Annotated in this window: 39 protein-coding genes, 1 other RNA gene and 1 pseudogene; 27 read left to right on the top strand and 14 right to left on the bottom strand. The window is 57.9% G+C overall.

Annotated elements, in window-relative coordinates:
• From INF68_RS12090 to INF68_RS12075, 4 genes and pseudogenes are all read left to right on the top strand, one after another.
• A partial coding sequence (locus INF68_RS12090; RefSeq protein ID WP_227412844.1) for an RHS repeat-associated core domain-containing protein occupies positions 1 to 519 on the top strand: 519 nt, incomplete at its 5' end.
• An 8-nt stretch (positions 520 to 527) separates the two neighbouring features.
• Entirely contained in the window at positions 528 to 725 is a 198-nt protein-coding gene (locus tag INF68_RS12085; protein WP_126787531.1) for a hypothetical protein, read from the top strand.
• A 123-nt stretch (positions 726 to 848) separates the two neighbouring features.
• Positions 849 to 1828, top strand: a pseudogene (locus INF68_RS12080) (RHS repeat domain-containing protein); the annotation flags it as partial.
• A 416-nt stretch (positions 1829 to 2244) separates the two neighbouring features.
• Entirely contained in the window at positions 2245 to 2718 is a 474-nt protein-coding gene (locus INF68_RS12075; protein WP_126786808.1) for a hypothetical protein, read from the top strand.
• 57 nt (positions 2719 to 2775) lie between these two features.
• On the opposite strand, the gene ychF is transcribed toward INF68_RS12075, so the two are convergent.
• Both ychF and pth read right to left on the bottom strand, forming a co-directional pair.
• Positions 2776 to 3870 carry a redox-regulated ATPase YchF gene (gene ychF / locus INF68_RS12070; protein ID WP_010432886.1) on the bottom strand — a complete coding sequence of 365 codons (1095 nt, stop codon included), beginning with the start codon at positions 3868 to 3870 and terminating at the stop codon, positions 2776 to 2778.
• Between the two features lie 126 nt (positions 3871 to 3996).
• Complete coding sequence (pth, locus tag INF68_RS12065) at positions 3997 to 4581, bottom strand: aminoacyl-tRNA hydrolase (RefSeq protein ID WP_023336005.1); 585 nt, start codon at positions 4579 to 4581, stop codon at positions 3997 to 3999.
• Positions 4582 to 4855: 274 nt separating this feature from the next.
• On the opposite strand from pth, the gene ychH reads away from it, so the two are divergent.
• Positions 4856 to 5131 (top strand): stress-induced protein YchH, encoded by a 276-nt coding sequence (gene ychH, locus INF68_RS12060; RefSeq protein WP_023312132.1) that lies wholly within the window; start codon positions 4856 to 4858, stop codon positions 5129 to 5131.
• A 120-nt stretch (positions 5132 to 5251) separates the two neighbouring features.
• On the top strand, positions 5252 to 6310 hold the full coding sequence (locus INF68_RS12055; RefSeq protein ID WP_126786809.1) for a MerR family transcriptional regulator: 1059 nt from the start codon (positions 5252 to 5254) through the stop codon (positions 6308 to 6310).
• Here the strand turns inward: INF68_RS12055 and dauA are convergent.
• The 4 genes from dauA to lolB all read right to left on the bottom strand — a co-directional run bounded on the left by dauA (position 6296) and on the right by lolB (position 10650).
• Positions 6296 to 7975: a C4-dicarboxylic acid transporter DauA gene (dauA, locus tag INF68_RS12050; RefSeq protein ID WP_126786810.1), complete on the bottom strand. Its 1680-nt coding sequence runs from the start codon at positions 7973 to 7975 to the stop codon at positions 6296 to 6298. The genes INF68_RS12055 and dauA overlap by 15 nt on opposite strands.
• A 124-nt stretch (positions 7976 to 8099) precedes the next feature.
• Positions 8100 to 9047, bottom strand: a complete 948-nt coding sequence (gene prs / locus INF68_RS12045) for a ribose-phosphate diphosphokinase (protein WP_003856663.1) — start codon at positions 9045 to 9047, stop codon at positions 8100 to 8102.
• Between the two features lie 125 nt (positions 9048 to 9172).
• Entirely contained in the window at positions 9173 to 10042 is an 870-nt protein-coding gene (ispE, locus tag INF68_RS12040) for a 4-(cytidine 5'-diphospho)-2-C-methyl-D-erythritol kinase (protein ID WP_126786811.1), read from the bottom strand.
• Positions 10039 to 10650 carry a lipoprotein insertase outer membrane protein LolB gene (gene lolB, locus INF68_RS12035; RefSeq protein ID WP_109845046.1) on the bottom strand — a complete coding sequence of 204 codons (612 nt, stop codon included), beginning with the start codon at positions 10648 to 10650 and terminating at the stop codon, positions 10039 to 10041. The genes ispE and lolB overlap by 4 nt, the downstream gene beginning before the upstream one ends.
• 201 nt (positions 10651 to 10851) lie before the next feature.
• Between lolB and hemA the strand changes: the two genes are divergently transcribed.
• Genes hemA through kdsA form a run of 6 tightly spaced genes read left to right on the top strand, consistent with a single transcriptional unit; the run spans position 10852 to position 16155 of the window.
• Positions 10852 to 12108: a glutamyl-tRNA reductase gene (gene hemA / locus INF68_RS12030; protein WP_126786812.1), complete on the top strand. Its 1257-nt coding sequence runs from the start codon at positions 10852 to 10854 to the stop codon at positions 12106 to 12108.
• Positions 12109 to 12149: 41 nt separating this feature from the next.
• Positions 12150 to 13232: a peptide chain release factor 1 gene (gene prfA / locus INF68_RS12025; RefSeq protein WP_021240360.1), complete on the top strand. Its 1083-nt coding sequence runs from the start codon at positions 12150 to 12152 to the stop codon at positions 13230 to 13232.
• Entirely contained in the window at positions 13232 to 14062 is an 831-nt protein-coding gene (gene prmC / locus INF68_RS12020) for a peptide chain release factor N(5)-glutamine methyltransferase (RefSeq protein WP_126786813.1), read from the top strand. The genes prfA and prmC overlap by 1 nt, the downstream gene beginning before the upstream one ends.
• A complete protein-coding gene (gene sirB2 / locus INF68_RS12015; RefSeq protein WP_126786814.1) occupies positions 14059 to 14451 on the top strand; it encodes an invasion regulator SirB2 in 393 nt (130 codons plus the stop codon). Before prmC ends, sirB2 begins: the two co-directional genes overlap by 4 nt.
• 3 nt (positions 14452 to 14454) lie before the next feature.
• On the top strand, positions 14455 to 15264 hold the full coding sequence (gene sirB1 / locus INF68_RS12010) for an invasion regulator SirB1 (RefSeq protein ID WP_024907069.1): 810 nt from the start codon (positions 14455 to 14457) through the stop codon (positions 15262 to 15264).
• Positions 15265 to 15300: 36 nt separating this feature from the next.
• Entirely contained in the window at positions 15301 to 16155 is an 855-nt protein-coding gene (kdsA, locus tag INF68_RS12005; protein ID WP_024907070.1) for a 3-deoxy-8-phosphooctulonate synthase, read from the top strand.
• 93 nt (positions 16156 to 16248) lie between these two features.
• Here the strand turns inward: kdsA and chaA are convergent, their stop codons facing one another.
• Entirely contained in the window at positions 16249 to 17349 is a 1101-nt protein-coding gene (gene chaA, locus INF68_RS12000) for a sodium-potassium/proton antiporter ChaA (protein ID WP_109845043.1), read from the bottom strand.
• 270 nt (positions 17350 to 17619) lie between these two features.
• Between chaA and chaB the strand changes: the two genes are divergently transcribed.
• Together chaB and INF68_RS11990 are read left to right on the top strand one after the other, a co-directional pair.
• Positions 17620 to 17850, top strand: coding sequence for a putative cation transport regulator ChaB (chaB, locus tag INF68_RS11995; RefSeq protein WP_045888013.1), 231 nt, complete (start codon positions 17620 to 17622; stop codon positions 17848 to 17850).
• A gap of 177 nt (positions 17851 to 18027) precedes the next feature.
• Complete coding sequence (locus INF68_RS11990) at positions 18028 to 18723, top strand: gamma-glutamylcyclotransferase (protein ID WP_023312120.1); 696 nt, start codon at positions 18028 to 18030, stop codon at positions 18721 to 18723.
• A gap of 30 nt (positions 18724 to 18753) precedes the next feature.
• On the opposite strand, the gene INF68_RS11985 is transcribed toward INF68_RS11990, so the two are convergent.
• The 3 genes from INF68_RS11985 to INF68_RS11975 form a co-directional block, all read right to left on the bottom strand.
• The gene (locus INF68_RS11985) at positions 18754 to 18993 is read right to left on the bottom strand and encodes a DUF1883 domain-containing protein (protein WP_010432930.1); all 240 of its coding nucleotides are present in this window, start codon (positions 18991 to 18993) and stop codon (positions 18754 to 18756) included.
• A 212-nt stretch (positions 18994 to 19205) separates the two neighbouring features.
• Entirely contained in the window at positions 19206 to 20990 is a 1785-nt protein-coding gene (locus INF68_RS11980; RefSeq protein ID WP_126786815.1) for a methyl-accepting chemotaxis protein, read from the bottom strand.
• Positions 20991 to 21096: 106 nt separating this feature from the next.
• Entirely contained in the window at positions 21097 to 21450 is a 354-nt protein-coding gene (locus tag INF68_RS11975; RefSeq protein ID WP_008499522.1) for a DsrE/DsrF/TusD sulfur relay family protein, read from the bottom strand.
• A gap of 72 nt (positions 21451 to 21522) precedes the next feature.
• On the opposite strand from INF68_RS11975, the gene nasR reads away from it, so the two are divergent.
• From nasR to INF68_RS11940, 7 genes are all read left to right on the top strand, one after another.
• Positions 21523 to 22707, top strand: coding sequence for a nitrate regulatory protein NasR (nasR, locus tag INF68_RS11970; RefSeq protein WP_126786816.1), 1185 nt, complete (start codon positions 21523 to 21525; stop codon positions 22705 to 22707).
• A 227-nt stretch (positions 22708 to 22934) separates the two neighbouring features.
• A complete protein-coding gene (locus INF68_RS11965) occupies positions 22935 to 24182 on the top strand; it encodes a CmpA/NrtA family ABC transporter substrate-binding protein (protein ID WP_109845040.1) in 1248 nt (415 codons plus the stop codon).
• A gap of 2 nt (positions 24183 to 24184) precedes the next feature.
• Entirely contained in the window at positions 24185 to 25063 is an 879-nt protein-coding gene (ntrB, locus tag INF68_RS11960; protein WP_193525321.1) for a nitrate ABC transporter permease, read from the top strand.
• Positions 25064 to 25072: 9 nt separating this feature from the next.
• A complete protein-coding gene (locus tag INF68_RS11955) occupies positions 25073 to 25861 on the top strand; it encodes an ABC transporter ATP-binding protein (protein WP_021240347.1) in 789 nt (262 codons plus the stop codon).
• 13 nt (positions 25862 to 25874) lie between these two features.
• Positions 25875 to 29861 carry a nitrite reductase large subunit NirB gene (gene nirB, locus INF68_RS11950; RefSeq protein ID WP_126786818.1) on the top strand — a complete coding sequence of 1329 codons (3987 nt, stop codon included), beginning with the start codon at positions 25875 to 25877 and terminating at the stop codon, positions 29859 to 29861.
• Positions 29858 to 32383: a nitrate reductase gene (locus INF68_RS11945; protein WP_126786819.1), complete on the top strand. Its 2526-nt coding sequence runs from the start codon at positions 29858 to 29860 to the stop codon at positions 32381 to 32383. The genes nirB and INF68_RS11945 overlap by 4 nt, the downstream gene beginning before the upstream one ends.
• 47 nt (positions 32384 to 32430) lie before the next feature.
• On the top strand, positions 32431 to 33837 hold the full coding sequence (locus INF68_RS11940) for a YchO/YchP family invasin (protein WP_126786820.1): 1407 nt from the start codon (positions 32431 to 32433) through the stop codon (positions 33835 to 33837).
• A gap of 3 nt (positions 33838 to 33840) precedes the next feature.
• Here the strand turns inward: INF68_RS11940 and narL are convergent, their stop codons facing one another.
• Together narL and narX are read right to left on the bottom strand one after the other, a co-directional pair.
• Entirely contained in the window at positions 33841 to 34491 is a 651-nt protein-coding gene (gene narL, locus INF68_RS11935; protein ID WP_008499531.1) for a two-component system response regulator NarL, read from the bottom strand.
• The gene (gene narX / locus INF68_RS11930; RefSeq protein ID WP_126786821.1) at positions 34484 to 36280 is read right to left on the bottom strand and encodes a nitrate/nitrite two-component system sensor histidine kinase NarX; all 1797 of its coding nucleotides are present in this window, start codon (positions 36278 to 36280) and stop codon (positions 34484 to 34486) included. Before narX ends, narL begins: the two co-directional genes overlap by 8 nt.
• Before the next feature lie 309 nt (positions 36281 to 36589).
• On the opposite strand from narX, the gene INF68_RS11925 reads away from it, so the two are divergent.
• From INF68_RS11925 to narI, 5 genes are all read left to right on the top strand, one after another.
• Complete coding sequence (locus INF68_RS11925) at positions 36590 to 37987, top strand: NarK family nitrate/nitrite MFS transporter (protein WP_126786822.1); 1398 nt, start codon at positions 36590 to 36592, stop codon at positions 37985 to 37987.
• Positions 37988 to 38365: 378 nt separating this feature from the next.
• Positions 38366 to 42109, top strand: coding sequence for a nitrate reductase subunit alpha (locus tag INF68_RS11920; protein WP_045355813.1), 3744 nt, complete (start codon positions 38366 to 38368; stop codon positions 42107 to 42109).
• Positions 42106 to 43641, top strand: coding sequence for a nitrate reductase subunit beta (gene narH / locus INF68_RS11915; protein ID WP_126786823.1), 1536 nt, complete (start codon positions 42106 to 42108; stop codon positions 43639 to 43641). The genes INF68_RS11920 and narH overlap by 4 nt, the downstream gene beginning before the upstream one ends.
• Entirely contained in the window at positions 43638 to 44348 is a 711-nt protein-coding gene (gene narJ, locus INF68_RS11910; RefSeq protein ID WP_045404951.1) for a nitrate reductase molybdenum cofactor assembly chaperone, read from the top strand. The genes narH and narJ overlap by 4 nt, the downstream gene beginning before the upstream one ends.
• A complete protein-coding gene (gene narI, locus INF68_RS11905) occupies positions 44348 to 45025 on the top strand; it encodes a respiratory nitrate reductase subunit gamma (RefSeq protein ID WP_023312107.1) in 678 nt (225 codons plus the stop codon). The genes narJ and narI overlap by 1 nt, the downstream gene beginning before the upstream one ends.
• Here narI and INF68_RS11900 read toward each other — a convergent pair.
• The gene (locus INF68_RS11900; protein WP_126786877.1) at positions 45022 to 45918 is read right to left on the bottom strand and encodes a DMT family transporter; all 897 of its coding nucleotides are present in this window, start codon (positions 45916 to 45918) and stop codon (positions 45022 to 45024) included. The genes narI and INF68_RS11900 overlap by 4 nt on opposite strands.
• Positions 45919 to 46026: 108 nt before the next feature.
• Between INF68_RS11900 and INF68_RS11895 the strand changes: the two genes are divergently transcribed.
• Entirely contained in the window at positions 46027 to 46470 is a 444-nt protein-coding gene (locus INF68_RS11895) for an Lrp/AsnC family transcriptional regulator (RefSeq protein ID WP_126786825.1), read from the top strand.
• A 57-nt stretch (positions 46471 to 46527) separates the two neighbouring features.
• Here INF68_RS11895 and INF68_RS11890 read toward each other — a convergent pair.
• Positions 46528 to 46658: non-coding RNA, RtT sRNA (locus INF68_RS11890), on the bottom strand.
• Positions 46659 to 46721: the final 63 nt, after the last annotated feature.

Raw genomic sequence — 46721 nt, 5'->3', positions numbered from 1 at the left:
TATTACGACCCGGACTGCGGGCGGTTTACGCAGCAGGACCCGATAGGGCTGGCGGGGGGGATAAACCTTTACCAGTATGCGCCGAATGCGCTGGGGTGGGTGGATCCGTGGGGTCTTAATAGATGCGAGGCAGGAGTTGCATCAGGAAAAGGTAGTAAAATAAAAGGCAAGTGGTTGAAGGGATCGCATGGTAATGCAGGTTTATTCCCATCATCTGTTGCTGATAAATTACGAGGTCGGGAATTTAAATCCTTTGATGATTTTAGAGAGAATTTCTGGAAAGAGGTGTCTCTCGACCCGCATCTATCGAAGCAATTTAGTACATCAAACGTTACCAGAATGCGGGGCGGAAAAGCTCCAATAGCACATGATACACAGTGGAACGGGAAAAATAGATCTTATGTCCTACACCATAGAACCCCTATCCAACATGGAAGCGGTGTCTATGATGTTGATAATCTAGTAATCGTTACACCAAGATATCACCTTGACATTCTAGATCGTGCTTATCATTTTTGAGGGGTAATATGCAAAGACAAGAGCTTATCGAGCTAATAAGGAAAATCCAACGCAGCGAAGGGATGGAAGAAGAAGCTGATAATGACATCGACCTCCTTTGTAGAAGTGTCGCAGATCCTCAGGCAGCTAATTATATTTATTATGAAGAACTTAGCGCAGAAGAAATTGCGGATAAAATTATAAATTACAAACCAATTCAACTATAAGTAGTATTCGGGGGGCGCAATGAGTCCCCCATATTGAAAAAAATCCATGCCAAAGCGTGGATTTTTTTTCATTCAAAACAAATCAAACGTTAAATAAGACGTTCATCACGTCGCCATCTTTAACTATGTAATCTCTATCGACGGGACGTCTTTACCGGCAATACCCAGCGCCCGTCGCCGCGCCGCTGGTCCCGCCGCTGGGATTACAATTACCGCAATAACCTCGTGCGGGAAGAGCGAGACGATAACCCGTTCAGCTGGTACCGCTGGCAGTACGACAGCGCCGGGCGTCGCTCGTTCAGGACGGGACGCAGCCCGGCCAGGAGCAGTGGCGCTGGGATGCGGCCGGTAACCCGCTCGAAGGCGCTGCTGAGAAGGTCACGCACAACCGCCTGACGCAGCTGAACGGCATTCGCTGGCGGTATGACATTCACGGCCGCACCGTGGAGAAGGATAACGGCCAGACCCGCTGGCACTACCGCTACGACGGCGAGCATCGCCTGACGGAAGTCATCAGCCAGCCGCGGGACCGCAACAGGCCGCAGACGCAGGTCAGCTTCCGCTACGATCCGCTTGGTCGCCGCATCAGCAAAACGCGACGCCAGATACTGGGCGGACAGCCAACCGGCAAGCCGGTCACAACCCGGTTTGTCTGGGAAGGGTTCCGTCTGCTGCAGGAGGTGCACGGGGATGTGCCGCTGACCTACGTCTACAGCGATCAGGACAGCTACGATCCGCTGGCGCGTATTGATGGCGTGGATGCTCCGGAGATCTTCTGGTTCCACTGCCAGCCCAACGGCACGCCGGAGCGGATGACGGATAGTGAAGGGCGGGTGCGCTGGGAAGGGGTAAACAGCGCCTGGGGCAAGCTGCTGCGGGAAAGCGAGACGCAGTTATCAGGATATTCTCAGAACCTGCGCATGCAGGGGCAATACCTGGACCGTGAGACAGGGCTGCACTACAATCTGTTCCGGTATTACGACCCGGACTGCGGGCGGTTTACGCAGCAGGACCCGATAGGGCTGGCGGGGGGGATAAACCTTTACCAGTATGCGCCGAATGCGCTGGGGTGGGTGGATCCGTGGGGGTTGAAATGCAAGTCTACTGAAGATGGTCCGATTTTAGGACCTCATGGTAGTCTAAAAAATGACTTACGCCCTGGCCAATCACATCACTTAAATCAGGATGCTGCATTCCGAGACATTATTCCTACTAATAGTGGAGCAGCGATCAAATTAGAAGGTAATGCGTTTACTCAACCAGGTACTCCGCACTATGAAGCTCATAAATCTTTAGAACAGTTTTGGAATCAATTTAGAAAAGGTGGAGCTTCATACCGAGAAATGCCTTCCAATCTCCAATATACTCAGGCGTTGAAGCATTCACTGGAGGCTGCAGGATTACCAGCAAATCAGGTTAAAGAAGCTGTCAGGTATAGTATTCAAAATAGAATACAGCATGGCGCGCTTGGTGGCATGAACGTACCTAGGATCCCAGGAAGAATAAATCAGGTTAAAACATGAAAATATCCCAGTTAGCAATAGACAGGTTAAATAAAATTAATTGGTTTGTTAATCTTGGTGTGGCGACAACACTCCCCGGGGTTATCCAGGCTCAGTCCTTTAGCTTATGTATAAAAGGCTTGAATAGCGATGAATGGGAAAATACCACCTTGGAGGCTGGTAATGAAATAACGGGTTATCTCGCAAAAAAACACACTAACAAATATCAATACTGGAACTCCTTGGTCAAAGAAGCTAAGAATGTTGTGGAGAATGATATTATCCCAAAAATAACCTTCCCGGAGTCTGAGGAAGGCTCAATGACTGAGAACTTAAAATGGGATCTTGTGAATTACTTGCTTGAAGATGCGTATAGTAATTTTCTTCAAGAGCCATTCTTTTTTGACGGATTAATTAATGTTTATGAAGCTGGGCATATGCCCTGTGGATGGTCAGGTACTTGGCCAGCGGGTAAACTAGTTATCTATTGATAGATCACGCGCAAAAAAATCCACGCCAAAGCGTGGATTTTTTTCATTCAAAACAAATCAAACGTTAAACAGGAAGTTCATCACATCGCCATCTTTAACGATATAATCTTTCCCTTCCGCACGCATCTTGCCTGCTTCTTTCGCGCCTTGCTCACCCTTGTAGGTGATGAAGTCTTCAAACGCGATAGTCTGCGCACGAATAAAGCCTTTCTCGAAGTCGGTATGGATCTTACCAGCCGCCTGAGGTGCAGTCGCACCTACAGGAATCGTCCACGCACGCACTTCTTTCACGCCAGCGGTGAAGTAGGTCTGCAGGTTCAGCAGCTCATAGCCTGCGCGAATTACGCGGTTCAGGCCCGGCTCTTCCAGACCCAGCTCGGCCATGAACTCTTCACGGTCAGCGTCGTCCAGCTCGGCGATGTCGGATTCAACGGCAGCGCAAACCGCCACAACCACAGAACCTTCAGCCGCTGCGATTTCACGCACTTTGTCCAGGTACGGGTTGTTCTCGAAACCGTCTTCGTTAACGTTGGCGATGTACATGGTTGGCTTCAGGGTCAGGAAGCTCAGGTATTTAATCGCCGCCTTGTCTTCTTCAGTCAGGTTTTTCAGCGCGCGCAGCATGCCCGCGTTTTCCAGCTGCGGCAGACATTTTTCCAGCGCAGCCAGTTCCGCTTTCGCGTCCTTGTCGCCGCCTTTGGCTTTCTTCTGCACGCGGTGAATCGCGCGTTCGCAGGTGTCGAGGTCAGAGAGCGCCAGCTCGGTGTTGATAACGTCGATGTCGTCAGCCGGATCCACTTTGTTGTTAACGTGGATGATGTTGTCGTTCTCGAAGCAGCGCACAACGTGGCCGATCGCTTCTGTTTCACGAATGTTGGTCAGGAACTGGTTACCCAGGCCTTCACCTTTGGATGCGCCTTTTACCAGGCCCGCGATGTCCACGAATTCCATGGTGGTTGGCAGAATGCGCTGCGGCTTCACGATTTCCGCGAGCTGGTCCAGACGCGGGTCCGGCATTGGCACAACGCCGGTGTTAGGTTCGATGGTACAGAACGGGAAGTTCGCCGCTTCGATACCCGCTTTGGTAAGCGCGTTAAACAGGGTGGATTTGCCCACGTTTGGCAGACCGACGATACCGCATTTGAATCCCATTTCTAAATCACCTTAATATCTTGATAATCAATCCGTTAACGATAACCGACTGATGAAAAGTAAATAACTACGCCTATTATACACGTAACCCGCATGACGCGCGGTAAAAAAGCCGTATCAGGCGGATTATTGCGCTTTGAAAGCGTGTAAGCGGTTTGTCGCTTTGGTTAACCCATCTTTCAGCCAGATTTCAGTGCAGCGTGCCGCCTCGTCTACCGCCTCGTCAATCAGTTTCTGCTCAGAAACCGGTGGCTTACCGAGCACGAAACCGACAACTTTGTTTTTATCGCCCGGATGGCCGATTCCCACGCGCAAACGGTGGAAATTCGGGTTATTGCCCAGCTTGCTGATGATGTCTTTAAGGCCGTTGTGGCCGCCGTGCCCGCCGCCCAGCTTGAATTTTGCCACACCAGGGGGAAGATCCAGCTCATCGTGGGCGACCAGAATTTCATCCGGATTGATGCGATAAAACGTTGCCATCGCCGCCACGGCTTTACCGCTCAGATTCATAAAGGTGGTAGGCACCAGTAAGCGAACGTCCGCGCCAGCAAGGTTGATACGTGAGGTATACCCGAAGAATTTAGGTTCTTCACGCAGGGGAGCACGTAACCGTTCGGCCAGCAGATCGACGTACCATGCCCCGGCGTTGTGGCGGGTGGCCGCATATTCTGCGCCCGGGTTGGCGAGGCCGACAATCAGTTTAATCGTCACGATTCAATTCCTAATGGGTTCCAGATCTGGCGCGTAGTTTACTGTCTGGCGCGCCGCTTGACAAAATTCTGCGATCTTCTCGACGAAATACGAATAATTTCTGATTTGAACAATTAGAATTTCAAGCTGTTCAAAGCCTTATTTGTAAACTTTTGTTTGGGACTTATCTGTAATTGTGATCATTCACGCAACTCATAAAAGGGGCGTTGTCTATACTTTACACACAAGGATTAGGGGCTTTTCCCCTGACAACCCAAAGTTCCGGAGGTGACACATGAAACGCAAAAACGCTTCGTTACTCGGTAACGTACTGATGGGATTGGGGCTGTTCGTGATGGTAGCCGGCGTGGGTTATTCCATTTTAAATCAGTTACCTCAGATTGACCTCCCGCAGTACTTCGCGCACGGCGCGATATTGAGCATCTTCGTTGGTGCGGTATTGTGGCTGGCCGGGGCGCGCGTGAGCGGGCATGAGGAAGTCTGCGATAAATACTGGTGGGTGCGCCACTACGACAAACGCTGTCGTCGCGATCAGCATAAGCACAGCTAGTGCCTGATAAAGAACGCCGAAACGGCTCCCGCGGGAGTCGTTTTTTTTTGCATCAAGGGTTGACCCTCACGTAACGTAAGGCTCCAGAGTTGCGCCACTGGCAAAGAAAAAGGAGCAGTTATGTTGATTCAGGTGGGTGAGCTGGCGAAACGCGCCGGGATCACCGTGCGGACATTGCACCACTATGAGCAAACAGGGTTGTTGCTGCCTTCTGCCAGAAGCGCGGCAGGTTACCGGCTATACAACCTGGCGGATGTCCAGCGTCTGCACATGATCCAGGCGCTGGCAAAAGCGGGGCTGGAACTTGCTGAAATCAGGGATTTCCTGGAACAGGAGTCGCTGTCGTTAACCGAGCTACTCGATGCGCAAATCACGCTGCTGGATAAACAGCTGCGCAGCATACATACGCTGCGCGACCGGCTGGTGGAGCTGCGGACCGGGCTTCTCGACGATGCGACGCCGGATCTGGAATCCTGGCTACAGACTCTGGAGTTAATGAATATGTACGATCGCTGGTTTAGCAAAGAAGAGTTACAGCAGCTGCCGTTTGCGGTGCAGAAGGATGCGCTGGCGGCTATCTGGTCAGGGCTGGTTGCAGAGGCTAAGACGCTTCTGCAGCAACATATACCCGCGACTGACGCGCGGGCGATGGATCTGGCGACGCGCTGGATGGAACGCCTGGAGCAGGACACGGCGGGCAAGCCGGAGTTTCTCACCCGGCTGAACGAGATGCACAGCGTTGAACCGCAGATGCAGGCGCAGACCGGCATCACGCCGGAGATGACGGATTACATCACGCGCGCGTTTGCGGAATCAAAGCTCAACATATGGGAGAAGTATCTCACTGCCGAAGAGATAGCCTTTACCCGGGCACATTACTTTGACCGCATGATGGAGTGGCCGCCGCTGGTGGCAAAACTGCATCAGGCGCAGCGGGAAAATACCGACCCCGCCTCTGACGATGCGCAAAAGCTGGCTGAAAACTGGCTGACATTGTTCCAGTCTTACGCGGGCACCAGCCCGGAGACTCAGCAAAAGTTTCGCACGGCCATGCAGCAGGAGCCGCATCTGATGAAGGGAACCTGGATGACGCCTGCCGTGCTTGCATGGCTCCAGCAGGCGATCGGGGTGATGATGCAGAGACGTTTCTCTGCATCAGGTCACTCACAGATCCGCTAACGCGGCTTCACGGTTAGGGTAGAAGGAGAGTCGGCCAGGGATAGGCTGCACGCCCGCGCGCGCCATGGTGCGCAGCGGCTGAAACTCCAGGTTACTCACCCGCAGCTCACAGCCTTCCGGCAGACGTGCCACAAAGCGCTGGAAGGCATCCAGGCCGCCTGCATCCAGCACCGGTACGGCATCCCATTTCAGCACCACAACCCGTTTGCCCGCGATGCGGGACTCCAGATCGCTGAACAATCCTTCCGCCGCAGCGAAAAACAGCGGGCCAATCACGCGCAGCACCAGCACATCGTCAGGCACCTCGACGTTAACCAGGGAAAGGCGCGTCATCTGCGCAATGCGGCGCATAAACAGCAGAGAAGCCAGCACGATCCCGACGCTGATGGCGATAACCATATCGAACAGCACGGTCAGCGACATGCAGATCAGCATCACGATGATGTCGTCTTTCGGCGCGCGACGCAGCAGGTTCACCACCTTGTGCGCCTCACTCATGTTCCAGGCCACCATCAGCAGCAGGGCGGCCATGGCGGAAAGCGGTAGCCAGGAGAGCAGCGGGGCGAGGATCAGCAGGGCGAGGATCACCAGCACGGAGTGGATAACCGCCGAAAGCGGTGAGGTTGCCCCCGCGCGCACGTTGGCCGCAGAGCGGGCGATGGCTGCCGTTGCGGTAATACCGCCGAAGAACGGCGCGACGAGGTTGCCTAATCCCTGACCGACCAGCTCGCTGTTGGCTTTGTGTTTGGTGCCGGTCATGCCGTCCAGAACGACGGCGCAGAGCAGGGATTCAATCGCCCCCAGCATTGCCATAGAGAACGCGGCGGGAAGCAGGGCTCGCAGGGAATCCCAGCTTAGGGTAAAGCTGGAGCCGGGCATGTCCCACGGCAGCACCAGCTGCGGTAGCAGTTGCGGAATGCCGCTACCCTGTGAACCGTCCGCCAGAACATAGTGGAACTGCGAGCCGATAGTCGCGACGTGACCACCGAGCATATTGACGATCGCCATCACCGCGCAGCCCAGCAGCAGCGCGGGCAGATGGCCCGGCAGACGAATACCGAGGCGAGGCCAGACAATCAGCGTGCCCAGCGTCACAATCCCGATGGCGGCGTCGCCCAGGTTGGCCGTCGGCAGCGCCATAAACAGCGCCCCCACTTTTTGCAGGTAGTGCTCCGGTACGTGGGGCATCTGCAGGCCGAGGAAATCCTTGATCTGCATGGTTCCGATGGTAATACCAATCCCCGAGGTGAACCCCAGCGTCACGGAAAGGGGAATATATTCAATCAGGCGACCAAAGCGGGCCAGACCAAACAAAATCAAAAATACGCCGGACATCAGGGTGGCGACCAGCAGGCCTGCCAGACCAAACTGCTGCGAAACCGGGTAGAGGATCACCACGAAGGCGGCGGTCGGGCCGGAGACGCTAAAGCGCGAACCGCCCGTCAGGGCAATGACGATCCCGGCAACGGCCGAGGTGTACAGACCGTACTGCGGCGCAACGCCGCTGCCAATCGCCAGCGCCATCGCCAGCGGGATGGCGATAATGCCGACGGTGATCCCGGCAATCAGGTCACGGACAAAGCGTGACGAGGTGTACTTCTCTTTCCAGCAGGCGTCGATGAGGGCGCGAAAGGGCAGAACATGTGAGGAGGCTACGTTTTTCACAATTATCTATCATCCGTATGCGCATCATCTGTCATATGAATGGCAGGTGAAGGAGGCATTAATCATACAAATAAAACCCGGAGACAAAAAAACCCGCCGCAGCGGGTTTTTCGGCCGTGTTCGATTAGTGTTCGAACATTGCTGAGATGGATTCTTCGTTGCTGATACGACGAATCGCTTCGGCCAGCATCCCGGACAGGGTCAACGTACGCACGTTTGGCAGTGCTTTGATCTCGTCGCTCAGTGGGATGGTATCGCATACCACCACTTCGTCAATGACGGAGTTGCGCAGGTTGTTTACCGCATTACCGGAGAAGATCGGGTGAGTCGCGTAAGCGAACACGCGCTTGGCACCACGCTCTTTCAGCGCTTCAGCTGCTTTACACAGCGTACCGCCGGTATCGATCATGTCGTCAACCAGCACGCAGTCACGGCCAGCAACGTCACCGATGATGTGCATCACCTGAGAAACGTTTGCGCGCGGACGGCGTTTGTCGATGATAGCCATGTCGGTATCGTTCAGCAGCTTAGCGATAGCACGGGCACGTACCACGCCGCCGATGTCCGGAGAAACCACGATTGGGTTATCCAGGTTCAGCTGCAGCATGTCTTCCAGCAGAATTGGGCTGCCGAATACGTTATCAACCGGAACGTCGAAGAAGCCCTGGATCTGCTCTGCGTGCAGGTCAACGGTCAGTACGCGGTCAACGCCGACGCTGGACAGGAAATCAGCGACAACTTTAGCGGTAATTGGCACACGCGCGGAACGGACGCGACGGTCCTGACGGGCATAGCCGAAGTAAGGGATTACAGCAGTGATACGGCCTGCGGAAGCGCGACGCAGGGCGTCGACCATAACAACCAGTTCCATCAGGTTGTCGTTCGTTGGAGCACAGGTGGACTGGATGATGAAAATATCACCACCGCGTACATTTTCGTTAATTTGTACGCTGACTTCGCCGTCGCTAAAGCGACCTACGGCGGCGTCGCCGAGGGAAGTGTACAGGCGGTTGGCAATACGTTGTGCTAGTTCCGGGGTGGCGTTACCAGCAAAAAGCTTCATATCAGGCACGAGAAGAACCTCAGGCATGCGTCCAGTGGTGGATAGCGTTCGCCGCAAACTGTGCGGGCCAGGCGAAGGCTATCCAGGCGGTGTATTAAAGAGCGCGATGCAACGTCTGGAACAGGGTGACGTTGTCACCGAAACTCAGTCTGCGCCAGAATGGTCTGCTGTAGGGGGGAGGTGTTCATCCCACGTGCTACAAAACCATGCAGCCAAACCGGCGCTTGCTCAAGCACCTGACGAGCGGCGGATTCGGTGTCAAATTCAGCAAAGACACAGGCCCCTGTACCAGTCAGGCGCGACGGCGCGTATTCTAACAGCCAGGAAAGCACCGCATCAACCTCGCGAAAACGTTTTCTTGCGATATCCTCGCAATCGTTGCTGAATTCACAATTTAATAACGTTTCTATTGACCGAACCGGGGTATTCCTTTTCAGGTCAGGATCTTTAAAGATGACCGGGGTCGGAATACTCACGCCAGGGTGGGCAACCAGATACCACTTCTCCGGCGGTTCAGCCGGGGAGAGAATCTCACCCACGCCTTCAGCAAAGGCCGCATGACCGCGCACAAACACCGGGACATCCGCCCCCAGCGTCAGGCCCAGGGCTGCCAGTTCGTCCTTCGACAGCCTGCAGCCCCAGAGGTGGTTCAGCGCAACCAGCACGGTGGCGGCGTTGGATGATCCACCGCCCAGACCGCCGCCCATCGGCAGGCGTTTCTCGATACGAATATCCGCACCGCTTCCCGCGGGCAGACGGCCCGATTCCGCCGCGGCTTTCATCAGCAGACGCGCGGCGCGAACGATCAGGTTGTCCTCATGCGCCACGCCTTCGACCGGCGTTAGCAGGCAAATCTGCCCGTCCTGGCGCAGTTCAATAGAGATCGTGTCGCCATAGTCAATAAACTGAAACAGCGTCTGCAGGGTGTGGTACCCGTCAGCACGCTGGCCGGTAATGTATAAAAACAGGTTCAGCTTTGCCGGAGAGGGCCAGTGGGTCATCATTTAACGATCCAGTTGTCCATTTTCAGCTTGATACGCTGGCTGCCCTGGGTCAGCTCCATGTTTGATGGCAGCGACGGTTTACTCTTGCTGTCATAGGCGCTGTACACCACTTTCCAGGTTTTGCCGTTCTGGGTGTAGTTCACCTGGCTCAGGCGGTACTGGTCGTCAAGGGTGTAGTCAGTTGCCTCACCCGGCAGGCCAAGGATCCACTGGCGCAGGCTGTTGAGCGGGATTGGCATCCCGGTCAGCTTGCCAATCATCTCTTCGGCATCGGTCGCGGTATAGTGCTGGCCTTTGTTATCGGTGATCTGCGCTTCGCCCGGTTTGGCGATAAGCTCCAGTTCGGTGCTGCCCAGCGGGTTCAGCAGCAGCAGGCGGTAGTTGTCCTGCCCCGTCTGCTGCCAGAAGAAGCGGGCATAAACCTTTTGTTCGTCAGAGAGATAAGCGAAAGCGCCGCGGGTCTGGTACTGGTTCAAATTACGGACGTCCTGCTGGTGCTGACGCCACTGCGGTGAATCAGGGCTTTTGCCCGGGCCTTTTGGTTGGGTGACGGAACACGCGGTCAGAACCAGTGCTGCCAGCGGCAGCAGGCGAATCAGTCGGGTCATAATGAGGACAAATCCTTGAGATACGTTGCAGTTATAACTGTTAATGCTAGCGTCGAAGGGGGCTACCGTCTACGTTCAAATTATCTCAAAGGGTTGTGTAACCTATTACTCCGAAAGGGGGCAGTCCCTTTTATTGATCTCGCGCATCCTGTATGATGCGTTCTGCTAACCTTATTAACGCTGGTACTACTCCCGCTCAACATGACCCTATTAGCACTCGGCATCAACCACAAAACGGCTCCGGTTTCGCTGCGAGAACGCGTGACGTTTTCGCCGGACACGCTTGACCTGGCGCTGGACAGCCTGCTTGCACAGCCTATGGTGCAGGGTGGCGTGGTGCTCTCGACGTGCAACCGTACCGAGCTGTATTTAAGCGTGGAAGAGCAGGACAACCTGCACGAAGTGCTGATCCGCTGGCTATGCGACTACCACAATCTCAATGAAGACGAGCTGCGCAACAGCCTGTACTGGCATCAGGACAACGATGCCGTCAGCCATCTGATGCGCGTCGCCAGCGGGCTGGATTCACTGGTGCTGGGCGAGCCGCAAATTCTGGGGCAGGTGAAAAAAGCGTTTGCGGATTCGCAAAAAGGGCATCTTAAGGCCAGCGAGCTGGAGCGCATGTTCCAGAAGTCGTTCTCCGTGGCGAAGCGTGTGCGAACCGAAACCGACATTGGTGCCAGTGCGGTTTCTGTTGCTTTCGCGGCCTGCACCCTTGCACGCCAAATCTTTGAATCCCTTTCTACCGTTACCGTGATGCTGGTGGGCGCGGGCGAAACCATCGAACTTGTGGCGCGCCATCTGCGCGAGCATAAAGTGAAAAAGATGATTATCGCAAACCGCACCCGCGAACGCGCGCAGGTGCTGGCGGATGAAGTGGGTGCAGAGGTGGTTGCCCTGAGCGACATCGATGAACGCCTGAAAGAGGCGGACATTATCATCAGCTCAACCGCCAGCCCGCTGCCGATTATCGGAAAAGGGATGGTGGAGCGTGCGCTGAAGTCCCGCCGTAATCAGCCGATGCTGCTGGTGGATATCGCCGTCCCGCGCGATGTTGAGCCGGAAGTGGGCAAGCTGCCTAACGCCTATCTCTACAGCGTGGATGACCTGCAAAGCATCATTTCGCACAACCTTGCCCAGCGTAAAGCGGCGGCGGTTCAGGCGGAAACCATCGTTGAGCAGGAAACCAGTGAGTTTATGGCCTGGCTGCGCGCGCAAAGCGCCAGCGAGACCATCCGCGAGTACCGCGGGCAGGCGGAGCAGGTGCGTGATGACCTGACTGCCAAAGCGTTAGCGGCCCTTGAACAGGGCGGCGACGCAAATGCAATTATGCAGGATCTGGCGTGGAAACTGACCAACCGCCTGATCCATGCACCAACCAAATCTCTTCAGCAGGCTGCCCGTGACGGGGATGATGAACGCCTGACTATTCTGCGCAACAGCCTCGGGCTGGAATAGCGCCCTATACCCATTTTCTAAGACAAGGTGCACTTACGCCTATGAAGCCTTCTATCGTCGCTAAACTGGAAGCTCTGCACGAGCGCCATGAAGAAGTACAGGCGCTGCTCGGGGATGCCGGTACCATTGCGGACCAGGAACGTTTTCGCGCGCTCTCGCGTGAATACGCGCAGTTAAGTGATGTTTCTAAATGCTTTACCGACTGGCGACAGGTTCAGGAAGATATCGAAACCGCGCAGATGATGCTCGACGATCCTGAAATGCGTGAGATGGCGCAGGAAGAGTTGCAGGATGCGAAAGCGCGTTCTGAAGAGATGGAGCAGCAGCTTCAGGTGCTTCTGCTGCCGAAAGATCCGGACGATGAGCGTAACGCGTTTGTGGAAGTGCGCGCCGGTACCGGCGGTGACGAAGCGGCGCTGTTTGCCGGGGATCTGTTCCGCATGTACAGCCGCTACGCCGAATCGCGTCGCTGGCGCGTGGAGATCATGAGCGCCAACGAAGGCGAACATGGTGGCTACAAAGAGGTTATCGCCAAGATCAGCGGCGACGGCGTGTACGGTCGTCTCAAGTTTGAATCCGGCGGTCACCGCGTGCAGCGCGTGCCGGCCACCGAATCTCAGGGCCGCATTCACACCTCCGCCTGTACGGTTGCGGTGATGCCGGAGCTGCCGGAAGCTGAACTGCCGGATATCAATCCGGCGGACCTGCGTATTGATACGTTCCGCTCCTCTGGCGCGGGCGGTCAGCACGTTAACACCACCGATTCCGCCATCCGTATTACCCACCTGCCGACCGGCATCGTCGTTGAATGTCAGGACGAACGTTCGCAGCACAAAAACAAAGCCAAAGCGTTGTCCGTGCTGGGCGCGCGTATCCACGCAGCCGAAATGGCGAAACGCCAGCAGGCGGAAGCGTCTACGCGCCGTAACCTGCTGGGCAGCGGCGATCGCAGCGACCGTAACCGCACCTATAACTTCCCGCAGGGGCGCGTAACCGACCACCGCATCAACCTTACGCTGTACCGTCTGGACGAGGTGATGGAAGGGAAGCTGGATATGCTGATCGAGCCTATCGTGCAGGAATACCAGGCCGACCAGCTGGCGGCGCTTTCCGAGCAGGAATAATGGATTTTCAGCGCTGGTTACGTGAGGCGGCCGGTGAGCTTTCAGAAAGCGAAAGCCCGAAACGCGACGCCGAAATTTTGCTTGAGCATGTGACGGGTAAAGCCCGCACGTATCTGCTGGCTTTTGGCGAAACCGAACTGACCGCGGAACAGGAAGCGCAGCTCACCGCGCTGCTTGCCCGCCGTAAAACCGGCGAGCCGGTGGCGCACCTTGTCGGCGAGCGTGAGTTCTGGTCGTTACCGCTGTACGTCTCGGCGGCGACGCTGATCCCGCGTCCGGACACCGAGTGTCTGGTGGAGCAGGCGCTGGCGCGTTTACCGGCGGCGGCCTGCAGCATTCTCGATCTCGGTACCGGGACAGGGGCTATCGCGCTGGCGCTCGCCACCGAGCGGCCCGACTGCGCGGTGACGGCGGTGGACGTAATGCCCGATGCGGTGGCGCTGGCGCAGCGTAACGTGGAACGTCTCGGGCTCAGCAACGTGACGGTTCTGCAAAGCAGCTGGTTTGCCGCGCTGGAGAATCTTTCATTTGAGATGGTTGTCAGCAATCCTCCCTACATCGACGAACATGACCCGCACCTTGCGCAGGGAGACGTGCGCTTCGAACCGCTGACGGCGCTCGTGGCCGCCAACGCGGGATTAGCCGATCTCGAACACATTGTGACAACGTCACGGAAACATTTGCTTTCCGGCGGCTGGCTGCTCGTGGAACATGGCTGGACGCAGGGAGAGGCCGTTCGGGCACTGTTTACGCAAGCTGGCTACGCCGCTGTCGAAACCTGCCGCGACTACGGCGGCAACGAACGCCTGACGCTGGGGCAGTGGCTATGAGCCTGTTTACCGTGCTCATTACTGTCCACCTGATTTCCGTTGCGCTGACCGTCAGCTTTTTCATCGTCCGTTACTGGTGGCGCTACAGCAACAATCCGCTGACGGATGCCCGCTGGGTGCGTATCGCGCCGCACTGCATCGACACGCTATTGCTCTTTTCCGGTGCCGGGCTCATGTGGAAGACCGGCTATCTGCCATTTACTGATAAAGGTGCATGGCTGACTGAAAAGCTGTTTGGCGTTATCATCTACATCGTTTTGGGTTTTATCGCGCTTGGGCGTCGTCGTCCGCGCAGCCAGCAGGTCGGGTTTATCGCCTTTCTGCTGGGTCTGGTGGTGCTGTACATCATCATTAAACTCGCCACCACAAGAATACCGTTACTGGGGTAAGTCATGAGGTCCTTAGCCGATTTCGAATTTAATAAAGTGCCGCTTTGCGATGGCATGATCCTGATTTCTGAGATGATTCGCGACGATTTTACGTCGCAGTTTGTCTACGATGAGCTGGAGAATCTGGTCAGCCTGGCGCGTGAAGAGATTAATCAGGCTCGCCCGCAAGACTGGCAATTAGAGAAGCTGCTGGAGCTTTTCTACGGCGAATGGGGTTTCTGCGACACGCGGGGCGTGTATCGCCTGTCTGACGCGTTATGGCTGGACCAGGTCTTAAAAAATCGTCAGGGCAGCGCCGTGGCGCTGGGTTCTATTTTGCTGTGGGTCGCGCACCGTCTGGATATTCCGCTAGTCCCGGTCATTTTCCCGACGCAGATGATCCTGCGCGCTGAGTGGCTGGACGGTGAAATGTGGCTCATTAATCCCTTCAACGGCGACACGCTGGATGAACATACGCTGGACGTGTGGCTGAAAGGCAACATCAGCCCGGTGGCTGAACTCTTCAACGAAGATCTCGACGAGGCGGATAACGCAGAAGTGATCCGCAAGCTGCTGGATACGCTGAAGTCTGCGTTAATGGAAGAGCGTCAGATGGAGCTGGCGTTGCGAGCCAGCGAAGTGCTGCTGCAGTTCAACCCGGAAGATCCATACGAAATTCGCGATCGCGGGTTGATCTATGCCCAGCTCGACTGTGAGCACGTGGCGCTAAACGATCTGAGCTATTTCGTTGAGCAGTGTCCGGAAGACCCCATTAGCGAAATGATTCGTGCGCAGATCAACGCGATCTCGCACAAACAAATTACACTGCATTAATCTTAATTCCGATTCACACCTGAATAAGGCGATCCTATGAAACAAAAAGTGGTTAGCATTGGTGATATCAAGGTAGCAAACGACCTGCCGTTCGTACTGTTTGGCGGCATGAACGTGCTGGAATCCCGCGATCTCGCTATGCGTATCTGCGAACACTACGTGACCGTGACCCAGAAGCTGGGCATCCCGTACGTGTTTAAGGCCTCTTTTGACAAAGCCAACCGCTCCTCCATCAACTCTTACCGTGGCCCGGGCCTGGAAGAGGGAATGAAAATTTTCCAGGAGCTGAAGCAGACCTTTGGCGTAAAAGTGATCACCGACGTGCATGAAGCCTCTCAGGCGCAGCCGGTGGCAGACGTGGTGGATGTGATTCAGCTTCCGGCATTCCTGGCTCGCCAGACCGACCTGGTTGCGGCGATGGCGAAAACCGGTGCCGTTATCAACGTGAAGAAACCACAGTTCGTCAGCCCTGGGCAGATGGGCAATATCGTCGATAAATTTATCGAAGGCGGCAACGATCAGGTCATCCTGTGTGACCGTGGCGCAAACTTCGGCTACGACAACCTGGTTGTCGACATGCTGGGCTTCAGCGTGATGAAAAATGTCTCCGGCCAGTCTCCGGTGATTTTCGACGTGACCCACGCCCTGCAGTGCCGCGACCCGTTCGGCGCCGCGTCCGGTGGCCGTCGTGCCCAGGTGACCGAGCTGGCGCGCGCCGGCATGGCAACCGGTCTGGCCGGCCTGTTCATTGAAGCGCACCCGGATCCGGATAACGCAAAATGCGACGGCCCATCCGCGCTGCCGCTGGACAAGCTGGAGCCGTTCCTTAAGCAGATCAAAGCGATTGACGATCTGGTGAAGAGCTTCGACGAGCTGGACACCAGCAACTAATAAAAAAACCCGCTTCGGCGGGTTTTTTTATGCTTTCTCCTTCTCCCTGGGGGAGAGGGTTGGGGTGAGGGCATCAGCCCGCACCGGATAAAATTATGCAAATATCGTCATCAGATACGCAATAAACAAGGCCATATGCGCCGCGCCGTTCAGCACGTTGGTGCGTCCGGTTGAGAACGAAATCTGGCACAGCAGCAACGAGGCGACCATCACAATCATCTCCGGCGCGCCCAGCGCAAACTGCAGGTCGTTACCGGTCATAAAGGCAATCAGCGTCACCACCGGTACGGTAAGTGAAATCGTCGCCAGTACGGAGCCGAAGAACAGGTTCATTGCGCGCTGCACCTGATTATTCAACACCGCTTTCAGCGCGCCCAGCCCTTCAGGGGACAGAATCAGCAGCGCCACCAGGAAGCCGGTAAACGCCACCGGCGCGTTCAGCTCGGTTAACAGCGTCTCAAGCGGGTTAGCGTTCATCTTGGTGACGGCAATCACCGCAATCAGATGCACGATCAGCCAAACCGTATGCCACGCGCTGCTGTGGGCCGACGGCTTGCCGTGATGCGGGTCATCATCGTCACCGTCGTCTTCATGCTCGTACACAAACAGACTCTGGTGCGTTTTGGTCTGAATCAACAGGAACACGCCGTACATGGCGGCGGAAATCAGTGCGACCAGCAGCGCCTGCCCAGTGGAAAAGTTTGCACCCGGCAGCGCCATCGGGAAGACCAGCACGATAATCGCCAGCGGGAAGAGGGCGATAAGATACTGTTTAATGCCGAACAGGTTCATATACTGGGTGGCAAATTTGCGCCCGCCCAGCAGCAGAGAGAAGCCCACCAGGCCGCCCGTTACAATCATAATGATCGAATAGAGCGTGTCGCGCATCAGCGTCGGCGCGGCATCGCCGGTCGCCATAAGGGCGGAAATCAGGCTGACTTCGAGAATAACAACGGAAAGACTGAGAATTAACGATCCGTACGGCTCGCCCAGACGGTGTGCAAGGACGTCCGCATGGCGAACAACGCTAAATGCGCTGGTTAAGATGCCGACCAGGGCAAGAATATTGATACCAACCACCACTGGCAGTGACTGACTGCTTCCCCAGAAGAGCAGCACAGCCAGTGCCAGAACCGGGAAAATGAGTGACGTCTCCTTGTGGCGGGTCTTTACCGCCTCGTGTGTTGCTGTCATGTGCTTCTCCATTAATGCAGGTGCTTGTAATTATAGATAGATTTTTGAGGTCATTAAATTAACAGATCTCTGTTAAATACCCTTTATTTTTTACTTAATTTTACCCTTTGTCATTATTTTCATTTCTGATGTCCATAATGCCGTGTTTTTGTTGAATAACCATTAAATATCAGTAAATTAAAAATATAATGTACTCATAAATTATTGTCGGGTGGCGCCTTGGTGCATCGTCGTCCACACTTACCTCTTTAACCAAAAGAGAGGTTAGTGATGCCCTATAAAGCGAAACGCGAATTACCAGATAACGTACAAAACGTGCTGCCTGCGCACGCGCAGGATATCTACAAAGAGGCGTTCAACAGCGCCTGGGAACAGTACAAAGATAAGGACGATCGCCGGGATGATGCCAGCCGTGAAGAGACGGCCCACAAAGTCGCCTGGGCCGCAGTAAAACATGAATATGAGAAAGGAGACGACGATAAATGGCATAAAAAGAAATAGCAGTGAAATGATTCGCTGCCTTCATTTTGACTTTTCAGGCGGTTGAACTTCCGTTGTATTGCAACTGGTCCGCTAATTGCTTATCGTTATTCGACTGCTGGCAAAATGACCAGCACAGAATGCCGGGAAAGCGAATTACAGATGTCGCAAGGAAGCATGCAGTGGCGGAGGTGGAAAGTGTTAACGCGTGATTTCTTAATGAAGGCAGATTGTAAGACGGCATTTGGTGCTATTGAGGAATCGCTTCTCTGGTCAGCTGAACAACGTGCGGCGTCACTCGCTGCCACGCTTGCCTGCCGCCCGGATGATGGCCCGGTATGGATTTTTGGCTACGGCTCCCTGATGTGGAACCCGGCTCTGGAATTTGTCGAATCGGCAACGGGAACGCTGCCTGGCTGGCATCGCGCATTTTGCCTGCGCCTGACGGCCGGACGCGGCAGCGCGTGCCAGCCCGGGCGCATGCTTGCACTGAAAGAGGGCGGGCGCACCACGGGCGTGGCGTATCGCCTGCCGGATGCCACGCTGGAAGAGGAGCTCACGCTTCTCTGGAAGCGCGAGATGATCACCGGCTGCTATATGCCGAGCTGGTGCAAGCTGGAACTGGACGACGGACGCACCGTCAACGCGCTGGTGTTTATTATGGATCCGCGCCATCCGCTGTATGAAGCGGATACCCGCACGCAGGTGATTGCCCCGTTGATTGCCGCCGCCAGCGGGCCGCTGGGCACCAACGCGCAGTATCTGTTCTCCCTCGATCAGGAGCTGACACGCCTCGGCATGAAGGACGATTGTCTGAATGAGCTGGTGGTGAAGGTGAAGGCGCTGCTGGAAGGGAACCCGCTCAACAGCACGCTGCGACAGGGTTTTGCCTGACAATACGCCCGGCTTGCCGGGCGTTTAAACTTATGCTGCCACGTAGCTGACGGAATGCTCCAGCGACTGGCTGTGGCTATCGATCAGCACATCCCACGTGCCGGTGTACGGCACGGTAAGCCAGGCCTTATCGTCCTGTACGGTGAGAATATCCGCCTGGGACTGTTTTTGTGCTTTCGAACTCATCAGATGAATACGACAGCGTTCTGAGCAACGCACCACTACCGTATCCCCGCCAAACAGTTTCAAACTTGTTTTTACCAGTGCCATTTTTTTACCCCGTAGTCTTAAACAACGCTCTCCCTGCTGCCATATCCGAGCGTGATGTTGTTCACAATTCACTCATGGCATAACACCAAAGGGGAGGGGGTGGGATGCTGATTTTGATCAAAAAATGGCATGACGATTAAACAAAAATGACAAAATTCCTCAAAATTTAGGCTGGCGCGCGTTTTACCCGCTAAACGCGCGCCGGAAGAAGATTAAATGCGGAAATGCCCGGCGGTTTCAGCAAGGTCGCCCGCCTGGCTCTGCAGGGCACCCGCGGCGGCGGCGGATTCCACCACCAGCTCGGCGTTCTGCTGAACCATTCTGTCGAGATGGGTCACCGCGTGGTTGATCTCATGAATCCCTTTCATCTGCTCGCTGGTGGCGATGGAGATTTCGCGCATGATGCCAGAGACGCTACCGATGCTGGAGCGGATCTCATCCATGCTTTCCCCCGCCAGATGTACGTAGCGGGAGCCTGTTGCCACGCTGTCGGTGGTGGAATCGATCAGGGATTTGATCTCTTTCGCCGCCTGAGCGCTACGGCTCGCCAGGTTACGCACTTCGCCTGCTACCACGGCAAACCCGCGCCCCTGCTCACCCGCACGCGCCGCCTCGACGGAGGCGTTCAGCGCCAGAATGTTGGTCTGGAAAGCAATGCCGTCAATCACGCTGGTGATATCGCCAATTTTTGCCGACGCGACTTCAATGGACTGCATGGTGCTGATCGCCTGCGATACCACCTCGCCGCCGCGCGCCGCGGCCGCTGAGGCCTTGCTCGCCTGGTCGTTGGCTTCTGCTGCCGATTCATTCGACTGCGTCACGGAGGCGGTGATCTGCTCCACTGCGCTGGCCGTCTCGCGCAGGCTGGATGCCGCCTGCTCGGTACGTCCGGAGAGATCCTGGTTACCTGCGGCAATCTCCTGCGCCGCGTTTTTCACCGATTCACTGGCGTCACGGAGCTGCACCATCACCACCGACAGTTTATCGCTGAAGGCGTTAAAGGCCTGGGCAATTTGCGCGACCTCATCCTCGCCGTTGTCAGGCAGGCGCTGGGACAGATCGTTAGTGCCGTTAGCAATGCTGTGCATCGCGTCGCGAATGTCGGACAAACGCTTGAGCAGGCGGGCAATCAGGAAATGCACAATGGCGGCGCTCAGCAGTGCAAGGATCACCAGCGAAATCCCCGAGGCTTTAAGCAGGGAACGCATGCCGGAGGTGGCGTCACCGCTGTCGAGCGCGACGACTAACAGCCAGTTTGTGCCCGGCACGGCTGTCGCCACGAAGGTTTTTTCAGCGTCGTTTAGCGTTCCGTCGACGGGGTTACCGCTTTTCAGCGCAGCAAAATCAATGCCCTTGATTGTCTCAGTAAACGGTTTCAGCGTGAGGGCAGGATCGTTAGCGGCAATCACGCTGCCGTCACTGTTCAGAAGTAACCCGCTGCTGGCCGGGGTTGGATGGATCCCGCGCACGTTAGCCACCACGCTGTCCATCGCCACATCGCCCGCCACGACCGCTTTTAGCGTGCCATTTTCTTTCACCGGCACCGCAAAGGTTACCACCAGCTTACCGGTCCCCGCATCAACGTAGGGCGCGGTGACAACCGGACCGTCCGTGCTGACCACCTGCTGATACCACGGGCGAATGGTCGGGTCATAGTCCGCCGGAACGCCCGCCGGTTCAGAGAATTTCGCCGTTTTGCTGGCGTAGCCAACATAGACGTTGGTGAATCCACCCGCCTGCGCAAGCTGTTTAAACACCGGAACCGGGTCGTCACTCAGCGCAACGGTCTGCGCGGAGGCGATCACCGTCATCTTGCTTTTTACCCAGTCGGCAATCGCCATGTTATGGCTGGCGCTGGTGCTGGTCAGGATATCGCGCTGGGACTGCTGGTTATCCTGGCGCGTGACCTGGAAGTTGATAACGGTGTTAAGGAGAAGGGCGACGACCAGACAGCCTGCCGTCGCCGCGATGATGCGTGCACGAATCGATCTGAACATAAGTGAAATACCTGCTGTGTTGTTTCCATGCCTATCGGCAACCCCGCAGGTAAACTTGATGCTGAAACCGCGTCCATAAGAAAATAATATTTTTACGGGTTTATTATTAAAAAGTTAATACTTTATCGGCGGACAGCGTCCACTCGGCCAGCTCAACCAGAGTACCAATCTCTACGCCATCAATCAGCGGCAGACCGGTAATGCCGCGGCCGTCGGTGCAGGTCTTGCACAGCTTCACCGGCACGTTTTGCGCGGTGAGGATCTCCAGCATCTGCTGAATGTTATAGCCCTCTGCCGGTTTTTGACCCTTCAGCCCCGCGGTGACCGCGTCCGACATTAAAAAGAGTCGTAACGCCAGGTCGCTCTCTTTTTCACGCAGCGCAATCGCCAGGCGCAGACTGTTGAAAAGGGATTCACTGCCGTAAGCCGCACCGTTGGCGACGATCACAATCTTTTGCATGTTGACTCCTGTTCTTATAAAGGCACGAATATTGCTTAGCTTTTCCAAGTTTCGCTGTTCTGGAGAGTAAGCATGACATTAATGGCTGGCATTTCGCCAGGCGCTGGCGAATGGCTCGAGCGCGCAAGGATGATGCGCCGGGAGCAGCTCAGCAAGCTGGCACAGCTTGGCGTGCTTGTGCACGGCATTAGCCAACTGGTGCATATGTTACAGTGCGAGCGTGGGGCGTCCAACGTCTGGCTCTGTTCACAGGGTAAACTCTACGCTCCTGAATGCAAAGCCAGCCGGGCGCTGGTGGATGAAAACCTCGCTGCACTTTATGACATTCTTGAAAAACAGTCGCCGATCCCGGGAAGTACGGTCTGTGAACGCATCGGCGGCGCGCTCCTGAGCCTTGATATGCTTCCCGCGCTGCGCGACGGTGTTATTCAGCAAACGGTAACGGCGCCGCAGGCGATGGAACACTACTCCCGCATGCTTCGCCATCTGCTCAGTATCGTACCGCAGCTCAATGACAGCATTGACGATCCGCAAATCGCCGGGCGTTTTGTTGCCCTTTATAGCCTGATGCAGGGGAAAGAGCTGGCGGGACAGGAACGGGCCCTGGGAGCGATTGGCTTCACGCAGGGCTTTTTCGATGATGTGACTCGCCAGAGGTTGGTTGACCGCATCGACGGGCAGCAGGCCTGCTTTGAAATTTTTCTCTCACACAGCTCCGCTGACGTCCAGACCACCTTTTCCCTGCACTGTCAGCCCGATCGTGAAACGGAGCAACTCCGGCGCGTGGCCTGCACCCGCCAGCCTGCCGCGGATGATGGCCTTACCGCTCTGGCCTGGTTTGCTCTGCAAACCGCGCGCCTTGAGCATCTGCGCACGCTGGAGGAGACGCTCATCGCCGATCTGATGACGGCGGTGGACGAGCGTATTTACCGTAACGATGAGTACGTACCTCCCGCCGATGAGCAGGACGATCCGCTGATACAGTATCCGGAAAAACCGTTGCTCACCCTGGTGCGCCAGCAGGCACGCGAGATAGAACAGCTCTCGCGCCAGCTTGCGTCGCTGCGCGATACGCTTGAAGAGCGCAAAGTCATTGATAAAGCGAAAAGCGTGCTGATGACCCACCAGAATATGAGTGAGGAACAGGCCTGGACGGCGCTGCGCAAAATGGCGATGGACAAGAACCAAAGGATGGTGGATATCGCCCGCGCGCTGCTGATGGTGAAGAATTTATGGCAGATAATACCAAAGGAGTAGCTGCACGGTCAGCGGGCATTTTATGCCTGATTAAGGTGCGTGCAGGCGAGGGGAATTCGGTTAGCGCCCCGGAAAAAGCGGGTTAAAACCTGGCATTCACTTTGCATTATCAGATTAACCATTTTTGACGATGCGCCAACGGCGGTGCATGCGTCTTCGGGATAAAGGCGTCCACTGGTGCTTCGGCATCGTGGGCGCTTTTTTTTGGTTTTTATTCAGGAGTGGTCATGGCGGATTTGTCGAGACGGCGTTTTTTGCAGGCCAGCATGCTGGCCAGTGGTGCAATGCTGTTACCGGGTATCATGCAGGCCGCATGGGCGGCTGGCTCGGATAAACCGGAGCAGGAAACGGTGCGCATCGGGTTTATCCCGCTGACCGACTGCGCCCCGGTGGTTATCGCAGCGCTGAAAGGCTTTGATAAAAAATACGGCATTACCATCGTGCCCACCAAAGAGGCGAGCTGGGCGGCGGTGCGCGACAAGCTGGTGGCGGGCGAGCTTGATGCCGCGCACATTCTCTACGGCCTGCTGTACGGCCTGGAGCTGGGTATTGCCGGCAAGCCGCAGCAGATGGCAAACCTGATGACGCTTAATCAGAACGGCCAGGCGATTACGCTTTCCAGCGATCTGGCGGAGAAGGGCGTTCGAGACCTTGACGGGCTGAAAAAGCTGATTGGTCAGCAGGCGCCCGGCATCTACACCTTCGCGCACACCTTCCCGACCGGGACGCACGCCATGTGGCTGTACTACTGGCTGGCCAGCGCGGGCATTAACCCCTTTGACGACGTGCGCACGGTAGTGGTGCCGCCGCCGCAGATGGTGATGAACATGCGCATTGGCAACATGGTCGGCTTTTGCGTCGGCGAGCCGTGGAACGCACGTGCCATCAACGACCGCATCGGTTTTACCGCCGCCACGTCGCAGTCCATCTGGGCCGATCATCCGGAAAAAATCCTCGGCACGCGTCGCGACTGGGTGGAGAAAAACCCGCACACCGCGCGGGCGCTGGTGAGCGCGGTACTGGAGGCGGCGCGCTGGATCGAAGCCTCCCCGGAAAACAAACGCGAGACCGCGCAGATCCTCTCCCGCCGGGCGTGGCTCAACTGCAAGGAACAGTATCTCACCGGACGCATGCTCGGCGAGTACGACAACGGCCTGGGCCAGCGCTGGCAGGACGCGCACCCGATCCGCTTCTTCAACGAGGGGGCCGTCAGCTACCCATATCTCTCAGACGGCATGTGGTTCTTAACCCAGTTCCGCCGCTGGGGCTTGCTCAAATCCGCGCCGGACTACGCGGGTATTGCACAGCGCATTAACCAGACCGCGGTCTGGCAGGATGCCGCCACGGCGGTGGGGGGCATCAGCACACCGACTTCACCATTACGCAGCAGCACATTGATGGACGGCACCGTCTGGAACGGTACCGATCCGGAAGGATACGCCAGCCGTTTCGCTATTCACCGTAAAGGGGCCTGATTATGCAGCATCTGCAAAAGACGAATTCACACGAGACGCCGGAGAGTGGAGAGGTGATTCTCCTGCCTCCGGTGCAGGTTCGCTGCCGTACGCCGAAGTTTGCGCGTCGGATTAATGCGATCCTTCAGCGCATCATCCCGGCGTTTCTCGGTCTGGGACTGCTGGTGGTGCTCTGGCAGCTGGCGGCGATTAACAGCAAAGGTTTCCCGACGCCGCTCAGCACGCTCGATTCCGCCATCACCCTGTTTGCCGATCCGTTTTATCGCGACGGGCCAAACGACATGGGCATCGGCTGGAACGTGCTCGCCTCATTACAGCGCGTGGCGGTGGGGTTTGGCCTGGCCGCGCTCGCCGGGATCCCGCTCGGCTTCCTGATTGGTCGCTTCACCTTTTTCTCTCGCATGTTCGGCCCGCTGATCGCGCTGTTACGCCCGGTTAGCCCGCTGGCCTGGCTGCCCATCGGCCTGCTGCTGTTTCAGAAAGCGGAGCCCGCGTCGAGCTGGACCATTTTTATCTGCTCCATCTGGCCGATGGTGATCAACACCGCCGAAGGCGTGCGCCGCATTCCGCAGGACTACCTCAACGTCGCCCGGGTGCTGCAGCTTTCCGAGTGGACCATCATGCGCCGCATTCTCTTCCCGGCGGTGCTGCCCGCGGTGCTGACCGGGGTGCGTCTGTCCATCGGCATCGCCTGGCTGGTGATCGTCGCCGCCGAGATGCTCACCGGCGGTTTAGGGATCGGCTTCTGGATCTGGAACGAGTGGAACAACCTCAACGTCGAAAACATTCTCATCGCCATCGTCATCATTGGCGTGGTCGGGTTGCTGCTGGAGCAGGGGCTGATGCTGATCGCCCGTCGCTTTAGCTGGCAGGAAAAATAAGGAGCGAACATGAAACCATTAATCCAGGTCCAGGCCGTGAGCCAGCGTTTTTCCACCGCCAGCGGCGAATTTCTGGCGCTGCAGAACGTCTCCTTTGATATCCATGAGGGCGAAACCGTCAGCCTGATTGGGCACTCCGGCTGCGGTAAATCGACGCTGCTTAACCTTATCGCTGGGATCACGTTGCCGACGGAGGGCGGGCTGATTTGCGACAACCGCGAAATTGCCGGGCCGGGTCCGGAGCGCGCGGTGGTATTCCAGAACCATTCGCTGCTGCCGTGGCTCACCTGCTTCGACAACGTGGCCCTGGCGGTCGATCACGTGTTTCGCCACAGCATGAGCAAGGCGGAGCGCCGGGAGTGGATTGAGCACAACCTCGACCGCGTGCAGATGGGGCACGCCCTGCACAAGCGCCCGGGGGAGATCTCCGGCGGCATGAAGCAGCGCGTCGGGATTGCCCGCGCGCTGGCGATGAAGCCGAAAGTCCTGCTGATGGATGAACCCTTCGGCGCGCTGGATGCGCTGACGCGCGCCCATCTTCAGGACTCGGTGATGCAGATCCAGCAGGCGCTGAACACCACCATTGTGCTGATTACCCACGACGTGGACGAGGCGGTGCTGCTCTCCGATCGCGTGCTGATGATGACCAACGGCCCGGCGGCGACCGTCGGGGAGATCCTGCACGTTGACCTGCCGCGCCCGCGTAACCGGGTGCAGCTGGCTGACGACAGCCGCTATCACCACATGCGCCAGCAGATCCTGCATTTCCTCTATGAAAAGCAGCCGAAAGCGGCGTAGCGAGGGGGCTTTGATGCGACTGGTCATTATCGGAAATGGCATGGCGGCCACGCGGCTGATTGCCTCGCTCACCGGGCGTGCTGCCGATCGTTTCGCAATTACCGTCATCGGTGACGAGCCGGAGCATGCCTATAACCGCATCCAGCTTTCGCCGGTGCTGGGCGGTGAAAAAACGGCGGTGGGCATCAGTCTTCAGAATGACGACTGGTACCAGGAACGGGGCGTGACGGTGCTGCGGGGCGAAAAGGCGCTCGCCGTGAACGTGGACGCGCGGGAAGTGCAAACCACCGCCCGCACGCTGGGCTGGGATGCGCTGGTGTTTGCCACCGGATCAACGCCCTTTGTTCCGCCAATTCGCGGCTGCGATGCGCCGCATGTGTTCACGTTCCGTACCCTGGCAGATACCCGGGCCATTCAGGCGATCGCCGGTCCGGCGGTGGTGCTGGGCGGCGGCGTGCTCGGGGTTGAGGCGGCGGCTGCGCTGGCGCGTTCAGGTGACGAGGTCACGCTTGTTCATCGCGGTCCGTGGCTGATGGAGCAGCAGCTGGATCGGCAGGCGGGAATGCTGCTGGAAGAGGCGCTGGCGGCGCGGGGCGTGCGCTGTGAGCTCGTCTCTGGCATCGCAGCGGTGAACGGAGATAGCGTGACGCTGCTGAACGGACGCAGAATCGCCGCCGCGCGCGTGGTGCTAGCGACCGGCGTGCAGCCCAGCGTCACGCTGGCGCAGGCCAGCGGCATTCGCTGCGCGCGCGGCATCGTGGTGGATCGCCAGATGCAAACCTCCGAGCCGGACGTCTACGCCATTGGCGAATGCTGCGAAATTGACGGCCAGACGTTTGGCCTGGTCGCCCCCTGTCTGGCGCAGGCGGATATCCTTGCCGCCCGGCTGGCCGGAGACGTCACCGCGCCGTTTACCCTGACCGACAGCGGGATGCGCCTCAAGGTGACCGGCGTGGAGCTGTTCAGTCTCGGTCGCGCGGCAGAGCAGGAGGGCGACGTGGTCTGGAGCGCATGGGATCCGCTGACCCGTCACTATCGCCGTTTACTGATCAATCAAGGGGCGCTGGCTGGCGTACTGCTGATGGGCGACTGCCGCAGCACGGCAACATTTACCGATTTACTGGCAACGGCTGCGCCCGCCCACGCGGACTGGCTGTTCGATCGTTTCACTACGCAACCGCAGGTTGCAGGACACAATGCTATGACAAAACCTACTCTTGTGGTGGTTGGGCACGGTATGGTCGGCCATCATTTTCTCGAAGACTGCGTTAACCGCAATCTGCATCAGCAGTATCAGATCGTTGTCTTTGGCGAGGAGCGCTATGCCGCCTACGACCGCGTGCATCTGTCGGAATATTTTGGCGGCCGCAGCGCGGCGTCGCTTTCGCTGGTGGAGGGGGATTTCTTTGTCGACAACGGCATTGAGCTGCGCCTGTCGCAGCAGGTCGTCGCTATCGATCGCGACGCGCGCGTGGTGCGCACCGCCAGCGGGCACGAAACCCACTGGGACAAGCTGGTGCTGGCGACCGGCTCATACCCGTTCGTGCCGCCTGTGCCGGGCAACGATTTGCCGGGCTGTTTTGTCTACCGCACCCTTGACGACCTGGACAACATTGCTGCACATGCGGCGGGCTCGCGCCGCGGCGTGGTGATTGGCGGCGGCCTGCTCGGGCTGGAGGCGGCGAATGCCCTGAAGCAGCTCGGGCTGGAAACCCACGTGGTTGAGTTTGCGCCCAACCTGATGGCGGTCCAGCTCGACAACGACGGCGCGGCGATGCTGCGCAAAAAAATCGAGGCGCTGGGCGTCGGCGTTCACACCAGTAAAGCCACGACGGAGATCGCCAACGCGGACGGCGGGCTGGTGCTGCGCTTTGCCGATGGCGAACAGCTTGAAACGGACATGGTGGTCTTTTCGGCGGGCATTCGTCCCCAGGACGCGCTGGCGCGCAGCAGCGGGCTGGCTATCGGCGAGCGCGGCGGGATCTGCATTGACGACGGTTGCCAGACCTCCGATCCGGACGTGCTGGCCATTGGTGAATGCGCCCTGTGGGAAGGGAAAATCTTCGGTCTGGTCGCGCCCGGCTACCAGATGGCGCGGGTGGCCGCCGCCGCGCTGGCGGGAGAGGAGAACATCTTCGCCGGCGCGGATATGAGCACCAAACTCAAGCTGCTGGGCGTGGACGTGGCCTCTTTCGGCGACGCTCACGGACGCACGCCGGGGGCGCTGAGCTATCAGTGGACGCACGGTCCGCAGCAAATCTACAAGAAAATCGTGGTCAGCCACGACGGCAAAACGCTGCTCGGCGGCGTGCTGGTGGGCGATGCCAGCGAATACGCCACGCTGGTGCAGATGATGCTTAACGGGATAGCCCTGCCAAAAGAGCCGGAAACGCTAATATTACCCGCGTCGTCAGGCAGCGCGCCGAAAGCGCTCGGCGTGGCGGCGCTGCCGGAAAGCGCGCAAATCTGTTCGTGTCATAACGTCAGCAAAGGCGATATCTGCCGGGCGGTGAGCGCGGGCGCGGCGGATATCGGCGCCGTTAAGCAGTGCACCAAAGCGGCGACCGGCTGCGGGGGATGTAGCGCGCTGGTGAAGCAGGTGATGGAGTTCCAGCTGGCTGAGCAGGGCGTGGAGGTGAAAAAGGACATCTGCGAGCACTTCCCGTACTCGCGCCAGGAGATTTACCACCTCGTGCGCGTCAACCATATCCGCACCTTTGACCAGCTTATAAGCCGCTACGGACAGGGACACGGATGCGAAATTTGTAAGCCGCTGGTGGGGTCAGTGCTTGCCTCCTGCTGGAACGAGTATCTGCTGAAACCGGCGCACCTGCCGCTGCAGGATACCAACGACCGCTACTTCGCCAACATCCAGAAGGACGGCACCTACTCCATCGTGCCGCGCATGCCCGCAGGGGAAGTGACCGCCGACGGGCTGATCGCCATCGGCCAGATTGCGAAGCGCTACAGCCTGTACAGCAAAATTACCGGCGGACAGCGAATCGACCTTTTCGGCGCCACTCTGGAACAGCTGCCTGAGATCTGGCAGGCGCTGGTCGAGGCCGGGTTTGAAACCGGGCACGCCTACGGGAAATCCCTGCGCACGGTGAAATCCTGCGTCGGTTCAACCTGGTGCCGCTACGGGGTGCAGGACTCCACCGGCCTCGCGGTCAGGCTTGAGCACCGCTACAAGGGGCTGCGCGCGCCGCACAAAATCAAAATGGCGGTCTCCGGCTGCACCCGCGAGTGCGCGGAGGCGCAGAGCAAAGACGTGGGGGTGATTGCCACCGATAAAGGCTGGAACCTCTATCTGTGCGGCAACGGCGGGATGAAGCCGCGCCATGCGGATCTCTTCGCCAGCGATCTGGACGACGAAACGCTGATCCGCACCGTCGACCGTTTCCTGATGTTTTACATCCGCACGGCGGATCGCCTGCAGCGCACCAGCACCTGGATGGACAACCTGGAAGGCGGCCTCGACTATCTGCGCGAGGTGATCCTCAACGACAGCCTCGGCATCGCCCACGAGCTGGAGCAGGAGATGGCCCGGGTGGTGGAAACCTACCAGTGCGAATGGCAAACCACGCTCAGCGATCCCAACCGCCTGGCGCTGTTCCGCACGACGGTGAACGACACCACGCCGGATGAAAGCAAGCGCTGGCAGGAAATCTGCGGCATCGACGATATCCCCGAGCAGGCGGGCATCGGCGCGCGGCTTGGACGTAAGCCGATTGCGCTGTTCCGCTTTGGCAAAACCGTTTACGCCCTCGACGATCGGGAGCCGGGCGGCGAGGCGAACGTGCTTTCACGCGGCATTCTTGGCGATGCGGCGGGCGAGCCGGTGGTGATTTCACCGCTCTACAAGCAGCGCATTCGCCTGCGCGACGGCTGTCAGGCAGAGAACGGCGAACCCGCGGTGCGCGCCTGGCCGGTGAAAATTGAAAACGGCAAGGTATGGGTTGGCAGCGACGCCCAGGTAATGCGTGCGGAGGCTTCATGACGGAAACCCGGACAACGTGCCCCTACTGCGGGGTCGGCTGCGGCGTAGTTGCCAGCGTGGAAGGTGAAGCGGTCAGCGTTCGGGGAGATGAAACCCATCCTGCGAACCTGGGTCGCCTGTGCGTGAAAGGATCGGCCCTGGGCGAAACGACGGGCTTACAGGGGCGGCTTTTGCGCCCGGTCGTTGACGGACTTGAGGTGGACTGGGCGCAGGCGCTGAACGCGGCAGGGGAGCGTCTGCGGGAGATTATCGACACATGGGGGCCGCAGGCGGTGGCGTTTTACGCCTCCGGACAATTGCTTACCGAGGACTACTACGCCGCCAACAAGCTGATGAAAGGGTTTATCGGTGCGGCAAACATCGATACCAACTCCCGGCTTTGCATGTCCTCGGCGGTGGTGGGCTACAAGCGCGCCTTTGGCGAAGACGTGGTGCCGTGCAGCTACGAGGACGTCGAAAACAGCGATCTGGTGGTGCTGGGGGGTTCAAACGCGGCCTGGACGCATCCTGTGCTCTATCAGCGGCTGGTGCAGGCGAAGCGCAACAACCCTCAGATGAAGGTGGTGGTAATCGATCCGCGCAGAACCGCCACCTGTGATATTGCTGACCTGCATCTGGCGCTCGCCCCCGGCAGCGACGCCGGGCTGTTTGTCGGTCTGCTTAATGTGATTCAGGGAACGGATGAGTGGCCCGTTGAGCGCGTGGCGGCGTTTTGCGGCCTCTCGCCGCAGGATATTGGCACCTTTTACGACTGGTTTATCACCGCGCCTCGCGCAATTACGCTCTACACCATGGGTATCAACCAGTCCGCCAGCGGCAGCGACAAGTGTAACGCTATCATTAACGTTCATCTTGCCAGCGGGAAGTTCAACCGTCCGGGCTGCGGCCCGTTTTCGCTGACCGGACAGCCAAACGCGATGGGCGGAAGGGAGGTGGGCGGACTGGCGAACCAACTGGCGGCACACATGAACTTTGAGCCGGACGATCTTTCGCGGGTGGCGCGTTTCTGGGGAACGGAACGGCTGGCGCAGACGCCGGGGCTGATGGCGGTGGAGCTGTTTGACGCCATTGCCCGCGGTGAGGTGAAGGCGGTGTGGATTATGGGCACCAACCCCGCCGTGTCGCTGCCGGACAGCCACGCGGTGTGTCAGGCGCTGGCGGGCTGCCCGCTGGTGATGGTCTCTGAGGTGATGAACGATACCGACACCAGCCGGTTCGCCCATATCCGTTTTCCGGCTTTGGGCTGGGGAGAAAAGGACGGGACGGTGACCAATTCCGAGCGGCGCATTTCACGCCAGCGCGCGTTTCTGCCCGCGCCGGGCGAAGCGAAGCCGGACTGGTGGATCGTCGCGCAGATGGCGAAACGACTGGGCTACGGCGAGGCCTTTGCCTGGCAACATCCGCACGAGATTTTTTGCGAACATGCGGCGCTGACGGCCTTTGAAAATGACGGCGCGCGGGCATTGAATCTTCATGAACTGGCTGCGCTAACCCGTGAGGAGTGGGATCAGCTTGAGCCTTATCAGTGGCCGACGGGGAATTTTCCGCGCCGAAACATCGTTCCCGTTAACCCTTTGTCGCACGGTGCGACGGTCAGCGCGTTGTACCCGCTGATTCTCAACTCCGGACGCATCCGCGATCAGTGGCATACCATGACCCGAACGGGATACGTGGCCAGACTCATGCAGCATATCGCCGAACCGTTTGTTGAGGTTTGCCCCGCAGACGCGGTTCGGTTTTCCCTGTGCGACGGCCAGTTGGCGCGCATCAGCTCGCCGCGCGGCGTGATGGTCGTCAGAGTACGAATCAATGACGGGATACGGGAAGGCGAGGCGTTTGCCCCGATGCACTGGAATGCTGAGTTTTCCCGCCAGGGAAAGGTGAATGCGCTGGTGGAAGGGCGCTGCGATCCGGTTTCTGGCCAGCCGGAGAGTAAACAAACCGCGGTCAGAATTCTGCCGTGGCAGCCCGCCTGGCAGGGGGAACTCTATGCCCGGGAATGGCCGGAAATGCCCTCTTCGGCTTACTGGTGGCGTAAAGCCTCACGCCTGACGGTGGCGGGCGATCAACCTTTGCTGTCGTGGGTAATGGATTACGCCGGCGTCCGGGGCTGGCAGCTGCAGGTTGCGCAAACCGGCGAACGCAGCAGCGTGCTGGCCTGGCATGAAGGCCAGTTGATGCTGGGCTTCTGGGAGGGCACCGCGTTACCGGCGCTGGCGCATACGGTGATTGAAGCCGCTTTTCAATCCCCACCCGTGCTGGCCTCAGAACGTCACGCCTTGCTGAACGGACAGAGCGTCGGGAAGGAAGCGGATCCGGGACGCATCATCTGCAGCTGTTTCAGCGTCGGGGAGAATACGATACGGGAGGCGATCGTTGGCGGGTGTGATTCCGTAACCGCGCTGGGGGCGAAGCTGCGCTGTGGTACGAACTGTGGCTCCTGCGTGCCGGAGCTGAAAGGGCTGTTTCAGGATAATCCTGAAATGTCCGCCAGGACTGCATTTCAGGGCTTATCGCGTTAACATAATAAGAGTTTATTCATAAACACAGGTTCTTATTGACGACGTTGATGGCTGTATCGTCCCGCATTCGTTTGCTGTTTTTACTCCCCCTTCTTACGGTCGGAGCCGTTCACGGTGCGCCGAATTCCTTTATGCATCAGGCGCAAAATCCCTTTGATAATGACGGGGATAATCTGCCCGACCTCGGTATGGCCGCCCCAACCGGGGAGGGGGAAAAACACCTGGCCGAAATGGCGAAAGCCTTCGGTGAAGCCAGCATGACCGACAACGGCCTGACAACGGGCGAGCAGGCGCGTCAGTTTGCGTTTGGTCAGGTGCGTGACGCGGTGAGCGGCGAAGTGAACCAGCAGATTGAGTCCTGGCTTTCGCCCTGGGGGAACGCCAGCGTGAACCTACTGGTGGATAACGATGGCAAATTTAACGGCAGCAGCGGGAGCTGGTTTATCCCCTGGAACGATAACAACCGTTATCTGAGCTGGAGCCAGCTTGGCCTGACCCAGCAGACGGATGGCCTGGTCAGTAATGCAGGAATCGGTCAGCGCTGGATCGCCGGGAAATGGCTGCTGGGTTACAACACCTTTTACGATAACCTCCTGGATGACAACCTGCAGCGTGCCGGGCTGGGCGCGGAAGCGTGGGGGGAAAATCTGCGCCTGTCAGCCAACTATTATCAGCCCTTTGCCGGCTGGCGCGATCGCTCCGACGTCCAGGAGCAGCGTATGGCGCGCGGATATGACGTCACCGCTAAAGCCTGGCTGCCGTGGTTCCATCATCTCAATACCAGCGTGAGCTTCGAGCAATACTTTGGCGATAACGTCGACCTCTTCAACAGCGGAACGGGCTATCACAATCCGGTGGCGGTGAATCTGGGGCTTAACTATACCCCCGTACCGCTGGTCACCCTTACCGCCGCGCACAAGCAGGGCGAAAGTGGCGAGAGCCAGAATAACCTCGGGTTGAAGCTCAACTATCGCTTTGGCGTGCCGCTGGTGAAGCAGCTTTCCGCCGGTGAAGTCGCCGCCACGCGTTCCCTGCGCGGAAGCCGCTACGACTCGCCGGAGCGCAATAGCCTGCCGGTGATGGAGTTCCGCCAGCGTAAAACGCTGTCCGTCTGGCTGGCGACGCCGCCGTGGGATCTGAAAGGGGGCGAGACCGTTATGCTGAAGCTTCAGGTTCGCAGCGCGAACGGCATTCGTCAGATCCACTGGCAGGGAGATACGCGGGCGCTGAGCCTGACGTCGCCGGCCAAAAGCAACAGCAGCGACGGCTGGAGTGTGATTATACCTGCCTGGAATGACGATGAAGGGGCAACAAACCGCTGGCACCTGTCGGCGGTGGTGGAAGATGAGAAAGGCCAGCGCGTCTCGTCCAATGAGATCGTGCTGACCGTCGTGCAGCCGCTGGTCGCATTGCCCGACAACGACCCGCGCTGGAAGCTTCTGCCGGAGGAGTAATCCTTAAAAAATGCGTTCCTGATGCACCCACACCGCGGCTTCAACGCGGGATTTTAGCTTCATTTTCTTCAGCATATGCTTCACGTGCACTTTGACCGTGCTTTCGGTGATGTCCAGGCGGCGGGCGATCATTTTGTTCGGCAGCCCCTGGGCAATGAGTTTGAGAATATCGCGCTCGCGCGGGGTTAACTGGCTGACGTCGCGGTCAGAGGTGGCGCGATTGGCGCGCAGGCTGGCGGCCAGGACCGGCGTTAAGGCTTCGCTGAGAACCATCTCGCCCGCCGCGGCCTGCTGCAGCGCCTTAAGCAAGTCTTCCGGCTCCATATCCTTGAGCAGATAACCATCCGCCCCGCGCTTCAGCGCCGTGACCACATCCTCTTCATGGTTCGACACGCTAAAGACGACGATGCGTCCGGAAAGCGATTTTTCCCGCAGCTTGTCGAGGGTCTCCAGACCGTTCATGCCCGGCATATTCAGATCGAGCAGGATCAGATCGGGATCGAGGGATTCGGCAAGCTCAATGCCCTGTTCACCGTTGCTGGCTTCGCCAACCACCGTGATATCGGGCGCCATGCTGACCAGCTGTTTCACGCCAGTACGCAGCATCGGATGGTCGTCGATCAGCAGGATGGATGCCGGTTCCTGATTAGTCATGGGTTTCTCCTTGAGCAGTCGTAAGCGGTTTCTCGGGAATAAAGGTGACTACAACTTCCGTGCCACCCGTCTCTCTCCGGCGAACCTGGCAATCACCGCGCAGGCTTTGGGCGCGGTCTCGCATAATAATTAAACCATAGTGGTTAGTGCGTTCGGCATTTTCCGGCACGCCGCGGCCGTTGTCGTGAACCGTGAGCTTCACCTGATTGTTGTGCTGGCTGACGGTGACCGTTACCGCCGTCGCGCCGGAATGCTTGAGCACGTTGCTCAGCGCTTCACGGGCGATCTGCAGTACATGTATGGCCTGATGGGAGGGGACAAACCGCGGCGGCAGCTGGTAGTCCAGCTTCACCGGGAACCCCAGCCGGGCGCTAAATTCGTGACAGCTGGCCTCCAGCGCCGGACGCAGGCCCGGCTCGGTCAGCTGCAGACGGAAGGTGGTCAGCAGCTCGCGAAGCTGTATCCAGGAAGTGTTCAGCTCGTTGCGGATCTGGCTGAGCAGCTGCTTGTTGCTTTCGGGCATCTCCGCATCCTGCATCTGCAGGCAGCTCACCTGCATTTTCATACAGGAGAGCGACTGGGCAATCGAGTCGTGAAGCTCGCGGGCGATGGTCGCGCGCTCTTCCATGACGATCAGCTGCTGCTGCTTTTCCTGATGCCTGTCGAGCGCCAGCGTGGCCGTGAGCTGTTCGACCAGCGTATCAACCAGCTGCTGCTGGTCGTGGCTCAGGTGACGCCCGGCTGGCAGCGTTGCCAGCAGAATACCGTACTGGGTGTGGCTGTCGGTCAGGCGCCACTTCAGGGTGGTGCCGCCGGACGTCAGCGGCGGCAGGCCGCGAGGGCAAAGATGGCAGCCTTTGTCATCGCAGGACATATCCGACTGACAGGTAAATTCCTGATGATTATCTTCATCTTCCACGTCGTAGACGCGCAGCTCAAGGTCGTGAAGCAGGGTCAGATTTTGCAGGCCGTTCAGCACCGGCGAGAGGCGTTCGCATAGCGGCACCTGCATGTGCAGACGGCGGTTGGCCTGCCACAGGAAGGAGAGGATCTCGTTTTTCTGCTCCAGTCCGGCCGTTTTTTCCTGAACGCGCTGTTCCAGCACCGCGTAGCTCTCGGAGAGCTCTGCCGACATGGTGTTGAGCGCCTGGCCGAGCATGGCCATCTCGTTGCGCCCGCTGATGTGCGTGCGCTGGGTAAAATCGCGTGCGGTCACCGCGCGGGCCATTGCAAGCAGCTGTTTCCACGGGTTCAGCAGCCGCGCGCGCAGCCAGACGATGGTGAAGATCAGCAGCAGCCCCATAAACAGCGCCATTGCGCGGTGCACCATCACCACCCGGTCGATGCGTAATTCGGTTGTCTGGTCAAAAGCGGAGACCAGCGCATCAATACGTGAGACGAACCCCGCGACGTCTTGCGCAACGGTTTCTGTGCTTCGCGCCTGTTTCAGCCCGGGCTGCAGTTGGGTGTGCCAGTAGCCCTGAAGGGCGTTAAGCTGGGATTGCTGACCGGCGCGGATGGCGGCGTTTTCCAGCTCGGGGCTGAAGACCGTGCGCTCCATCTCATCAATCAGGGGCCGATCGTCCTGCGTCAGGGGAACCGACGCCAGCAGGCGATAACTCTGCATGCGTAGCGATCCTGCCTCGTTGATGGCATGCGCATTACCCTGTACGCCCTGTACCAGCCAGCCGGAGATCGCCATGCCGGTCACGCCGATGGCGGTGGACAGCAAAACGATAAGGGCTAGCTGATTCACGAGCGTCAGCGGAGATAAACATCTTTTTAACATAGAGGTGGCGTGCTCCTGACGTGGCCTGCTTGCAGGAATGGCGCTATTCTGGTGCATACCCTGGAGTATACCCATACCAATAAAGGATTACCCCTAAATTGCCAACGGAGTAGGGGGAAGGAGGTGGAGGTAGCCAGGAACCTTCAGTGCCGTGAAAAACCACGTCTTTTTTACCGAATTTGCCTACTCACTAAGGATAAGACCTTTTTTTGCGCCGCAAATCCTCCCACTTTTCCTTTGATTTATATCAACTTACCGCCGCCCTAAAACCCTAATGTTTGCAGCATCATTCGAGAATCAGAGGTGTCTATGAGTCACTCATCCGCTCCCGAAAGGGAAAATGGTGCCGTTATTACTGACTGGCGTCCAGAGGATCCGGCGTTCTGGCAACAGCGCGGCCATCGTGTAGCCAGCCGGAATCTGTGGATTTCCGTGCCGTGTTTGTTATTAGCGTTTTGCGTATGGATGTTGTTTAGCGCGGTGGCGGTAAATCTGCCGAAAGTGGGTTTTACGTTTACGACCGATCAGCTGTTCATGCTGACCGCGCTGCCGTCGCTGTCCGGCGCGCTGCTGCGTGTGCCTTACGCGTTTATGGTGCCGGTGTTTGGCGGTCGTCGCTGGACGGCGTTCAGCACGGGCATCATGATCGTCCCCTGCGTCTGGCTCGGCTTCGCGGTGCAGGATACCTCTACGCCGTTCAGCGTGTTCGTGATTATTTCCCTGCTGTGCGGTTTTGCGGGTGCGAACTTCGCCTCTAGCATGGCGAACATCAGCTTCTTCTTCCCGAAAGCGAAGCAGGGCGGCGCGCTGGGCATTAACGGCGGTCTGGGAAATATGGGCGTGAGCGTGATGCAGCTGATTGCCCCGCTGGCGATCTCGGTCTCCATTTTTGCAGCCTTTGGCGGCGGTGGCGTTGAGCAGGCGGATGGTTCTTCCCTCTATCTGCAGAACGCCGCCTGGATCTGGGTACCTTTCCTGGTGGTCTTCACCCTCGCAGCCTGGTTCTTTATGAACGATCTGTCAGCGTCGAAGGCATCGCTGAGCGAACAGCTGCCGGTGCTGAAGCGTGGACACCTCTGGGTGATGGCGCTGCTGTATCTGGCTACCTTCGGTTCGTTTATCGGCTTCTCTGCGGGCTTCGCGATGCTGTCGAAAACGCAGTTCCCGGAGATTCAGATCCTGCACTTTGCCTTCTTCGGACCGTTTATCGGTGCCCTGGCGCGTTCGCTGGGCGGCATGGTCTCTGACCGTCTCGGCGGTACCCGCGTGACGCTGGTTAACTTCGTCGTGATGGCGGTCTTCTGCGCGCTGCTGTTCCTGACGCTGCCCGACGACGGGCAGGGCGGTAACTTCATCGCCTTCTTCGGCGTATTTATGGTGTTGTTCCTGACGGCCGGGCTGGGGAGCGCGTCTACCTTCCAGATGATCTCCGTGATCTTCCGTAAGCTGACGATGGATCGCGTGAAGGCGCAGGGCGGAAGCGAAGAGCAGGCCATGCGCGAGGCGGCAACGGATACGGCCGCGGCGCTGGGCTTTATCTCTGCCATCGGTGCGATTGGCGGCTTCTTTATCCCGAAAGCGTTCGGTATCTCTCTGGACCTGACCGGCTCTCCGGCCGGCGCCATGAAAGTCTTCCTCGTCTTCTATATCGCCTGCGTTGTGATTACGTGGCTGGTATATGGCCGTAATACCAAGAAAAATAAGTAAGTGTGATTATCCGTTTACGCGGCCTTCGGGCCGCGTTTTTTTTCAGCATAATAGTTACAACATACTTACGGCTTTTACGGCAGACGCCTGCGGCGGCACTGTGATCGCCATCGCTTTGCAGGTGGGTCTACCCCTTAATACCTGAGAGGTTAAATGTTGACTGGTTTTTTGTACGATAAATTAAAAATAACTATATATTTCATATTGATATAAATTTTTTGAAGATACCGCTTTGGTGGTATTTTGTATAACCCCTCCACGAAAAGTCCCTCCTCGTCTTGATCGTTATCAATTCTCCCCCTCTTTCAGGGCGTTACCTTCGCTGCAAATCAGCAATGTCGATTTAGAGAGCCACAGGCTCCACACAGGAGATACCCGATGAGCAAATTTTTGGACCGGTTTCGCTACTTCAAACAGAAGGGCGAAACTTTTGCCGATGGGCACGGCCAGGTTCTGGATACCAACCGGGACTGGGAAGACGGTTACCGTCAGCGCTGGCAGCATGACAAAGTCGTCCGTTCGACCCACGGCGTGAACTGTACCGGTTCATGCAGCTGGAAGATTTTCGTAAAAAACGGTCTGGTGACCTGGGAAATGCAGCAGACCGACTATCCGCGCACCCGCCCGGATATGCCAAACCATGAACCGCGCGGCTGCCCGCGCGGTGCCAGCTACTCCTGGTATCTCTACAGCGCTAACCGTTTGAAATACCCGCTGATGCGCAAGCGCCTGATGAAAATGTGGCGTGAAGCGAAAGTGCAGCACAGCGATCCGGTGGATGCCTGGGCGTCCATCATAGAAGACGCTGACAAAGCAAAAAGCTTCAAGCAGGCTCGCGGTCGCGGCGGCTTTGTGCGTTCCTCATGGAAAGAAGTGAACGAGCTGATTGCCGCCTCCAACGTCTACACCGTTAAAACCTACGGTCCTGACCGCGTGGCGGGCTTCTCGCCAATTCCGGCGATGTCGATGGTTTCTTATGCCTCCGGCGCGCGCTATCTTTCGCTGATCGGCGGTACCTGCCTGAGCTTCTACGACTGGTACTGCGACCTTCCGCCTGCTTCTCCGCAGACCTGGGGCGAGCAGACCGACGTGCCGGAATCTGCGGACTGGTACAACTCAAGCTATATCATCGCCTGGGGCTCAAACGTTCCTCAGACCCGCACGCCGGACGCGCATTTCTTCACCGAAGTCCGTTACAAAGGCACCAAAACTGTGGCGGTCACCCCTGACTACGCGGAAATCGCCAAGCTTTGCGACCTTTGGCTGGCGCCAAAACAAGGTACCGACGCCGCGATGGCGATGGCGATGGGCCACGTCATGCTGCGTGAATTCCATCTTGATAAGCCAAGCCAGTACTTCACCGACTACGTTCGCCGCTACACCGACATGCCGATGCTGGTGATGCTGGAAGAGCGTGAGGGCTACTATGCCGCGGGCCGCACGCTGCGCGCAGCCGATCTGGTGGATTCGCTGGGCCAGGAAAACAACCCTGAGTGGAAAACTGTTGCGTACAACAGCAACGGCGAGCTGGTGGCGCCAAACGGCTCTATCGGCTTCCGCTGGGGCGAGAAGGGCAAGTGGAACCTTGAGCAACGCAACGGCACCACCGGCGAAGAGACGGAGCTGCGCCTGAGCATGCTGGGTAGCCAGGACGAGATCGCCGAGGTCGGGTTCCCGTACTTCGGCGGTGAAGGTTCAGAGCACTTCAACAAGGTTGAACTGAAAAACGTCCTGATGCATAAACTGCCGGTTAAGCGCCTGCAGCTGGCCGACGGCTCTACCGCACTGGTCACCACCGTTTATGACCTGACCATGGCGAACTACGGTCTGGAGCGCGGTCTGGGCGATGAAAACTGCGCAACCGGCTATGACGACGTGAAGGCCTACACTCCGGCCTGGGCGGAACAGATTACCGGCGTGCCTCGCGCGCACATTACCCGTATCGCACGTGAGTTTGCAGAAAACGCGGACAAGACGCACGGTCGTTCGATGATCATCGTCGGCGCGGGTCTGAACCACTGGTATCACCTCGATATGAACTATCGCGGTCTGATCAACATGCTGATCTTCTGCGGCTGCGTCGGTCAGAGCGGCGGCGGCTGGGCACACTACGTCGGCCAGGAAAAACTGCGTCCGCAGACCGGCTGGCAGCCGCTGGCATTTGCCCTCGACTGGCAGCGTCCGGCACGCCATATGAACAGCACCTCCTACTTCTATAACCACTCCAGCCAGTGGCGCTACGAAACGGTCACCGCGCAGGAGCTGCTGTCGCCGATGGCGGATAAATCCCGATACAGCGGCCACCTGATTGACTTCAACGTGCGTGCTGAACGCATGGGCTGGCTGCCGTCGGCGCCACAGCTGGGCACTAACCCGCTGCGCATTGCGGAAGCGGCGAAGCAGGCGGGCATGTCACCGGTGGATTACACCGTGAAATCCCTGAAGGATGGCTCGATCCGCTTCGCGGCTGAACAGCCGGAGAACGGTAAAAACCATCCGCGCAACCTGTTCATCTGGCGCTCCAACCTGCTTGGTTCGTCCGGTAAAGGCCACGAGTACATGCTGAAATACCTGCTCGGTACCGAAAACGGCATCCAGGGGAAAGATCTTGGCAAGCAGGGCGGCGTGAAGCCGGAAGAGGTGGAGTGGAAAGACAACGGTCTCGACGGCAAGCTGGATCTGGTGGTGACGCTCGACTTCCGTCTGTCCAGCACCTGCCTGTACTCCGACATCGTGCTGCCAACCGCGACCTGGTACGAAAAAGACGACATGAATACCTCGGATATGCATCCGTTTATTCATCCGCTGTCTGCGGCCGTTGACCCGGCGTGGGAATCAAAAAGCGACTGGGATATCTACAAAGACATCGCGAAGAAATTCTCCGAAGTCTGCGTAGGGCACCTCGGCAAAGAGACAGACGTGGTGACGCTGCCAATCCAGCACGACTCCGCCGCCGAGCTGGCGCAGCCGCTGGAAGTGAAGGACTGGAAAAAAGGGGAATGCGACCTGATCCCGGGCGTAACCGCGCCGCACATTATTCCGGTTGAACGCGACTACCCGGCAACCTACGAGCGCTTTACCTCTATCGGCCCGCTGATGGAGAAAATCGGTAACGGTGGGAAGGGGATCGCCTGGAACACCCAGAGCGAAATGGATCTGCTGCGCAAGCTCAACTACACCAAAGCGGACGGCCCGGCGAAAGGCCAGCCTATGCTGAACACGGCGATTGATGCGGCAGAAATGATCCTGACCCTGGCCCCGGAAACCAACGGCCACGTCGCGGTGAAAGCCTGGGCGGCACTGAGCGAGTTTACCGGACGCGATCACACGCACCTGGCGAAGAATAAAGAGGAAGAGAAAATCCGCTTCCGCGATATTCAGGCCCAGCCGCGCAAGATTATCTCCAGCCCGACCTGGTCCGGCCTGGAAGATGAGCATGTGTCCTATAACGCGGGCTACACCAACGTTCACGAGCTGATCCCATGGCGCACCCTGTCCGGCCGTCAGTCGCTGTATCAGGATCACCAGTGGATGCGCGACTTCGGTGAAAGCCTGCTGGTCTACCGTCCGCCAATCGACACTCGCTCCGTAACCGCAGTTATGGGCGCGAAATCGAACGGTAACCCAGAGAAGGCGCTGAACTTCCTGACGCCGCACCAGAAGTGGGGTATCCACTCCACCTACAGCGACAACCTGCTGATGCTGACGCTGTCGCGCGGCGGTCCGATTGTCTGGATGAGCGAAACGGATGCCAAAGATCTGGGTATTGAAGATAACGACTGGATCGAAGTGTTCAACAGCAACGGTGCCCTGACGGCGCGTGCGGTGGTGAGCCAGCGCGTACCGGCCGGGATGACCATGATGTACCACGCTCAGGAACGTATCGTTAACCTGCCGGGGTCAGAGATCACCGAGCAGCGCGGCGGGATCCACAACTCCGTGACCCGCATTACGCCGAAGCCGACCCACATGATCGGTGGCTATGCGCAGCTGGCCTACGGCTTTAACTACTACGGCACCGTAGGATCGAACCGCGATGAGTTCGTGGTGGTACGTAAGATGAAGAATATTAACTGGTTAGATGGCGAAGGTAATGACCAGGTACAGGAGAGCGTAAAATGAAAATTCGTTCACAAGTCGGCATGGTGCTGAATCTGGATAAATGTATCGGCTGTCATACCTGCTCGGTCACCTGTAAAAACGTCTGGACCAGCCGCGAAGGTATGGAGTACGCCTGGTTCAACAACGTGGAAAGCAAGCCGGGCACCGGCTTCCCGACCGACTGGGAAAACCAGGAGAAGTGGAAGGGCGGCTGGATCCGCAAAATCAACGGCAAGCTGCAGCCGCGCATGGGTAACCGCGCTTGGCTTCTGGGAAAAATCTTCGCTAACCCGCACCTGCCGGGCATCGACGATTACTACGAGCCGTTTGACTACGACTACCAGAACCTGCACAACGCGCCGGAAAGCAAGCACCAGCCGATCGCCCGTCCTCGCTCGCTGATCACCGGTCAGCGCATGGACAAAATTACCAGCGGTCCAAACTGGGAAGAGATTCTGGGCGGCGAGTTCGAGAAACGCGCCAAAGACCAGAACTTCGAGAACATGCAGAAGGCGATGTACGGCCAGTTCGAAAATACCTTCATGATGTATCTGCCGCGCCTGTGCGAGCACTGCCTTAACCCGGCGTGCGTGGCGACCTGCCCGAGCGGCGCCATCTACAAGCGTGAAGAAGACGGCATCGTGCTGATTGACCAGGACAAGTGCCGCGGCTGGCGTATGTGCATCACCGGCTGCCCGTACAAAAAGATCTACTTCAACTGGAAGAGCGGCAAATCCGAGAAGTGCATCTTCTGCTACCCGCGTATTGAAGCCGGGATGCCAACCGTCTGTTCCGAAAGCTGCGTAGGCCGTATTCGCTACCTCGGCGTGCTGCTGTACGACGCGGACGCGATTGAAAACGCCGCCAGCACCGAGAACGAGAAAGATCTGTATCAGCGTCAGCTGGACGTGTTCCTCGATCCGAACGATCCGAAGGTGATTGAGCAGGCGCTGAAGGACGGCATTCCGCAGAGCGTGATTGACGCCGCGCAGCAGTCGCCGGTGTACAAAATGGCGATGGACTGGAAGCTGGCGCTGCCGCTGCACCCGGAATACCGCACGCTGCCGATGGTCTGGTACGTGCCGCCGCTGTCGCCGATTCAGTCCGCGGCTGACGCGGGTGAGCTGGGCAGCAACGGTATCCTGCCGGACGTGGAGAGCCTGCGTATCCCGGTTCAGTATCTGGCAAACCTGCTGACCGCAGGTGATACCCAGCCGGTACTGCTGGCGCTGAAGCGTATGCTGGCGATGCGCCACTTCAAGCGTGCCGAAACCGTGGATGGCGTAACCGATACCCGCGCGCTGGAAGAGGTCGGTCTGACCGAAGCGCAGGCGCAGGAGATGTACCGCTATCTGGCGATCGCTAACTACGAAGACCGTTTCGTGGTGCCGAGCAGCCACCGCGAGCTGGCCCGCGAAGCCTTCCCGGAAAAAAATGGCTGTGGCTTTACCTTTGGCGACGGCTGCCACGGGTCAGACAGCAAATTCAACCTGTTCAACAGCCGCCGCATCGATGCTATGGATGTGACCAGCAAAACGGAGCCGCACCAATGATTGAACTCGTCATTGTTTCGCGTCTGCTCGAGTACCCGGATGCTGCGCTTGCGCAGCATCAGCAGGAACTCTTTGATGCACTCGCGTCATCTGAAAACCTGGATAAAGACGATGCCCAGCGGCTTGGTGTTTTCCTCCGCGATCTGCTGGCGCGCGACCTTCTGGATGCCCAGTCGGACTACAGCCAGCTGTTTGACCGGGGTCGTGCGACCTCGCTGCTGCTGTTTGAACACGTTCACGGTGAATCCCGTGACCGCGGTCAGGCGATGGTGGACCTGATGGCCCAGTACGAACAGCACGGCCTGCAGCTCGACAGCCGCGAGCTGCCGGATCATCTACCGCTGTATCTGGAGTACCTGGCGCAGCTGCCGAAAGAAGAGGCGCTGGGCGGTCTGCAGGATATCGCGCCGATCCTGGCGCTGCTCGGGGCGCGTCTTCAGCAGCGGGAGAGCCGCTATGCGGTGCTGTTCGATCTGCTGGTGAAGCTGGCCAACGCCTCGGTCGACAGTGAAAAAGTGGCGGAGAAAATTGCGGATGAAGCCCGCGATGATACGCCACAAGCGCTGGATGCGGTCTGGGAAGAAGAGCAGGTTAAATTCTTTGCTGACCAGAACTGCGGCGAGTCTGAAATCTCCGCTCACCAGCGTCGTTTTGCCGGCGCGGTTGCCCCGCAATATTTGAATATCTCTAACGGAGGACGGCACTAATGCACTTCCTGAATATGTTCTTCTTTGACATTTACCCGTATATCGCGGGCACCGTGTTCCTGGTGGGAAGCTGGCTGCGTTACGACTACGGCCAGTACACCTGGCGTGCGGCCTCCAGCCAGATGCTGGATCGTAAGGGAATGCATGTGGGCTCTAACCTGTTCCACATCGGTATTCTGGGGATTTTTGCCGGTCACTTCCTGGGAATGCTGACGCCGCACTGGATGTATGAAGCGTGGCTGCCGATCGAGGTGAAGCAGAAGATGGCGATGATCGCGGGCGGTGCCTGCGGGGTGATGACTCTCGTCGGTGGCCTGTTGCTGCTGAAACGTCGCCTGTTCAGCCCGCGCGTGCGTGCGACCACGACTGCAGCGGACATCCTGATCCTCTCCCTGCTGATGGTGCAGTGCGCGCTGGGCCTGCTAACCATTCCGTTCTCGGCGCAGCACATGGACGGCAGCGAAATGATGAAGCTGGTCGGCTGGGCGCAGTCCGTAGTGACCTTCCACGGCGGAGCCTCCGCGCACCTGGACGGCGTGGCCTTTATCTTCCGCGTTCACCTGGTGCTGGGGATGACGCTGTTTGTGCTGTTCCCGTTCTCTCGTCTGGTGCATATCTGGAGCGCGCCGGTGGAGTACCTGACGCGCAAATACCAGATTGTGCGCGCCCGTCGCTAATTCGCCGTTTTGATACCAACCCCGCACTCGCGGGGTTTTTTTTCGCCCCAGCCCAGGTTGTTGCCCGCTGCAGCAAACAGGATCAGCGCGCCGCCCGCGAGCTGCGTCAGGTTCAGCGAGTGTCCGAACACCAGATTATCGACAACGATCGCCACCACCGGATAGATAAACGACAGGGAGCCGGTAATGGGCGTAGGCAACTTCTGAATTGCGCTGTAGAGCAGCTGGTACATAATGCCGGTATGGACGATGCCCAGCGTCAGCAGGATAGGCCAGGGAAAATCACCTGAAAATGACGGCATGCTGGCAAACGGCAAAAGCATCACGACGCCCGTCAGCACCTGGATAAAGGCAATATGCTGCGGCGCAACGGATCTGAGCTTGCGGGCAATAATGGCCGTGACCGCATAGAAGAAAGCCGCGGCCATCGCCAGGCCGATTCCGGCGAGCCATTCACTGCCGTGCGCGCCGGTCAGCTCGCTGGAGAGCAAGATCACCACGCCGCCGAAGGCGAGGAACAGCCAGCCCCATTTCACCAGGCTAACGCGTTCACCTAAAAACATTCCCATCAGGACCAGCATAAACGGCTGGGTGTTATAGACCACCGTCGAAAGACCAATGGAGATCCGCTCATAGGCTGCGAAGAGCAGCAGCCAGTTCACCACGAGCGCTACGCCACCGAGAATGGCCAGCAGCAGCGTGGTGCGGGTGAGGGGACTGAAGGGCTTTTGACTTACCCGGATAAAAATAAAAAGCGCCATTGCCCCGATAAGACAGCGCCAGAACACCACCTCCGTCACCGGCAGACCGCTGAGTAAAACAAACGCACCGATAGAGCCGGAAATTAACATCGCCAGGCTCATTTGCCAGACGCCTTTATGGAAATCACGCATCATCCACCTCCTGATTGTATGACGCTATTGTCGAAAATCACTGTCGGGTTTTACAGGGATGAGATAAGGTGAAATGCAGTGGTGGCTTTTTAAAATTAGGTGAAAAGGATGGAATACCTTCTCGATGATATCGATCGACAAATTTTAGCCTGTCTGGTCGAAGATGCGCGCATGTCTTTGAAGGTGCTCAGCGGACGCATTGATCTGACTTCCCCCAGCACGGCAGAACGCCTGAAGAGGCTGGAAGAGCGGGGTGTGATTCAGGGGTATGGCGCACGGGTGAATCTGGCGGCGCTGGGGTATACGCTGCAGGCGCTGGTGCGCGTGCGGCCTTTGCCGGGGTTGTTGCATAAGGTGGATAAATACATTCAGGCGATGCCGGAATGTATTGAGAGCGACAAAGTCACCGGGGAAGATTGCTTTGTGATTAGGCTGGTGGTGCGATCGATAGAGCAACTGGATACGTTGCTGGACGGCCTGGCAGAGCATGCACAGTGTAATACGTCGATTGTGAAAAGTTCGCCGGTGAAGCGTCGTTTGCCGCCGATGTAGGTTTCTGTCGCCGGGTGGCGGCTGCGCCTTACCCGGCCTACAACGACGGATTCGGTTTTTATGTTGGGGAAGGATTACTCGGCGCGTTGCGCCTCGCCCTTCGGGTCGTTGCCTGCGGCAACGCTTTCTCGCTACGCTCGAATCGAACCTTAGTCGAAGCTTCTCATCCTTCCCCGTTACGGAAATGCATGATGCCTGGTGCAAAAAGGAGATTCAGAGTCATTTGAAAGTGATGGTGGTGGGGGAAGGAT

Source organism: Enterobacter cloacae complex sp. P16RS2 (assembly GCF_014982155.1).
GTDB lineage: Bacteria > Pseudomonadota > Gammaproteobacteria > Enterobacterales > Enterobacteriaceae > Enterobacter > Enterobacter cloacae_M.
The sequence above is the reverse complement of the archived record's forward strand: the minus strand, read 5'-3'. Positions and strand labels throughout refer to the sequence as shown.

Excerpts from the sequence above, each read along its gene's own strand:
- INF68_RS12085 (WP_126787531.1), top strand. The coding sequence starts at position 528 with ATGCAAAGACAAGAGCTTATCGAGCTAATAAGGAAAATCCAACGCAGC.
- INF68_RS12075 (WP_126786808.1), top strand. The coding sequence starts at position 2,245 with ATGAAAATATCCCAGTTAGCAATAGACAGGTTAAATAAAATTAATTGG.
- ychF (WP_010432886.1), bottom strand. The coding sequence starts at position 3,870 with ATGGGATTCAAATGCGGTATCGTCGGTCTGCCAAACGTGGGCAAATCC.
- ychH (WP_023312132.1), top strand. The coding sequence starts at position 4,856 with ATGAAACGCAAAAACGCTTCGTTACTCGGTAACGTACTGATGGGATTG.
- INF68_RS12055 (WP_126786809.1), top strand. The coding sequence starts at position 5,252 with ATGTTGATTCAGGTGGGTGAGCTGGCGAAACGCGCCGGGATCACCGTG.
- ispE (WP_126786811.1), bottom strand. The coding sequence starts at position 10,042 with ATGATGACCCACTGGCCCTCTCCGGCAAAGCTGAACCTGTTTTTATAC.
- lolB (WP_109845046.1), bottom strand. The coding sequence starts at position 10,650 with ATGACCCGACTGATTCGCCTGCTGCCGCTGGCAGCACTGGTTCTGACC.
- hemA (WP_126786812.1), top strand. The coding sequence starts at position 10,852 with ATGACCCTATTAGCACTCGGCATCAACCACAAAACGGCTCCGGTTTCG.
- prfA (WP_021240360.1), top strand. The coding sequence starts at position 12,150 with ATGAAGCCTTCTATCGTCGCTAAACTGGAAGCTCTGCACGAGCGCCAT.
- prmC (WP_126786813.1), top strand. The coding sequence starts at position 13,232 with ATGGATTTTCAGCGCTGGTTACGTGAGGCGGCCGGTGAGCTTTCAGAA.
- sirB2 (WP_126786814.1), top strand. The coding sequence starts at position 14,059 with ATGAGCCTGTTTACCGTGCTCATTACTGTCCACCTGATTTCCGTTGCG.
- sirB1 (WP_024907069.1), top strand. The coding sequence starts at position 14,455 with ATGAGGTCCTTAGCCGATTTCGAATTTAATAAAGTGCCGCTTTGCGAT.
- kdsA (WP_024907070.1), top strand. The coding sequence starts at position 15,301 with ATGAAACAAAAAGTGGTTAGCATTGGTGATATCAAGGTAGCAAACGAC.
- chaA (WP_109845043.1), bottom strand. The coding sequence starts at position 17,349 with ATGACAGCAACACACGAGGCGGTAAAGACCCGCCACAAGGAGACGTCA.
- chaB (WP_045888013.1), top strand. The coding sequence starts at position 17,620 with ATGCCCTATAAAGCGAAACGCGAATTACCAGATAACGTACAAAACGTG.
- INF68_RS11985 (WP_010432930.1), bottom strand. The coding sequence starts at position 18,993 with ATGGCACTGGTAAAAACAAGTTTGAAACTGTTTGGCGGGGATACGGTA.
- INF68_RS11980 (WP_126786815.1), bottom strand. The coding sequence starts at position 20,990 with ATGTTCAGATCGATTCGTGCACGCATCATCGCGGCGACGGCAGGCTGT.
- INF68_RS11975 (WP_008499522.1), bottom strand. The coding sequence starts at position 21,450 with ATGCAAAAGATTGTGATCGTCGCCAACGGTGCGGCTTACGGCAGTGAA.
- nasR (WP_126786816.1), top strand. The coding sequence starts at position 21,523 with ATGACATTAATGGCTGGCATTTCGCCAGGCGCTGGCGAATGGCTCGAG.
- INF68_RS11965 (WP_109845040.1), top strand. The coding sequence starts at position 22,935 with ATGGCGGATTTGTCGAGACGGCGTTTTTTGCAGGCCAGCATGCTGGCC.
- ntrB (WP_193525321.1), top strand. The coding sequence starts at position 24,185 with ATGCAGCATCTGCAAAAGACGAATTCACACGAGACGCCGGAGAGTGGA.
- INF68_RS11955 (WP_021240347.1), top strand. The coding sequence starts at position 25,073 with ATGAAACCATTAATCCAGGTCCAGGCCGTGAGCCAGCGTTTTTCCACC.
- nirB (WP_126786818.1), top strand. The coding sequence starts at position 25,875 with ATGCGACTGGTCATTATCGGAAATGGCATGGCGGCCACGCGGCTGATT.
- INF68_RS11945 (WP_126786819.1), top strand. The coding sequence starts at position 29,858 with ATGACGGAAACCCGGACAACGTGCCCCTACTGCGGGGTCGGCTGCGGC.
- INF68_RS11940 (WP_126786820.1), top strand. The coding sequence starts at position 32,431 with ATGGCTGTATCGTCCCGCATTCGTTTGCTGTTTTTACTCCCCCTTCTT.
- narL (WP_008499531.1), bottom strand. The coding sequence starts at position 34,491 with ATGACTAATCAGGAACCGGCATCCATCCTGCTGATCGACGACCATCCG.
- narX (WP_126786821.1), bottom strand. The coding sequence starts at position 36,280 with ATGTTAAAAAGATGTTTATCTCCGCTGACGCTCGTGAATCAGCTAGCC.
- INF68_RS11925 (WP_126786822.1), top strand. The coding sequence starts at position 36,590 with ATGAGTCACTCATCCGCTCCCGAAAGGGAAAATGGTGCCGTTATTACT.
- INF68_RS11920 (WP_045355813.1), top strand. The coding sequence starts at position 38,366 with ATGAGCAAATTTTTGGACCGGTTTCGCTACTTCAAACAGAAGGGCGAA.
- narH (WP_126786823.1), top strand. The coding sequence starts at position 42,106 with ATGAAAATTCGTTCACAAGTCGGCATGGTGCTGAATCTGGATAAATGT.
- narJ (WP_045404951.1), top strand. The coding sequence starts at position 43,638 with ATGATTGAACTCGTCATTGTTTCGCGTCTGCTCGAGTACCCGGATGCT.
- narI (WP_023312107.1), top strand. The coding sequence starts at position 44,348 with ATGCACTTCCTGAATATGTTCTTCTTTGACATTTACCCGTATATCGCG.
- INF68_RS11900 (WP_126786877.1), bottom strand. The coding sequence starts at position 45,918 with ATGCGTGATTTCCATAAAGGCGTCTGGCAAATGAGCCTGGCGATGTTA.
- INF68_RS11895 (WP_126786825.1), top strand. The coding sequence starts at position 46,027 with ATGGAATACCTTCTCGATGATATCGATCGACAAATTTTAGCCTGTCTG.